Source organism: Bacillus sp. 01N42_2, assembly GCF_056399565.1.
This window is the reverse complement of sequence record NZ_JBFTRO010000005.1, coordinates 226971-283083: the sequence shown is the minus strand read 5'-3', so window position 1 is coordinate 283083 and position 56113 is coordinate 226971. Positions and strand designations below refer to the sequence as shown.

The following is a 56113-nucleotide window of genomic DNA, read 5'->3' as shown; positions in this document are numbered from 1 at the left end:
GGTTGGACACTTTTCCTCCGCTTGAGCTATTGACGTACTTCCGAACATTAGTGTTATCATAGTAATTGTTAACACTACAGCTAAAAGCTTTTTCATAGAACATCCTCCTAATCGTTTTTTACATTCTATATTTTACCAAACATCCTATTATATTGAATGGGTTTATTTCACTAAACTGGAATAGGAGTTTTGTCATGACCAAAAAATTCTCTAAATTATTAACAGTTGTTTTCGTGGTAACTTTAGTAAGTCAAATTGTATTTTATTCTCTAAATAAAGACTTTAATTTTTTCTCTTGGAACTTTATCTCAACCTTTATAGTTTACTTTCTAGCTTTATTAGTTTTATCTTTTTTTTCAATGATTTTTTATAACAAAAATAAATAACTCCCTCTCAGAGGGAGTTATTTATTTCATTTCTTTAGAGCTCAAGTTTCGCTTTGGTATCAGGCCCATAAATACCATCAGCTTTTAATCCATTCATCAATTGGAATCGCCTTACTGCCTCAGCTATCTTCGAGCCATATGCGCCGTCAATACCGAAATTCTTTGCATTCTTATCAGGGTAATAGTAGAGCGCCGCCAGCGCAGTTTGAATCTGTTTTACGGCCTCCCCCCGGGTCAACGGGCTTGTGACTTTAAAAATACCCGCTGGCAGGCGGAAGGATGATTTCTTGCCACCGGATGGTGAGCCGGCCGAATCTGTCAGCTTTATTACCTACCAACTTTAATTAGATTCGGATTCTTGATGCCGTTCAAGCTTTGCATGGTTTTCATGCTTACTCCTGTTTTCTCTACAATTACAGAAAGGACATCGCCTTTCTTGACGGTTTACGTCGCCCTGCTGGTCTTAGAATCTGTTTTTTGTGGTTTGGATGCTTTTTTACCTCCAAGGCGTTCAAGTTCTGCAGCGATGGCCGCTCATTTCATCCCAGCGCCCCTCATTTAAAATACGGTGCGGGCAGTATTTGCCATTCCAGTCCTGTTGCTTTCTGATCCTGTCAACGCCCCAGCCGCGCTCTTTGAGTAGTTGTGCCACAAACTTGATTGTCAACGCCTCTGCTGTCAGGTACCGCGCGTCACCTGACTTACTGTAGCAGATTTCTACCGCGATAGACTTACGATTCCCGATTCCGTTTGTGCCGTCGCCAGAGTGCCAAGCATTCCGGTTCAGTGGAATTCCCTAGAATCACTTCTAGGCAAAATGACAGCTCATCTATTCTGTTACCGGCCATATAACCGATTTTATTGGCGGCCGCATGCCGCATTTCCTGTATTGTGAATGATTTTCGGAGTGCCGCTGTATTTTTCATACAAAACTAAATATTCCGTTTTTCAAATACAAAAAAACAGCAGGATTAACCAGCTGCTGATCGTTATCACTTTAGCCGTTCAGTGATACGGAATTTCTGTATTTCTCTGTAATGAACAGGTTTCGGCAAAGACCGCCGCCTTAAAGGCGATGTTCACCTCCCTTGAAGTATACAGCGAATGTACTTCAAAATCGGCCCAAAAAAGCAGTTTCGTCCCCAACTCGATGAATGATGACAAAATCAATAAATAAGCAAAGTAAAAAACCCTTGCTATGCAAGGGTTTCGGCTATGATTCCGACTGGGCTCGAACCAGCGACCTCTACCCTGTCAAGGTAGCGCTCTCCCAGCTGAGCTACGGAATCATGATATGTATGTGTTGCTGGGTATGTTGTTGTCTCTCTGACATTTATAATTATATATCCTGCTTAGCCGTTCGTCAACACTTTTTTATCAAAAATAAAAAAAGGGGCGGCGCTCAATTGGCGCCGCCCTTTTCATTTATAATCTGACTTTGGCGGGAGTTATTTTTTTCAATGCCTGTTCGAAGTCGCGTTCTAAATCTTCGGCGTTTTCGACTCCGACGCTCAGGCGCAGAAGGCCGTCTGTGATGCCGCGTTTTTCCCTCTCCGCTTTCGGCATGGCGGCATGCGACATAGTTGCAGGGTATGAGAGAATGGATTCAACGGCGCCGAGGCTGACCGCAAATACCGGAAGAGATACATTTTCGACCAGCTTTTTGACGGCTTCTTTGCTTTCCAGTTCAAAGGACAGGACGGCGCCCGCTCCGCTTGCTTGCCGTTTATGGGTATCGGCTCCCGGGTGTCCGGCAAGGCCGGGATAGTAAACGTTTTTGACGGCGGGGTGCCCGTCAAAAAAGGCAGCCAGCCGTTCAGCCGTCCGGCTCGCTTTTTCCAGTCTGACCTGCAATGTTTTTAAGCCTCTCAATACGAGCCAGCAGTCCTGAACGCCGAGCACCGCTCCAAATGAGTTTTGCAGCTTATACAGCTGATTGCCGAGCTCTTCATCCTTGACGGCGGCAAGGCCTGACAGCACATCGCTGTGGCCGCTTAAAAATTTCGTCGCGCTGTGAAGCACGATATCTACGCCGAGATCAAGCGGCCGTTGCAGTGCAGGCGTCATGAAAGTGTTGTCAAGGTATGTCAGACAGCCGTGTTCTTTTGCCAGCTCGACGACGGCTTTAATGTCCGTGATGCCGAGCGTCGGGTTTGACGGTGTTTCCATATAGATGGCTTTCGTATTCGGCCGGATGGCGCGGGCAACCGCTTCTGTGTCCGTCATATCGACAAAAGTGTGTTCGATTCCGAAACGGGGCAGCACTTCTGTCACCATGCGGAATGTTCCGCCGTACACATCCTCCGTGACGAGAACATGGTCGCCTTGGGATAAGAGCAGAAACGCCGTCGAAATCGCCGCCATTCCGGAGCTGAAAGCAAAGCCTCTCGTTCCGCCTTCAAGACCTGCGATCGTTTCTTCAAGCGCTGTTCTTGTCGGTGTGCCGGAGCGGCTGTAATCATATGTCCCGAATTCTTCAAAGGAAGACTGATGAAATGTGGAAGCATGCTGAATCGGCACGCTGACGGCTCCGGTAGCTCCGTCAGTTTTAAATGGATTGTGCACGAGCTGGGTTTCCAGCGTCCAATTTTGATTACTCATATGACACGGCCCCCTCTTTTACTTGCTGTAATGCCTGCTTTACATCTCGCTTCAAATCTTCTGCATGTTCAATTCCCACTGAAAATCTGAGCAGGCGGTTGCAGACGCCGTTTGCGATACGGATATCTTCCGGAATGTCCATGTGCGTCTGTGTCGCGGGGTATGTAATAAAGCTTTCCACCCCGCCGAGACTTTCTGCGAAACAGATCGTTTTCAGCGCCTTTAAAAATGGATTGACCCATTCCTCTTTTTGCAGCCGGAAAGACAGCATTCCGCCTTTTCCGGGATATAACACGTCTGCGATTTCTTCTTCCTGTTCTAAAAATTCTGCAAGTTCACGGGCGTTTTCTTCATGACGCCGCATTCTGAGCCCGAGTGTTTTCATCCCTCTCATTAAAAGCCACGAATCAAACGGCGGGAGAACGGCTCCGATCGCATTTTGGTGATTAAACATGATGTCGCCGAGCTCTTCATCCTTTACGACAGCAAGACCGGCAAGGAGATCATTGTGCCCGCCTAAATATTTTGTGGCGCTGTGAATGACGATATCGGCTCCCAGTTCAAGCGGGCGCTGGATGACCGGGGTATAAAACGTATTATCGACAATCAAGAGCAGGCCGGCTTCTTTCGTAATCCGGGCGATTTTTTCAATGTCCGCCTCCTGCATTAACGGGTTTGTAGGCGTTTCAACAAATACCGCTTTCGTGTTTTCCGTTAATTTGGAGCGTAAACAGTCTTCATCGCTGAAATCATCGTAAATAAAGCTTAAGCCGTATTTTCTCCATTCATTTTCAAACAAACGGTATGTGCCTCCGTATAAATCGGAGGATACAATCAATTCATCCCCGCTTTTAAATAAAGCCATAATCGTTTGAATGGCTGCCATTCCGGAGCTGAAAGCAAAGCCTCTCGCACCGTTTTCCAACACGGCGATAGCGTCTTCAACGAGCTGGCGTGTCGGGTTTTTCGTGCGCACGTAATCAAAACCTGTAGATTCTCCTATTCCTCTATGCCGGTAAGCGGTGGACAGATAAATCGGCGGACTGACCGTTCCTGTTGCTTCTTCGCTTCTATTTCCAATTTGGGCTAATTTTGTTTCAACATGCTGCGTCATCAGTAAGCACCATCCTTTTCAAAAATAAAAAAGCTCCCTCTTCATAAGAAGAAGGAGCTTTTCTCTTCCTCTTATCTTCCAAGCATGTGAATCGCTTGCTGGATTTAGCACCTTGGCACTTTGCCTTCCCGCGGCAAAGCAAACCGGTTGCTGAGGTTTCAAAGGGCCAGTCCCTCCACCTCTCGTGATAAGAATATTGTTTTGTATTTTCTGATTGTTCTATATTAACGCACTATAAAATGGATTTCAACAACTTTTTAATTTTCTGAACTCTCGCAAGAAGTACATCTGAAGAAAGAAATTTCTAATAATTCATGGTACAATAGGGAAAAACCATCAAGACAAGAAGCGGCCTGGAGGAATGCGAAGTGGCACCGAAAACCGGAATCATTCATGAGAAAAAACTTTTCTCTCATGAGCTTGAAGAAGAAATGACCGTTTTGGTCTACCTGCCCAACACTTACTCCCCCCTGTATAAATATCATACGGTCATCGCCCAGGACGGCCATGATTATTTCAGATTAGGGAGAATCGGGCGGCAGGCGGAAGAGCTCATGTCAAAAGGGGAAATTGACCGCTGCATCATTATCGGCGTCCCATATAAAAATGTGCGGGAGCGAAGAAACACATACCATCCCGAAGGCTCTAAGTTCGCCTCATATAAACGGTTTATCGCAAATGAGCTCGTTCCTTTTATCGACAAAGAATACCCGACTTATCAAGTCGGATACGGCCGCACCATGATCGGGGATTCCCTCGGCGGAACCGTCTCGCTCATGACGGCGATTGACTATCCGAACATGTTTGGAAACGTCATCATGCAGTCTCCGTATGTTGACGGGCACGTGCTGGATGCCGTCCGGCAGTCGGAGGATCTCAAACAGATATCCGTTTATCATCAAATCGGAGAAAAAGAAACCGATGTCCACACGACGGACGGCCAGGTGCTTGATTTCACCGCGCCGAACGAAGAGCTCAAACAGCTGCTGGAAAGCAAACAGTCTGAATACACGTATGAAACCTTTGACGGGGATCATAAATGGACATACTGGCAGCCGCTCATCACGCCGGCGCTGAAAAAAATGCTGTAACCATTCATTAAGGAGGGAACTTTCATGAAATACGGTATTGTTTTATTTCCATCAAAAAAATTACAGGATCTCGCAAATTCGTATCGGAAACGCTATGACCCGAGCTACGCGCTCATACCGCCGCATCTGACGGTAAGAGATCCGTTTGAAGCGACAGAACAGGAAATCGAGCAGATCGTATCACAGCTGAGACAGACGGCGAAAGAGTCGCACCCGCTCGTTCTGAAGATCACAAAATACAGCTCGTTTTCTCCTGTGAATAATGTGATATATATGAAAGCGGAGCCGACGGAGGAATTAAAAACTCTGAGTGAGAAATGCTACTCAGGAGCATTGTCCGGTAAGCCGGAATACAGCTTCGTTCCGCATGTCACGGTCGGCCAGAAGCTGTCGTCAGATGAACATTCCGACGTACTCGGACAGCTGAAAATGCAGGACATTTCCCACGAAGAAGTCATCGACCGTTTTCACCTGCTCTATCAGCTGGATAACGGCTCATGGACTGTGTACGAAACATTTTTATTAGGCGGAGGAGAATAACTGTTTGGAAGCCATCGTTGCAAAAACTGAAAAACATCTGAACGACGCTTTTTTCGTCAGAAAAGAGGTCTTCGTTAAAGAGCAGCACGTTCCGGAAGAAGAGGAAATTGATCAATTCGAAGACGCGTCAGAGCATATTGTCATTTATGACGGCGGTCAGCCGGTCGGAGCCGGCAGATGGCGCTTGAAAGACGGGCGCGGAAAATTAGAGCGTATCTGCGTGATGCAAAGCCACCGCTCTCTCGGTGTCGGGGCCATCATTATGCAGGCGCTTGAAAAAGCGGCGGCCGCCCAGGGCGCCGGCAGCTTTATCTTACATGCGCAGACGCAGGCGGTTCCGTTTTATGAAAAACAAGGGTACCGCGTCACATCCGGCGAAGAATTTCTTGATGCCGGCATTCCCCACCTGGAAATGATAAAGGAACACAAACGATAAAATCAAAAGCACTCCTGCTGATATGGCAGGAGTGTTTTTTTTATGAAAATATTACTTTTTCATGAATTTTATTGAATTTTATGGAATGTTGATGTATGTTTAGTATACGAAGTATTACAATTCATACAAAAAATACAATTCACACAACGGAGGGATACACATGACAGCACCTAAAGGAAAGCATATATTCGGGACCGTTAAAGTTGGCACAAAAGGCCAGATTGTCATTCCTAAAGAAGCAAGAGATGTTTTTGATATAAATCCCGGGGACTCACTGCTTATGCTCGGGGATGACCAGCAGGGTATCGCACTTGTAAAACAAGAACTCTTTTTCGAATTTGCAAAAGATATTTTAAACGCAAAGCAAATTGACGCAGATGGCGAGGATGAGTAAATGCACGCGATTGAGCTGAAGCAATTAACGAAACATTATAAAGAAACCGCCGCCGTTGACCGTCTTGATTTTTCAGTTGAAAAAGGAGAATTTTTCGCTTTACTCGGTGAGAACGGAGCCGGAAAAACGACATTAATCAGCATGCTTTGCGGCCTCCTTTCTCCGGATGAAGGTGATGCATCAGTGCTCGGCTTCAGCATTTTGACTGATTTGGATAAAATTAAACCGAAAATGAATATATCTCCGCAGGAAACAGCCATTGCCCCTCATTTAACCGTGCGGGAAAACTTAGAGTTTATAGCTGGTGTCTACGGAATTCCAAAAAAAGAAGGAAAAAAAAGAACGGATGAGATGCTCGAATTGTTTCAATTAAAAGAGAAAGAAAGAGCAAAAACCAAAACATTATCAGGCGGAATGCAGCGCCGGCTCAGCATCGCCATGGGCATGATTACAAAGCCGGATATTTATTTCTTAGATGAGCCGACATTAGGGCTGGACGTCCGTTCACGCCGCGAGTTGTGGAAAAATCTTGAGGCATTAAAGGGAGACATGACGATTATTTTAACGACACACTATTTAGAAGAGGCCGAAGCCCTGGCAGACCGTATTTGCATTTTAGAAAATGGGACATTAAAAGCACTGGGTACGGCAGAGGCTCTGAAAAAGCAAACTCATTCAGCCACATTTGAGGATGCCTTTTTAGCGATTTGTGACGGGGAGGCGGGTCTTTATGCTTGATTTCGCCATACGCAACCGAAAAGAGATTTTTCGTGATCCCCTATCTATCATCCTTGGAATCGCACTGCCTGTTATTCTATTGTTTCTGTTTACGGCGATTGAGAAAAATGCGCCGCTTGACACCTTTAAAGTCCAGCATTTAGCACCCGGACTCATTGTTTTCGGCTTTGCTTTTCTTACGATGTTCTCTGCATTGCTGATCGCAAAAGACAAACAGACCGCCCTTCTGACCCGTTTGTTTGCTTCTCCTTTAAAAACAGCAGATTATGTTGTCGGTTATACACTGCCGATGCTGCCCTTAGCCGTTTTACAAATTGTCATTTGTTTTACCGCAGCAGCGGCTGCCGGTTTGTCAGCCGAATGGATCAATCTTCTCGCCGGTATCGCTGTACTTCTGCCGATTGCGATGATGTCCGTTTTCTTCGGTTTATGTTTAGGGGCTGTGTTTACGGACAAACAAATTTCAGGTATCGGAACGATTTATATAACACTCGTGCAATTTCTGGGCGGAGCTTGGATGGATGTCAATCTGCTCGGTGAGACGTTCAAACATATTGCTTATGCCTTGCCGTTTATCCACTCGATCGAGCTGGCTCAGGAAGTCATCTCCGGAGATTATTCTTCATTTCATCAGCATGTTTGGCCGATAGCGGGATATACCGTTTTGGCGCTTGCACTTGCTTTCCTCAGTTTTATAAAAATTAGGAAGAGATAAAAAAAGCCGGCACTCCGTAATGGGAGCGCCGGTCTTCTTTTTTACGTTTCTTTCAGAAGGCTTATCGTATGCGGCAGCAGACGATCATCCCCCGGGCTGCCGTGGCCCGGAACGACAATACTGATATCTTGATATCTTTTCATCACTTTGCGGACGGCTCGCGGCCAGTGGTCCGGGTAAAACCCAGGAGTAGGCACGATTTCCTTTGTTTCTAATGACTTGATTAAGCATCCGCCGAATAAGAGCTTATCCTCAGGCAGCCAGACGGTAATATTGTCTTCCGTATGCCCTTTTCCGGGATAAAACGTTTCAACTTTCATATCGCCAAACTGCAGCTTTGTCACGTTTTTCAAATCTCCGAGCGGGCGGTCATATCCCTGCTGCCGGGCGAAGTCGGCTGTCAGCTTCGTGCTGTGCACCTTTACGCCGTATGTATACAGGGTGTTCAGCCCGCCGATGCGATCGTGATGGGCGTGTGTCACAATGGCATCGGTCATCTTTTTACCGGGAAACTGCTGTTTTATTTTTGTCATTAATTGCTCTGTGAGACTGTCATTCCATGGCGTATCAATCAGTACGATTCCTTTGGACGTCTCAAGGAGCAATCCGTTCGCAGGGACGGGACTTCCGTCTGCCATGCCGGTGCTTGTATGCATCCAAACATGCGGCGCCAGCTGTGTGAGAGTGACATCTTTTGCTGCGGAGCCCGCTGATGCGTGCGCCGGTTTCATTCCGGCAATAAAGAGGCCGAATAAAAATAACCCCGCGATGAATAATGTAAACCTTCTCAAAAAAATCATCTCCTTCTTCATCTTTTATATATACGACTCAAAAAAACCCGGATATTTTCCGGGTTTTTCACACGTAGTGATTAATCAATCGGCCTTTTCCCATAATTTGCGGCAGACAGGAAAGAGAGCGCTTACGTTTTTCCTCATGTACGTTCTTTTCTGCGGCTGCGGTGTTTTCCTGGCGGCGCTCCACCTCTCTGTACATCCTGTCATTGGCGAGGGCGGCCGCTTTCGTAATGCCGGCGTAATCAGGCCTATAACCCGCTGTCCGGTTTGCGTATTGAGTATACTGCTGGTTTTGAATCCGTCCTGCATAAATCATATGTACCCCTCCCCTTCGCTTTTCATTTCCCTTAATCTTACTTTTTGAAACGCGGTTCTTTTGTTATGATATTCTTTGTCTATCAAATGGATGAACACCTTTTAATGGGAGGACCCCTTTTTGAAATGCGCCCGACTGAATAACCGAACGATACATTTACATACATATTCTAGAGAACATTACCAATTCCTTTTTGAAGAAGCTCAGAAAGGAAATATTTTTTGCGCACATTGTGACCAGCCCGTCTTCATGCGGCTTTCGATTTTAGAGCAGCCGGCATTTTATCACCGGCAAAAGGGAGACTTTACCGCCTGTGAAAAAGCATGCGCGGCCAAGGAGCCAAAAGCGGAGAAGGAAAAGGAAGAGTATAAGGAAGCCGGCATGTTCCGTCTGCCGAAAGGAAAAGCGATTTCAGAGAATCCGAAACCGATCGTCTCAGAATGGAAAAGCCCGAAAAAAGTGCCTGCAGCCGAGCCGTTTTCACCAATATCTGAAGCAGCTGATACATCTTTGTTTCCAGGTATCGGACTGAACCGTGAACAGATGCGGGCAGTCACAGAAACCGACGGGCCCCTGCTGGTGCTCGCCGGAGCGGGAAGCGGAAAAACGAGGGTGCTGACAGCCCGCGCCGCCCATATGATTGAACATCTCGGCATTTCACCTGAGAACATGCTGCTTGTGACCTTTACGACAAAAGCCGTCGCCGAAATGAAAGAGCGGATGGCGACTGAATACGGGCTGGCAGCCGGCAAAGTCTCCCGTCTCGTGACGGGAACATTCCACAGCTTTTTCTATAAAATACTGTATCATTTTGATTCTTCAAAATGGAACGGCAGCCAGCTTCTAAAAATGGAATGGCAGAGAGAGCAATATGTAAAAAAGGCGCTCTATGAAGAACATTTGGATGAAAAAGAGTTTCCCGTCGACCAGGCGCTTCAGCTTATCGGCTGCTGGAAAAACACGTACCTCCCCCATGAGGCAATTCCGCTTGCGGATGACTGGGAGAAAAAAGTATACAGGCTCTATGAACATTATGAACGGCAAAAACGGGAAAATCGGCAGTTTGATTTTGATGACATGGCTCAAGGCTGTTATGAGCTGTTAAAAAGCCGGCCTGATATTCTCGCACAGTATCAAAACAGATTTTCTCATATTTTGATTGATGAGTTTCAAGATATTAATCCTGTACAGTATAAAATTATGCAGCTGATCGCAAGCCCTGAGAATAACCTGTGCTGCGTGGGGGATGACGACCAATCCATTTATGCGTTCCGCGGCAGCAGCCCGTCTTTCATCCTTGATTTTCAGAAAGACTATCCGGCAGCAACAACCATTTACTTAACGGCAAATTACCGCTCGCCGCATCCGATCGTCTCAAGTGCTCATACCGTTGTAAAGAAAAATAAAAAACGGTATGAAAAAACACTTTCTGCCGTCAAAGACAGCGCTCACGATCCCGTGATGTTTTATCCTTACGATGAGGAAGAAGAAGCGACCATGATCGTTTCGGATATAAAAGAGAAAATTCAAAACGGTGCGAGCCCTGGCGATTTTGCCGTGCTCTACCGGACAAACAGCGCCGGGCGGGCCATTTATGAAAGACTGCATCAATCATCAATCCCTTACCATGCCGACAGGGGTGTGCAGACATTTTACAGCCGCAGAATCGTCCGGCAGATCCTCGCCTACCTATACGCGAGCCAGAATGAGGATGATACGGATGCAGTGAAAGATCTGCTTCCGGCCTTATTTTTAAAGCAATCCGCCCTGCAAACGCTAAAGGCGCTGTCAATCACAGAAGATTGCACGATGATTAAGGCGCTGACGAAACTGCCTGACCTGAAGCCGTTTCAAATAGGGAAAATCAAGCAGATCGTTCCGTTTTTCGCCAGCATCCGGACAATGAAGCCCGTTGAAGCCATCACCTTCGCCGAAAGCAAAATGGGCTTTTCCGAGTATTTAAAAAAACGGGGCAATGAAGGAAACAAGCTGGAAAAAGGCTCTGATGATCTCCGGGATGTCAAAGTGGCCGCCAAAAAATTTAAAACCATTCCGGATTTTCTTGCGCATGTCGATCATATGCGCGCCGCCGAGAATCTGAAAACCGATGAAAACGGCGTCGAACTGATGACCATTCACCGCTCAAAAGGTCTTGAATTCAATACGGTCTATATTTTAGGCGCGGCTGACGGCTCGATCCCCCATGACTTCGCGCTTGAGACGGCGAGACAGGGCGATCCCGCTCCGCTCGAAGAAGAAAGACGGCTTCTGTACGTCGCAATGACAAGGGCCATGCAGCATTTATATGTATCATGTCCCGCGAACAGACGGGGGAAAACAGCGCGCAGTTCAAGATTTCTCGAGCCTCTTCTTCGGACGGACAGACGGAGCGCACTCAGAATATAAAGAGCCCGGCAGATCACTGCCGGGTTCTTCTCACATAAAAAGGCCTTCAATAAGGCCGGCTGACGCCTATTTTTTGTCCATCATTTTAGAAATGGTGCCAAAATCAAGTTTCTCTTTACCGCTTGTAATTGATTGAACGATTTTGTCTTCCAATTCTTTCGGTACACGTTTGTTAGCCAGCTGGGATACCTTCTGAATGACACCTCTCACCGTGTTTTCATCTTTGAAATTTGCATTTTGCAATGATCCCGCGAGGTTCATGACATCCTTCATGCTGACGCCTGTTTTCTTCTCAATATTTTTAAAAAATTGATTATCCATGTTGTGCCTCCTTTTTGTGGAGTAATACGATATTGTATGAGCAAAGGGCGGAACATGTGCCCGTAAGACAACGGAAAATTCCGCATACCCTGTTTTCATACGCCTTCATACATCAGGCAAGCACGGGAACGATCCCGCGCTTATCCTGGGTCTAGCTAAGGTTTAGCCGAAAAAGGATGCACCGACAATGATCAAGAGGATGAACAATACGACAACAAGAACAAATGTTGAGCCGTAACCGCCTCCGACATAGCCGCCACCGTATCCGCCGCAGTAGCCGTAGCCACCTCCGAATCCGCCATATCCGAATCCCATACTTAAGCACCTCCTTTACTCTCTATACTCTATGTGATGAGACTTGTTTGGCTTGGATAAATGCATAGGGCCGATGCGGATTTCATTTCATTTTATTGAGAATGCTCATTTTTCTTCAGTTTTGCTTCGGTTTCAGCGGCAAACACATCTATCCATTCCTCGAAGCGCAAACCGGCTTCATCAAACTCTGACAGCTGCTTTTCAATAGATAAGATATGTTTGTTATGCCCCCGCTGATTTTGATTGTGTCTGCGGTATTTTCCATTGATCAACGCTTCAAATATATTCATAACATCCCCTCCTCCTATGATCTATGCGGAACAGGGGCCGGTGTTCGGCAAAAAACAAAAAAACCGGTATCCCCGGTTTTTTTAGAAAACGGCTATCTCGGTTTTTTCTTTTGGCCGCAGCCGCAGCCTTTCTTTTTAATTTTTTTTTCGTAAGGCTGATACTCAGTGGATTTGTATGGAGTGTTTTGGGAAGGTTTGCTTGATTGATTCATGTTGATCCTTCCTTTCCTTATGTCATATATACCATTTTATGCAGAAAATAATGGTAAGTTGCTGATGGAACCGCCTTATTCCTGGAGAAGACGCGAAACCGCAGCTTCAATGATCCCGGCCGCGCCGGCTATGGCTAAAAGTAAAATCAGCCATTGCGCAGCCTCGGGAATCACAATCTGCGCCGCAATTAAAAAGGCGGCGCACCATACGCCCGTACACCAGTAACAGCTGAGCAGTTCACCGATAAAAGCCCTGATGCCTTTTCCTTTTATGACAATATAGGTTTCTGTCGTGCCGTCTGGTGCGGTTTCTGTTTTTTCCTCATGAAAAAGGCTCCGGAGCGGCGCCATTATAGTGTCAAATACGAAAAGCCTGGCCAGCCGAAAAACGGCAAACGATAACAGAATAAATGAAAGCCAATTGATAACCACCTGTTCACTCCTTTTTAAAACTTGACCTCTTAATATATATGCGAAAACCCTGTTCTTCATGAATCGCACCTTGTCCGGGAAAAAAATAGGTGCAGTTTAGTTGTTTTTCTTATTCCGCTCGGCGTTTCATTTGCATTATATAAAGTATGAATGAGAAAGGAGTGAAGGTTATGTCGTTTGAAGAAAATGTTGAAACACTGCAACCACAAATATTCGAACAATTATCCAACGAATTCGAGCAGAAGATCGAAGTGATTGATTGCGAAAATGTCACAGTAGATACAACACATATAACGGCCGCTCTTTCTATACAAGCCTCAGTTACTGCGGCGATTATCCTCGCGACACAGCTCGTGATAGCAGATGAAGACACAGCCGACCAAATGGTAACCGAACTGCTGATCCTCGATGATTGCCAAATAAAAAAGAGGACCGTCATTCAAGTTCTGAACAGCCGCAATGTCAAAATCACACTGACAGCAGACGATATCATGGCCTTTGTACAAATTTTGTTTCAATTATTAAATGTACTTTTTGCTGAACTAGACATCCTTTAACTCTTTCTATTCAAATTTTTTAAAATAGAGGTGAGAACAAATGGCAGACAACGAAAAAATCAAAAAAGAACTCGAAAATCTACCAGAAGTGGACCCGCTTTTAAAAGTGCTTGTCAGCAATGTCTTCAAAAAACACGGCGTGACAAAAGATAAATTACGGGAAATACCTGACGAAGAAAAAGAAATGCTGATCGCTTTAGTCAAAGACATGCAGGCGAAATCAGAAGCTTTTCTTGAAAGCCAGAAACAGAAAAAAGAGCAGGAAAAAGCACAAGAGCAGCAGAAAACTCCGCAAACCCGCAGAGAACAATTAATCGAACAGCTCCGGCAAAGACGCCAAAATCCCGGTCAATAACTAAAAAATAGTGATTTTTATCAGGATATATGCCTGAGTCAAAGTAAGGGTCCGGCTCATTTAATAATAGTAAAAGAAAAGGAGGAATAGATATGGAAAGCAGACCATACTCTTGGGTTGCACTTGATCCTGAATGCGAACATCCGCGAGAAGAAAAAGAAGAAAAAGAAGGCAGAAGATGCAGTGTTTGCTGTAACGGAAACGGATTCGGCGAAGATAACGCCTTCCTTGACCAAGACCTGGCCCAAGCGAACATCAACAAACAAGTTTCTGAAGAAGCGATTATTATCAGAGATTCTTGCGATATTAACGTAACATCGACAGACGTTCAGGCAGTCACTTCCGTTGTAACAGCGCTTAATGCAGCAGTCGTAACGGCTACTCTCACTTCAATCGCTGACGGAGTCATCGCTGAATTGGTCGCACAAGACTTACTGCAGCTGACAGCTAACAAACAAATCAACCGCCAAAAATTACTCATCGAAAACTCCCGCGGCGTAAACGTGACAACAGTAGATGCCGATATCGCAACGCTGATCTCAACAGCGACAAATACACTGGTTGCCATCTTAGTCATCACTCTCGTCCTCTAAAAAGAAAAGCAGAGCTAAAAAACGCTCTGCTTTTTCTTATTTTCTCCGCATATGATGAATATATAGACGTTCACCCACACCAAGTGAGGCTCGCGTACATATGTTGTTAAAGACAAAAGTCAAATACCCTAAAAGAAGGAGCTGAAATCCATGAGCTGCGGAAAACACCATGGCCGAGATGAAAATTGTGTATGCGATGCAGTCGAGAAGATTTTAGCAGAACAAGAGGCTGTTGAAGAACAATGCCCGACTGGATGCTATACCAATCTGTTAAGCCCGACGGTTACCGGTAAAGATACCATCCCGTTTCTCTTGTTTGATAAAAAAGGCGGTTTGTTCTCCACATTCGGGAACGTCGGAGGATTTGCGGATGACAGCCAGTGTTTCGAGTCTATTTTCTTCCGGGCAGAAAGAGTTTGCGATTGCTGCGCGACGCTTTCAATATTGCGCCCCGTAGATGTGCACGGCGACACCCTCAGCGTCTGCCATCCTTGTGATCCGGATTTCTTCGGTTTAGAAAAAACAGATTTTTGCATTGAAGTTGATCTGAGCTGCTTCAGCGCCATTCAATGCCTTTCACCCGAACTTGTCGACCGGCCTGCGCCGCACAAAGAGAAAAAGCATCACGGATAGTCATTGATTCGCATCTTTTCTAAAGAGGAATCCCCTTCCAACTTTCTATTACAGATGCAATCATCAGCCCGCCCGGACGCCCGGGCGGCTGACTCTCCGATATCGTTTAATCCGGTGCCATTTAAAACGTGAAGTCAGGAGGGAAATTATGAGCAAGAATACAACATACTGTGTGCGTGAAGCGGTGGAAAATATTGAGGACCTGCAAAATGCGGTTGAGGAAGATTGCCCGGCCGGATGCTATTCCAACCTTTTATCGCCGGGTTTTTCATTAGGCGATACAGTGCCGTTTGTGCTTTTCACTTCTAAATCATCGCCGTTTATCGCTTTCGGAAATGTCGGCGAGCTGGATAACGGTCCGTGCTTTAATACTCTTTTTTTCAGAGTTGAAAGAGTCTGTGACGGCTGTGCCACATTAAGCCTGCTTATTGCTTTTGACGAACATAAGCACATCCTTGATTTTACAGATAAAGATTCTGTCTGTGATGTATTCCGTTTAGAAAAAACAAACTATTGCGTTGAAGTCGATCTTCACAGCTTCTGCGCCATCAATTGCCTTAGCCCGAGATTGCTGAACCGCACACATTCTTAACCGAAAAGCATAAAAATAAGCTGCCGGAGTAAAGAATTCAGGCAGCTTTTTGTATGGTTAAAAACCGAGCGGATGCAGCGAGGTGATATCGCTGATGGCAAGCTCAGCAGGCGCACCGTTGCTCGTCGTCCTCAAATAGATGGCATCATTTTTTCTGCCGACGATTACGCCTCTGTAAGTTTTCCCGTTGGCTTCTATCAAACAAAGCGCCCGGGGCATATTATGCGGCAGTTTCGTTAAGAAATCAATTTTTTCAAGAATGGACATTCTGCTCATCGGCTTTTTCACGCGCTTTGGCGGGACCCTCTCCTCCGAGGCGTCATTGTGAACCGCTTCAGGCTCTTTTTCTGCGGCGTCGGGCTCAGCAGCATCCTGCACTTGCGCCGGAATTTCTTGTGCGGCTTCCTCTGTTCGGCTGTGCTGTTCAGGTGTCTGCTTTTCTGGTTCGGCAGGCGCTGCTTCGACAGGCTGAGTCTTACTTTTTTCCTCCTGTCTTCCTTGCGCAGGCTCTTCTATAGGCAGCTGAGGTGTTTTCCTTTTGATTAATATATCCTGCATTGATGATTGCGTGTCTGAATAATCCGGCTGCACAATATACATGAGCGGTTTTTTGTCCGCGTTTCTGTTTTGTTTTGACATCTTCATCCCTCCGATTCTGTCATGTTTTATCTATATGACGGAATGATTAAAATCAGAAGAAAGAAAAAGCAATCCCTAAAAAGGGACTGCTTGTCAATTAACGTGCGGTAATATGGAAACCGGAATCAACGTGAAGATTTTCACCCGTGATGCCTCTTGACAGATCACTGAACAAGAATGCGGCCGTGTCACCCACTTCTTCAGGTGTTGTCGTGCGGCGCAGCGGCGCGCGCTCTTCGATTTCCTTCAGGATAGAATTAAAATCACTGATTCCTTTTGCAGAAAGCGTGCGGATCGGTCCTGCTGAAATGCTGTTGACGCGGATGTTTTCTTTTCCTAAGTCAGCCGCTAAATATCTGACACTTGCATCAAGAGACGCTTTTGCAACACCCATTACGTTATAGTTTGAAACGACGCGCTCGCCGCCGAGGTAAGTGAGTGTGACGATGCTGCCGCCTTCAGTCATGATCGGACGAGCCGCTTTTGCGACCGCTGTCAGAGAGTAAGAACTGATGTTATGCGCAAGCAGGAATCCCTCACGGTTCGTATTTAAATATTCACCGACAAGCTCCTCTTTGTTTGCAAATGCGATGCAGTGCGCAATGCCGTGAATCACGCCGACCTGCTCTTTAATGCTCGCAAAGCAAGTTTCGATCTCAGCGTCATTTGTCACATCACACGGAAGGATGAGAGAATCATTTCTTTCTAATGTAGCCGCAAGGTCATGAACTGATTTTTCCAATCGCTCCCCTGCGTAAGTGAAAATGAGGCGCGCTCCGGCTTCATGAAGCGAGCGGGCGATTCCCCAGGCGATACTGCGTTTATTGGCAACGCCCATCACAACGATGTTGCGGCCTTCTAGTGAGAAATTCATATGTATAAAGCCTCCTGTAATCGTCTTAAAGACATAATTTAGTACCTGATCTTAATTTTTATCATATCATAACCTTGTCCAGATTGAAAGCATGGGAAAAAGACCGCGGGGTGTTGAAGCGGTCTCTTTTTATCTCGTCTGCAGGCTGTTTCTTTTATAGGCAAAATGATTTGTCGGCCCGTGTCCAGCTCCGATGCCGAGCGTATGTTCCACGGCTTCACGCACAAAGTTGGCAGCTGTCTCAAACGCAGCTTGAATATGTTTTCCTTTTGCGGTTTCCGCCGTCAGCGCAGCCGCAAATGTACAGCCCGTTCCGTGGGTGTGTTTCGTATCAATATAGGCGTGACTGATTCCGGTAAAAGATGAACCGTCAAATAATAAATCAACGATTTTCCCCTGTTCAGGCTGGTGTCCGCCTTTTATGATGACGTTCTTTGCGCCAAGCTGACAAAGGCGTTCGGCCGCTTTTTTCCGGTCTTCAAACGTACGGATTTCCATTCCGGTCAATGCCTCAGCTTCCGGAACATTCGGCGTAATCGCATAACTGCGCGGAATTAACAGCTCTTTTAACGCGGCCTGTGCTTCCTCACGCAGCAGGGATGCGCCTCCTTTGGCAATCATGACGGGATCGGTGATGAGATGCTCCAGTCTGTACTGATCCATTTTTTGCACAATTTCCGCAATCATCTCCGCGCTCCACAGCATTCCCGTTTTTATCGCGTCAGGCCGCAGATCTTCCGCCACCGCGTCGATCTGGCTGCCAAGCGCTTCCCGGGTGAGCGGGTAGATGCCGTGAACCCCCAATGTATTCTGGGCGGTTACCGCTGTAATGGCTGACATCCCGAAGACGCCGAGCTCCTGAAAAGTTTTCAGGTCCGCCTGTATACCGGCCCCTCCTCCTGAATCTGACCCGGCAATCGTCAATGCTTTGCAAATGCTCATGCTGTTTTTCTCTCCTTTCGCATTATCCGATCCATTTATGATAAAAGGATTTCGCTCTGCTGATGTCACTTGTGCCGTGAATTAATGCTCTGCCGTCACGAAACAGAACCATCTTGAAACTGTCTGTCGTGAAAGAAATTAAATACGGATTGGCCGAAACGTCAAGCCCGGCCCGTCTGAGCTGTCCCGAAAGCCTTTGCAGATCAAACGGCTCTGAGATTCCTGTTCTGATCTGTACCGTGTTTCTCCCGCACAGAACAGCAGCTTTTGACTGATTCTCGTAAGATAAAAACGGAAAATCGTTCGTGCCGCAGCTTGGGCAATCCGCTTTCTTGAGACGGGCAACGTTTATTTCGGACCGTTCATTTTTCCACAAATCAAACGAGCGGAGAACATGCTCAACAGGTCCGCCTGTTAACAGCTTCAGCGCGTCTGCAGTCTGAAAAACAGCCGCCTGTAATACAGCCGGACTGATAATTCCCGCCGTATCACATGTCATACCGCCTAAAGGCAATGTCTCAAGCAGACAGTGAAGGCACGGCGTGACACCGGGAATGACGGTAAAGGAGAGTCCGTAGCTGCCGACACAGGCGCCGTACAGAAAAGGAATTCCTTTCTGTACAGCCGCATCGTTCACAATCAGCCTCGTTTCAAAGTTGTCAGTCGCGTCAATGATAAGAGATGCGTCACAAATCAGTCCGGGTGCGTTTTCCGCAGTGACATCCATGACAAATCCTTTCACATCTACATCGCTGTTTATGGATTTAAGCCGTTTTTCAGCTGCCGCGGCTTTCGGCATTTCCTGTCTGACATCATCTTCGGTATAAAGCTGCTGGCGCTGGAGATTACTCCACTCCACATAATCTCTGTCAGCGATCGTTACCTTCCCGACCCCTGCTCTGACAAGCATCTCTGCATTTGCCGCACCAAGCGCACCCGCGCCGATAACCACGGCATGAGACGACCGGAGCTTCTCCTGTCCGGAGGGACCGATCGGCTGATACAGCTCCTGTCTGGAATATCTGTCCGTCATACCGGAAGACCGTCCCGCGGACTGCTTGCAGTTCCGTAATCTTTCACCGGAATCCGCCCGGCTTCATAAGAAAGGCGGCCCGCTTCTACGGCAAGCTTCATCGCCCGGGCCATTTTGACCGGATCATCAGCGCCTGACACAGCGGTATTTAATAACACGCCGTCAGCTCCGAGCTCCATCGCGTAGGCGGCGTCTTTTGAAGATCCGAGACCGGCATCAACAATGACCGGCACCTTCGCCTGTTCAATGATAAAGGAAAGATTCAGCGGATTTAAAATTCCCTGACCGGAACCGATCGGTGAAGCGCCCGGCATAATAGCATGGACTCCGAGCTCCTCAAGACGCCTTGCGAGCACGACATCATCTGACGTATACGGAAGAACGATAAATCCCTCTTCAAGCAGCTGCTCTGATGCTTTCAGCGTTTCAACCGGATCAGGCAAAAGTGACCGGCTGCAACCGATGACTTCCACTTTTATCATGTCACAAAGTCCTGAAGCTTTGGCAAGCCTTGCGATTCTGACCGCCTCTTCAGCCGTTGCGGCGCCGGCTGTATTCGGCAGAAGCGTGTACTTAGACAAATCAAGCTGTTCGAGAAAGTTTGGCTGAGACTGTTCAAAGATGTTCATCCGCCTCACCGCAAAGGTTAAAATATTTGATTCCGAGACGGCCACCGCCTCTTTCTGAATCTCAAAACTCGGATATTTCCCCGTTCCTAACAGCAATCTTGACTGAAACTGTTTCCCGCCTATTGTTAACATCCTCATCCGCCTCCTACAAAATGGACAATTTCTATGACGTCGCGATCACATAAACTTGTGTTTTCATAATTCTTTTTTTCGATGATTTCTTTATTTCTTTCTACAACTACGATTCTTTGATCAAGCTGATACGATTCAAGCAAATCCTGAACCGTCCCCTCTTTTCGATTCCAATCAATTTGTTTTCCGTTCAGCTGAAGAATCATATTTGAACAGCCTCCTTGCGATCAATTCGAAACGCTTCTACCCATTCATGTTTAACCTGTCTTCCCAGGATCATATCCCGCACCATTTCAGCCGTTGCCGGAGCTAACAGGATGCCGTTTCGAAAATGGCCGGCGGCGAATATGATGCCGCTGTTATCAGGATGCCGCCCGATAAACGGCTTTCCGTCTTTTGTTCCCGGCCTGAGCCCCGCCCAAAAACGGTCTATTTTCATATGTTCGATGGCGGGAAGCATGGTTTTCGCTTTCGCAATGATAGCCTCAATCCCGCCGATGTCAGGCGTGTCGCTCCAGTCGCCCTGTTTCATCGTGGCGCCGATGACAAGCCGCCCGCTTTTTCTCGGAACGACATAACAATGATCATGGTAAAGGGTTTTGGTCAGCGGGATTTCGTCATTCCACACAGAGAGGCATTCTCCTTTCACAGGGAAAAAAGGCTGTCCCAAGCCGAGCTGGCTGAAAAACCGGCCGCTCCATACACCGCTGGCAACTGCGACTTTGTCAGCATAAACATCCCCACCGGACGTTGTGATGCAGTATTCTCCGTTCACCCGTTTTACGGAAGTGACTTGTGTATGCTCACATATGTCAGCGCCATAACGCCGCGCCCCTTTTGCATATGCTTTGCAAACATAGTAAGGTTCGACATGGACATCGTCTTTTATAAAATATGCGCCGAGAATGTCCTTTGAAGTGTAAGGCTCTTTTTCAAGAACCTCCTCCGCTGAGAGCCAAGTGACGGAAGATAAATCATCCATTTTCCGTAAACGGGTCATGTCTTCTTCTGTATACGCCAGTTTAAGCATTCCGCCGTTATGGCGCCTGATATTAATGCCGCTGGCTTCCTCAAGCTCTTGCCCCGCCGCTTCATACAGTCTTTGGCTGTGCATAGCAAAATCAAAAAACGCATCCCGGTTTTCACATTCCGCGTGAGCGCCAAGCATTCCCGCCGCAGCGCTTGTCGTTTTTCGGCCGACTTCCCCGGCTTCAAACAAGACAACGTTCTGCTGCGTCTTCGCCAGCTCATAAGAAATGGCGCATCCGATAATTCCGCCCCCGATAACCGCCGTATCATAGTGCTTCTTCATAATCAGCCTCCTTCACCGCGCGTGCATACCGTTTTGCCGCCTCCTCAGGATTTTCAGCTGAGAAAATGCCTGACATGACAGCAATTCCGTCCGGTTTCGCCTGCTTTGTGAGCTGGATCGTCTGCAGTGTCATTCCGCCGATTGCAATGACGGGGATGGAAAGCGTGCGTTTGATCTCTGAAAGCAGGCTGATGCCTCTTGCTTCAAGTCCTTGTTTACATTCCGTTTCAAACACATGGCCGAACACCACATAATCCGCATCTTCCTTTTCAGCTTGGATGGCTTCTTCCAGCGAATGAACCGAACGTCCGATATGAAGATGGGGAAATCTGCTTCGCACCTGCTTTACGGAAAAGCTGCTGGACGGGAGCTGAACACGGTGTATATTGGCAAAAAACGCGATATCCGCCCGATCATTGATGATCAATTTGTCCTTATCCGCACCGCCTCTTTTCAACAGTGACAAAAGCTGCATGATCTCTCCTGCTGTTTTATCCCGCTCACGGATATGGATAAAGCTTACTTCGCGCTGAATCGATAGAATATCCTCGGCCAGCTCGGCAACGGGTTTGCGATTATCAGTTACGGCGTGCAGCTCCAAAGGATTCCACCTCTTTTCCGCCCTTCTCGGACCAGCCTTCTTTTTGATAAGCCATTCCCCAAAATTGATATTCATAATAGCTTGAAATCACAAAATTCTCTTTCATTTTCGCGCGGATTTCCTCTGTGCTGTTTTCAGCAATCTCGTCAAAACGGCTGATCTGTTCTTCGACCTGCTGTCTGAACCAGTCTCCGCCGTATGTACCGATCCATTTTTCGTAAATCGGATGTTCCGGTTTACATTCCTTTAAGCGTTCGCCGACTTCATAATAAAGCCAATAGCAGGGCAGAAGCGCGGCTAAAATTTCTCCAAAATTCCCGCTCATCACCGATCTGTACATATGAGACGTATAAGAATAGGCTGTCGGCGCCGGCTTAAATGCCGCGCGCTCTTCTTCTGTAATCCCTAAAATCTCCGTAAATTCGCGGTGCAGCGCCATTTCCGCTTCATATGTGCCTTGAGCGTGGCCCGCCATCCTTCCCGTCGTAAACAAGTCTTCGGCATATGCGGCTGCAAACGCCTGAACTTTTGCAAAATGCGTCAAGTAGTAGGAATCTTGCAGTACATAATAACTGAAACGGTCTAACGGCAGGCTTCCGTCACCGATCCCTGTTACAAACGGATGAACAAAGCTTCCGTCCCACCATTCGGCTGCCGCCAGTCTGCATTCTTCAGAAAATGTCATAAAGTTTTCCCCCCTGATAAAATAAAAAAACCACTTTCCCGCATCGGAAAAGTGGTTTGGAATTTATCTGGATAAAAGGAACCCGAAAAATACCGCTCCACTTCCCTACGCAGGTCTGAACCTGTTCAAGTTATGAGGGTCTAAAAGTCTCACTTTTATCTCAGCCCTTATGAAGGACACCCCTAGTGGTCATACGATTGATCATTTACTTGTTATGCCTTCTATCTTATCACGAAATGCAATTTGGTCAAGCTTCAAGGATTTTTCTCAGCTCCGACACGTAGTTGCGCGAGCCCGTAACGATGAGACGGTCTCCTGTTTTCAGCCTCGTGTCCCCATGCGGAACGATGCTGTCCACACCTCTGAAAATCCGAACGAAAATCACATCGCCCATCAGCGGAAATTCGCGCAGAATAATGCCGTTATACGCCGTATTTTCCAGATTGATCTGATAAAGCGAAGACTCTTCATTCGTTAGAAGGTTCATCACGCCCGGCGCCTCAATTAATGCGCGCAAGAGCGTCTTTGTAGACAGAAGGATAGAAAAAATACTGATGCCCTCTTCCTTCAGTTTTGTTTCATGTTCAACCGAGCCGACGCTTGCGATGATGCGCTCAGTCCCTTTCTCTTTCGCCATTAAGGCGATTTCAGCGTTCACATCTTCATTTCCCGTCGCCACGACAAGAATATCCGTTTTAAAAATACCGTGCGACTCAAGCGTGCCGGGCTCGTAATCAGAAATCGTTTCAACAGAAAAAACAGATTCCGCAAGCTTTTCCCCGGCATTTTCCTGATACACATGGACGACCCGCACATCATATTCCTCATCAGGCAGCTCCAGCGTCACCGGAAGCGTCATTTGGTTGGCGCCGATAAATGTAATGCGCTTCTTTTCCTGCGGCGCACTTTGCCGCTTGAATAATTTTTTAAAGCCGACCGGTGTGATGATGCTGGCGATAACCGCAACCAAAGTCAGCGCGCCGGACATATTGGCGCTGATAATGTGAAGCCTTTCTCCGATCGTAGCCGCCGCGATAACAAGCGACAGCGTAGAAGTCAGCAAAAACCCCGAAGCAAACACGGTTCTTTTGTCATACCATTTCTTTAAATAAAACACCGGGAATATTTTGCTGATAAACAGCGCAAGCAGAAGCAGCGGAATCATCGTCAATGTTTTCGGATCTTGGAAGAGCGTCCATATGTCCAGCTTCACCCCGACCATGACGAAAAAGATCGGAATTAAAAACCCGTAGCCGAATGAATCCAGCTGCTCCACCATTTCTTTATTCGGCGACAGAAGCGATACCAAAACGCCTGCTAAAAATGCACCGAGAATATTTTCCGCCCCGAGAGATTCCGATAAAGCGACAAGCACGATAATCAGTGTAAAAATGGCTCGCGTGCCGATCTGGACGGTGCCTTTAGACATCGACTGCACAAACGAGCGGTGTTTAAAGATCCTGCCGAAGAAATACAGCACCACCCCCGCGGCAAAGAGAATCAGAAGAAGCCACATATTTCCGCTGTCTTCCCCGTAAAGAGAAGAGAAGAAAGCGAGCAGAATCATCGTAGCCAAGTCCGCAATAACGGCGACAAGCAGAATGATCTGGCCGATATTGGAATTCATGATCCGTTCTTCCTTTAAAGTCGGAACGACCACACCGAGTGATATTGTCGAAATAATAAGCGTCATTAAAAACGCGTTTTGAATAAAACCGGCTAATACAAAGGCATAGGACAGCAGCAATGATAAAATAAAGATGCCGAAAAATATGATCAATGCGGCAGAAAACGTATTGGGTGCTTCCTTGCCGTTCGGAAGGAATTGTTTTTTCTTCCCTTTCTCAAATGACGAAAAGTCAATTTCCAATCCGCTTAAAAACATTAAAAAGATAAAGCCGAGAACAGACAGCGTCTCCAGCCACGTGTCTCCCTGAACGACGAGATTCAGGCCGCTTTTTCCGATAATAAGCCCCATGATGATTTCCGCGACAACGACCGGAATGCTGAGCTTAAACCGATGTAAAAGGAGCGGCGTCAAAAAAGCGACGATCAGAACGACGACTAAAGAAGCGACTGATGTGTGTTCCATTTGTAAATACCTCCTTAAAACAAGGGTTATAAAAGCCCGCTTAAAGCGGGCAATACCTTACTTTTTTTAAAAACATAACGCATATTCTAACAAGGCTGGCGGCGAAAAAAAAGTGATAAGGCATTATTTCTTCAAATTCTTTTTTAATTTGTACCAAAACAGCGTAATTAGGTAAAGGAATTAGTCCCATAATAAATAAAAAACCGGAAAAGGGAGGCTGACAGAATGGCTTATGACATCATCAGCGATATACACGGATGTTATGACGAAATGATCGCGTTAATGCAAAAGCTCGGATATGAAGTGAAAGACGGAATGCCCGTCCATTCTGAAGACAGAACGCTAGTCTTTGCGGGAGATTTAACAGACAGAGGCCCCAAATCCGTAGATGTGATGCGTTTCGTGGCAAAAGCATATGAAAAAGGCATCGTCCGTTATGTCCCGGGAAATCATTGCAACAAACTGTATCGTTACTTAAAAGGAAACCCCGTAAAAGTGATGCACGGACTGGAAACGACGGCAGCCGAACTGAAAGAGCTGTCTTTCGCCGACAGAACGGAAGTCTCCAGACAATTTATCCGATTATATGAGTCAGCGCCGCTTTATGACATTTTACATAATGGCGATCTCGTTGTCGCCCACGCCGGCATAAAAGCTGACGATATCGGTAAATACTCGCGTAAGGTAAAAGAATTTGTGTTGTACGGCGATATCACGGGTGAAACGTATCCCGACGGCAGACCTGTCAGGAGAGACTGGGCCGCCGCCTATGAAGGGAAGGCATGGATTGTTTACGGCCATACCCCGGTAAAACGCCCCCGGATCGTCAACCGTACAATCAACATTGATACAGGATGCGTCTTCGGGAATCAGCTGACAGGCTTTCGCTTTCCGGAGCATGAAACCGTCTCTGTTGAAAGCTCAATGCCTTATGATGCTTCACGCTTTCGCGAAGATCAAGGCAGTCAGACATGAAAAAAGCCCGAAACCGGTAAACGGTTCGGGCTTTACAAATGTTCAATCAATGTTTTCATATCGTCAGGAACGGGGGCATGAAAAACGAGCGTTTCTCCTGTTATGGGGTGTACGAATGAAAGCTGCTCACTGTGAAGCGCCTGCCGTGCAATTCCCTCGTTTTTCCCGCCGTACAGCGTATCACCGACTAACGGATGGCCAAGGTAACTCATGTGCACCCGGATTTGATGGGTCCGCCCCGTCTCAAGCCGCAACTGCGCAAGCGTAAACACACGTCCGGTTTTTTCCGTTTGAAAATGCGTTACCGCTTCTTGTCCCTCCGGCGTTACCATCCGCTCAATAATGCTGCCGGGTTTTCTGCCGATTGGCGCGTCCACCGTTCCTTCTTTCTGCTGCATGACGCCGTGTACGACAGCGAGATACTGCCTGCTGACAAGCCCCTTCTTCTGCGCTGCCGACAAAAGAGAATGAGCAAGCCGATGCTTGGCGATCAGCATCGCTCCCGACGTATCCCTGTCAAGACGGGTGACGAGATGAACCGTCGACTGTACGCCGCTTTTTAAGTAATGGCTGATCACTCCGTTAGCGATGCTTTCCGACGGGTGTTCCCGTGATGGAATTGAGGAAACAAACGGCTGTTTATTGACCACCAGCACATGGTCATCTTCATAAAGAATGTCAAGCGGAACCGGCTCAGGCAAAAGCGTTTCACTCACATGCTCCTTTGGGAATTCAATCTTAAGCACATCCCCTGCCGCTAATACGGCGCGGACGGTTACATGCTCTCCATTGACAAGAAGATCTCCCCCGCCGAATTTAATGTCAGCGAGAAGCCGTTTCGAAATGCCGAGCTGTGCCGTATATTCTTTTACCGTCATGCCGGCTTCCCGGGCTGAAATATTCTTTTGGATAAAAAAGTTGTTCAATCCGTTTCCTCTTTCTATTCGCCTTTTCCGATAAAGGAATCCTGCACTCTTTTCCAAAACGGAAAAGGGCGGAATCTTGCAAATCTGACTTTTTCATTTGCCACCCGGCATAGAATAGATTTGACATCCTTATGCAGCAAGGTCAAATGATCAATCGTGACTTGGAAGTCGACGTCGTTTCTCGGTTTGATGACACAGTTATGATGATCGGGAAGCAAAAGCGGCGAACCGACAGTCCTGAACACTCTGTTGTTGATGGATGCCATTTCCGCGAGCTGAATCGCTCTGATGGAAGGATGAATGATCGCGCCGCCTAACGCTTTATTATAAGCCGTGCTTCCGGAAGGCGTTGACAGACATAAACCGTCTCCCCTGAACGTTTCAAACAGCTGGCCTTTAATTTCAACGTCAGCGACGAGACTGCCTTCAATGCTTTTGATCGTACATTCATTCAAAGCCAGATACCGTTCCTCACGCTCTTCATCATGATAAGTGACAACCACTTCAAGAAGGGGATATTCCACGGTATGATACGGCGTTTTGGCGATGGCAAGAACAAGCTTTTCTATCTCCTGCGGAACCCAATCGGCATAAAAACCCAAATGCCCCGTGTGAACTCCGACAAAAGCCGTTTTATCCAGACGGTCGCTGTATCTGTGGAATGCGTAGAGAAGCGTTCCGTCACCGCCGACGGAAATAACGATTTCCGGCTCTTTTTCATCCAAGGTCATATCAAAATCAAGTAAATACGCCTGTATTTTGCTTTTCAGTGTATCTGAAACTTCGTCTCCTTTTGAAGAAACGGCAAATTTCATGCCATTCCCCTCCTTTCTACTGGTGGCCTCCCGCTTTTTTCTTTCGTGAAAACGCGGCTTGGGCTTCCTGAATCTCTCCGCGGATTTCAGACATTTCTTCATCGAGCCGGGATGCGGCTTCCGAGGCCCGCTGCAGCCTCAGCTTTACTTTTTCGGGAATGTTCCCGCTGTATTTGTAATTCAGTGAATGCTCAATGGTGGCCCAAAAGTTCATGGCAAGCGTCCGAATCTGTATCTCCACAAGAACATGCTTTTCTCCGGACGCAGTTTGTAAAGGATATAAAACGACAAGGTGGTAAGACCGGTATCCGCTCTCTTTATGCTCTGCTATGTAATCCCGCTTGTCGACAACGGTAAAATCTTTTCTGGCAAACAGCATATTTTTGACGATCTGGATATCATCGACAAATTGGCACATAATACGCAGTCCTGCGATATCCTGCATCGTTTCAATCTGATGAAGCGGTATGCTTTTCCGTCTCGCTTTTTCAAGTATGCTTACCACCGGCTTCACGCGGCCTGTCACAAACTCAATCGGTGAGTGGTCATCTTCATACTCATAAAGGGTTCTGACGCCTTTCAGCTTCACCTTTAATTCCTCAACAGCCTGGCGGTATGGCGCTAGAAATTGCTCCCATTGTTTGTCATCCATCGTACATCCCCCAATTCCGAACCTGTTCTAAAGAAATACGCTTTTCACTTTTTCTTCCATATCTCCGTAGTTTGCATTATCTTTAATATTTTCAATAAGATAATCGAGTTCTTCATGCAGCCCTGAAAGTTCAACCGTTTTGCCGCCGGCCTCCAGCACCGCCGGTTTTCTTTTGTCAAAGGCCTCTTTCAGATCCGGCCATACATGTTCTTTTATAATGACATATTCAAAAGAGTCAGCTGTTTCAAGTATGTATACAAAAGCAAAGTGATCGGAATCAACAAGCATTTGACCTGTGGCTTTGCGTTCCGCTCCGCTTAAGTCCTCTCCGCACTTCAGGCGGAGCACGTCTTCTGTTAATGATGCATTTTGAATTTCAATTCTCTTTTGCATAATGTTCTCCTTTTTTAACAAAGTACAGCATTTATTTTATCATATCAAGGTCGATATTGATAAACGTAACCTCTAAAGAGATAATGGGAATTATACAATTTTTCGTCCTGAAAGGAAGACTGTCATGACCCAAGAAATAGAAATTGAATTCAAAAATCTGGTGACAAAATCAGAATTTCAGAAGCTGAGTGAAGCACTCGGCATGAAAGAACATGATTTTAAGCAGCAAATCAATCATTATTTCGATACAAAAGATTTTTCTCTGAAACAAAAAAAATCAGCCCTCCGCATCCGTGAAAAAAACGGCGCGTTCGTCCTGACTTTAAAAGAGCCTGCCGCGGTCGGTCTGCTGGAAACGCACCAAGAGCTTGCAAAACAGCCTGACCTTAACAGCTTCAAGATCCCCGAAGGCCCTGTAAAACGGCAGCTGGACGGTCTCGGTATCCATTCAGAAGCCATTTGTTACTTCGGAACGCTGTCGACTGAACGCGCGGAAAAAGAATCAGAAAAAGGCTTAATCATTTTAGATCACAGCCGATATTTAGAGAAAGAAGACTTTGAATTGGAATTCGAGGCTGCTGACTGGGACGAAGGAAAACGGGCGTTTGAACAATTGCTCAAGCAATTCGGCATCCCTCAGCGGGTCACTAAAAATAAAATCCAGCGTTTTTATGAACAGAAACAAAAAAAGGTGGAATGACACAGTGAATATAACGAATTGGGCGGCCCTTCTCCAGCTTCAATCAATGGCGCTGCAATCAATGTCTAATACAAGCACCGCTTCAAGCGGACAATCTGCAGAAAGCCCGCTTGCAAATTTCAGCGCGCTGCTCAGCCAATATACGGGCACAGCCGTCCGGCAGCAACCGGAAGCGGGAATTTTAAACGGGGTACGGACCGATCATACTTCATATTCACCGAGAATTCCGGTTTCAGTCAGTCCCGCGGCCGCTTCACAGACCGCTTCTTCCGGTATAAAACCTGCGCATACAGCTTCTGACATCAGCACCGGAAACTTTTCAATAGACAGCGCCATTCAAAAAGCGGCCGAAAAATACGGAGTCGACGAAAAGCTGATCCGTGCGGTTATTAAACAGGAATCAGGCTTTAATCCGAAAGCGGTCAGCGGTGCGGGGGCGATGGGACTGATGCAGCTCATGCCTTCCACGGCTGAATCACTCGGGGTGTCAAACCCGCTTGATCCCGTCCAGAACGCTGACGGCGGGACGAAATACTTAAAGCAGATGCTCACAAAATACGACGGAAATGTGTCTCTGGCGTTAGCCGCCTACAACGCAGGCCCCGGCAACGTAGATCAGTACGGAGGCATTCCGCCGTTTAAAGAAACACAGCAATATGTCAAAAACATCACCCAGCAGTATTACGCGTAAACCAGAGAGGCTTCCTTCTCTGGTTTTTTTGCGGAGTAAATCTTACACATGAATGAAGTCGATGTGATATGATATGAAATACAAGCGCCTGACAGAAAGGCACTTTGTTTGTAGAAATAAAATGTTATTGCTAAAATATACAGTAACTGAAGATAGTAAAACTGAAAGATAATTTCGCAATAGGAATTATGATTCCTATTAGCCATATAAAAGGAGTAGTCAACATGGGACAATCGTTTAACGCACCATATGAAGCGATTGGAGAGGAACTTCTATCGCAACTTGTTGATACTTTTTATGAGCGTGTCTCGTCTCATCCCTTGCTGAAGCCGATATTCCCAAGTGATTTGACTGAAACGGCCAGAAAACAAAAGCAATTTTTAACCCAGTATTTAGGCGGGCCTCCCCTCTATACTGAAGAACATGGCCATCCCATGCTCAGAGCAAGGCATCTTCCCTTTCCGATTACGGCAGAAAGGGCTGATGCGTGGCTGAGCTGTATGAGCAGAGCGATGGATCATGTCGGGCTAGAGGGCGATATTCGTGAATTTCTGTACGGGCGTCTGGAATTAACGGCCAGACATATGGTAAACCAGTCAGAAGCGGAGGATCGATCATATTGACGAATTATCAGCATGAGCAATACTTCGCCCATTGCCACGGACACCCAAAAAAACCGCTGGAAATTTACATGTTTGTCGACCCTTTATGTCCTGAATGCTGGTCGCTGGAGCCCGCCATAAAAAAATTAAAAATCCGATACGGACGTTTTTTTACGCTGCGGATCATTGTTTCCGCGAGCATCACATCACTGAATAAGCAAAAGCGTAAAAAACACCTTCTTGCCGAAGCTTGGGAAAAAATCGCGAACCGTTCCGGGATGCCGTGTGACGGAAGCCTTTGGCTTGAGCAGGATCAGCCCCTTTCATCACCTTATCTGGCGGCACTCGCTTTAAAAGCGGCCGAACTGCAGGGAAGAAAGGCCGGCATCCTGTTTCTCCGCAACATGCAGGAAAGCCTGTTTGTCTCAAAGCAGAATATTACAGATGAAGACGTTCTTTTAGAGATTGCCAAAAAGACGAAATTGGATGTCGAAGAATTTAAACGCGATCTCCATTCACAAAGCGCGGTAAAAGCGCTGCAGTGCGATATGAAAATCGCCGCGGAAATGGACGTCACCGTTAATCCGACATTGACGTTCTTTAACAGCCTGCATGATGACGAAGGGCTGAAAGTGCCCGGCAACTATTCTTATGAAGTATACGAAGACATCTTATTCGAAATGCTCGGCGATGAACCGAAGCCTTCTGAAACGCCGCCTTTGGAATGTTTCATTGAATATTTCCGATTTGTCGCATCGAAAGAAATTGCACTTGTTTATGATTTAAGCCTTGAGGAAGTTGAAAAAGAAATGAAAAAACTGGCGTTCGCCAAAAAGGTCGCCAGAGTGGATGCAAAGCACGGTCTGTTTTGGAAATCCTTAACCGGAACCAAAGAGGATGTTACCTGCTGCGATCATTAAAAAAAGCTGATTCCTTACGGAGCCGGCTTTTTTTGTGCAAATAAAGAAACCGCGCCGGGATAAGCGCGGTTTCATATGTCTTAACGACAACAAAGGGGATGGGAGAAATTTTTCACGGTCAAACAAAGGGGTAATGTTTGTTTGTGATCAATTTCACATCCTTATCATATCAAATCTTGTCGAGTTTTGACAACCCATAAGCTTAATGTTCATATTTTTGTCACAAAACATAACTGACTGCTTGTTTTCATAGAATATATCAATGTAAACAAGGAGGGACATACATGCTTCGCACCGTATTGACCATCGGAATGATTGTGTTTTTCTTCTTTTTAAATCTGCTGGCCATGATGCACATGCTGCCGATTTATATCACATCTCCCCTGCTGTTTCTGTCGATATTGTTTGCCCTGTACCGGCTGAATCACCGAAAAACGTTTAAAGGATTTTAAAAAGCCTGCGCATCTTCTGCACAGGCTTTTTCTATTATGAAGGGTTCACTTTCGAAAGGAGCTCTTCCATTTCATTCAGTTTCTCTTCAAACATTTTGCAGGCCGCCTCGATCGGTTCAGGCGATGTCATATCGACTCCCGCTTTTTTCAGTATGTCGATCGGGTATTCTGAGCTTCCCGCTTTTAAGAATTCGGTATAACGCTCAACCGCAGGCTTTCCTTCTTTTAAAATCTGGCTGCTCAGCGCTTGGGCCGCACTGTAGCCTGTCGCATATTGATACACATAATAATTGTAATAGAAATGCGGAATTCTTGACCATTCCAGGCTGATTTCTTTATCAATCACCATGTTGTCTCCGAAATACTTTTTATTGAGATCATAATAAAGCTTGCTCAGCAGTTCAGGCGTCAGCGGCTCGCCTTCTTGCGCTTTCGTATGAATCAGATGCTCAAATTCAGCGAACATCGTCTGTCTGAAGACTGTGCCTCTGAAACCTTCAAGCATGTGGTTGAGCAGGTACAGACGCTGTTTTTCATCTTTTAAGCTGTTCAGCATATATTCACCAAGCAGCGCTTCATTGGTCGTAGAAGCGACTTCAGCGACAAAAATGCTGTAGTTTCCGTACGGATACGGCTGATATTTTCTCGTATAGTAGCTGTGCACGGAATGGCCGAACTCGTGAACGAGCGTAAACAGATTGTTGACATTGTCATGCCAGTTCATCAAGATGTACGGATTCGTGCCGTATGTACCGGACGAATAAGCACCGCTGCGTTTTCCTTTGTTTTCGTATACATCGACCCAACGGTTTTCAAGTCCTTCTTTTAAAATAGACGCGTATTCCTCGCCTAACGGAGCAAGCCCTTTGAGCATATAATCTTTTGCTTCCTCATATGTGACCTTCATTCCCGAATCTTTTACAAGCGGTGTGTACAGGTCATAAATATGGACTTCATCAAGGCCGAGCACCTTTTTCCGCAAATCAATGTAACGGTGTAATAACGGAAGGTGTTTATTGATCGTTTTGATCAGGTTATCATAAACTTCTTCAGGGATGCTGTTATTGGATAAAGCCGCTTCCCGTGCTGATTTGTATTTTTTCACGCGGGCGTAGAAATTGTCTTTTTTCACAGTGCCGCTGAGTGTAGTCGCCATCGTGTTTTTATACTGTCCGTATGTTTTATATACGGCTTTAAAGGCGTTTTTACGGACTTCCCGGTCGCTGCTTTCCAGAAAATTAATAAAGTTGCCGTGTGTGATTTGAGTTTCCTTGCCGTCTTCATCTTTAATTGACGGAAACGTAATATCGGCGTTATTTAACACACTGAATGTGTTGGAAGGCGAAGACAGCGCTTCTGACGCTTCCGCAAGCAGGGCCTCTTCTCTTTCACTCAGCACGTGCGGACGCTGTTTTGTAATTTCTTCAATTGCATGGGAGTAAAGCTTCAGCTCTTCTTTTTCCAGAATAAACTGATGCAGCTTGTCCTCCTGAATCGCCAGAATTTCCGGTTCAATATAAGCAGTCGCACTGGCAGCCTGAGAATACAGACTTGCGGCTTTGTCGTTCAGCCCTTGGTAGAAAGAATTTCCCGTATCCTGGTCTGAACGCATATGCGCGTATGCATAAAGTTTCCCCAAACGGCTCGTCACTTCATCCTGTGCGGTAAGCGCCGCGTATAAATTATCGGCTGAATGAGCAAGCGTGCCCTTAAAGGAAGATAAATTCGGAATTAATTCTTTAACCGCTTGAAATTCTTTATTCCAGGCCTCATCACTAGGAAAAATATCCTCTAGTCTCCATGTATGCTCTGCCTTTACTTCACTTCTGTCAGGCAGCTGTGCTGCTTTATTTTCCTCAGTCATGGTGATCCCCCTCGTTTTCTTTACTTCAAGCCAATTGAAAAAACGATTGTTTCTCCAAAAACTTGTGTTGTGATTATCTTCCGGCTTTTCACTGCCTTTTGTCAAATCATATGCGGCATATAAGACCAAGCATACCAATAATCCAGTGAAAAAACGAAAACAAAATGCCCGTACGCCCTTCACATTCAGCCACCACCTTGACGTTAGGGTGAACGAAATCAAGCATTCTCATTCCCCAAAAAAGTGCCGATCCCGCTGACGCAGCTCTTCAGCCGTTTGAGGGCGCTTCTGTTGAGATGAGGGCATATATACTTCATTCTCAGTTTCCCTTAAAAAATCCTGCAAGCATAAGAAATCCGCATATTGTTTTACCGCCATTCCGATGAGATGTTCGTGAGAATCGTACCGCATCCGGATTTCCTGACGGCGGATGTTATGCCGTACATTTTGAATCAAGCCGGATAACCGGATCGGTGCTCCTTTTTCAAAAAGCTCCGCAAGCCGCAAGTATAAATGGCCCTGCCACACGAAAACGGGACTTGCAAACACAAATCCCGCTGAAACGGGAATAAACACTTCAGAAGGCAGAAAAGGAAATGCAACCTGGTGTCTCTCGTAAAAAAGCCGCCGGATGAGACCGGCATCCTCAGATAAAAACCGGCCGCTTTTTTTGCGGAATCCGGCTACGGCGCGTCTCCAATTGGAAAGTTTGACGCTGTGCCGCCCTTCCGGATGACAAATGTCTTTCAGGTTTGCTTTGTGAAGAGGGATCGTGGTTAAGCCGGCATAAGAATAGCCGGTGTAAAACGGGGTGATGGAATGCAGTTTGTAAAAGGAGCGGGCGTCGGGGCAGTAAAACATCAAGGATGAAAATGAATTAGCTTCAAAGAACTGCCAGTGATATGCAGAAAGCCGGAAAAAATGCGCAGCCAGCCGTTTCAGGCGTTTTGCCCCGATGATCCAGACCGGCCGGTATCCGGCGTTTTTCAGGCCTGCCGTCCGGCTCTTTAAAGAGTCTGCCGAAAGGTTCGCACATTGAAATTCAATAGCCAGCCTCTCTTTTCCGTTTTCAGCCGTCAAGTCAGGCCGCTGACCTGCGGAAGTCAGATACGGCTCCAGACTGACGGTGCACCCTTGTGCCTTAAGCCAGAGAAAAAGCTGTCTTTTTCCTTCCAGATGGTATTCGCTTTCAGGCTCGGATTCTCCCGGACACAGCCTGCTTTTTTTATGGGCGAAGTGCGGCAGTTTCTCCCGTCCAAGTTTGATATCAAGCTCACTTTTACACACGGGGCAGAACCAGCGCTTTTTTCTCAGTTCCGCCGCCTTTTCCTTTGAATAGCTTCCGGCCAGCTGAATGAGCCGGCCGTCGGCATTCACAGCACTGAACATGTTGCATCTTCTCCTTTCCTGAATCTTGTTGTATTCAGCAGAAAGAAGGCATAATCCTGTTTGCGGGTGAGCGCTGTTATGGGGTTTTCAGCCGTTTATCATGTCATTCAGAACAAAAAAAACCGATTTCTGCTGAGAGAAATCGGTTTGTTATGATGCAAAGTGTTTTTTTATCGTATATAACGCATGATCAGCGATCACCAATTTTCCGTATTCTTCAAGACGGTGAATGCTGACTGACGATTCGTGCGCGTACTCCAACAGGATGCTTAGCTGATTTTCAACCTCTTCATCAGTTTGCTCATAAAAATCTGCATATAAATAATATCGGTTTTCAAACGAATACAGGGTCGTTTTAATTCCGTTAAGATTCAATTTTGATAGCGAGATGAGATCCTCAAAATCATCGAACCGCAAAGTGAACTGAAGCTTTTGCTCCTTATCTTCCCGGCTCTCGGCCTGCTCTTCTTTCTGGAAATCATCAAGTAAAGCATCGAGATTTTCATCTGCCGGCTCTTGTTTTTTATCTTCCGGGATCGGCAGTTCGAGTTTTTGTCCGTCCTTGGAAAGCTGGGCTTTTGTTACGATTATTTCCAGTCCTTTGTCCAATGCCTGAACCTGAATCCAAAGAGGACCCTCGACAGCGAATTCCTCTTCATCATGAACTTCATCCATGACTTCCCAGAACAGTTCTTCACTGCGCTCGCGATTGTACCAGATTTCTTCTCTGTCAAAACCGCGATCTTCAATATCACCATAAGACATATAAAATTTTACAGTATGCTCGTTAATTCTTTCTATTTCCATTTTGCCAACCTTCCCTTCTTTATAAGATGTTGAAGGGACATCTAAGCTCCCGATGAATAGTACTTTACTACACTTTACCCATTCCGTCCACATCTTAACCTTATAGAAGACAGCACAAATTCTGTATATTTCTATTTTATGATAAAACAGTTATAAAAGAAATAAAAATGCATTTTCACGCCGAAAAACAGGCTTTCTCCCGGTTCCCATCATAAATGGCACACTGCTTCATATATTAGCTGTACAAGCAACCGAACTATAAGCGAGGTGTTACCATGCCGCACGATTACCTGCTGTCCCTTCTGCTCATTATCGGAATTGATCTCATTCTCGGCGGTGACAATGCCGTCGTCATCGCGATGGCCAGCCGGAATCTGGCGCATAAACAAAGACAGCAAGCGATCCTCTTCGGAACGTTTATCGCAGTCGTCTTGAGAATCGTGCTGACGAGCGCCGCGGTCTATTTATTGAATGTTCCTTTTTTACAATGCGCAGGCGGGGTGTTTTTATTGTATCTCGGCTATCAGCTTCTGATTGAGAAGAAAGATGCGCAGCATGTGAAAAGCAGTTCTTCCCTTTGGAAAGCCATCCGCACAATTGTTTTGGCTGATATCTTTATGTCTCTTGACAATGTCATCGCAGTAGCCGGCGCTTCTCACGGTGAGCTGACGCTTGTAGTGATAGGGCTTTTCATCTCGGTGCCGATTATCATTTGGGGCAGCAAGCTCGTTCATACCGCTATGGAGAAAATGCCTTTACTGATGTACGCCGGAAGCGGCCTTCTCGCATTTACCGGCGGTGAAATGATTGCCGGGGACAGCAAGCTGTCTTTCTTCATGGCGGAACACGGCACTATACAGATGATGCTGCCGATTTTGACCGTCGCTTTTGTCATCCTCGCCAGTATGATTTATCAGCAGACTGAAAAATAATAAAAAGCCCAAACCGCCGACGGTTTTGGGCTTTTTCCATGCTTATCGTAAGCTTATATCAGTTAGCCAGACGCTGTGCTTCTCTTAATTGGAAAGAACGTACTTTTCTAGGCAGGAATCGTCTGATTTCATCTTCGTTATAGCCGACTTGCAGACGTTTTTCATCAATGATGATCGGACGGCGGAGCAGTCCCGGATGCTCATTGATCAAAGTGTACAAGTCTTGAAGCGGCATTGATTCAACATTTACGTTCAGTTTCTGGAATACTTTAGAACGGGTAGAGATAATTTCATCCGTACCGTCTTCAGTCATACGCAGAATCTGCTTGATCTCATCAATTGATAACGGCTCAGAGAAAATGTTTCTTTCTTCAAACGGAATCTCGTGCTCTTCAAGCCAAGCTCTTGCTTTTCTGCATGACGTACAGCTAGGTGATGTGTATAATGTAACCATTAATCTTCACTCCTCTAATTAGTAGGATGAACATGTTTGTATTCTCAAATTGAAATGACTTTAAAAAAGGAATCTTTATAGGTATTATACTATAAAAAAGTAAGTATGAACAGTCTCCTGAGAAAAAAATGTGTCAATCCGGCAAATTTACGTTTTGCGGATTATTTCCCATTCTCAATTAGCTCAGCTGATCGAAAATGTTTTTTCGTTTGTTCTCCTCAATGACTTTGAGAACTTCATCCGTTTTTTCGTATGATTCTCCGTACCATTTTTCATCTTTATAAGTGTGAATGTTTTCATATGTCTGTTTCATCGCTTCAAACATTTCTTCTTCTGATTCCGTCTTAGGCGACCAGTACAGAATCTCCATTTTGTTCACTTCATTCGTAGCCAATGACCGGCGCCGATACCCGATTGACTGCGCATGCTTGAAATGCTCTCTTTGATAAAAACGCAAGCGCTTCTGTGTGTCCGTGTCATCCTCGTCAACAGGCTCCACTTCAAGAAGAATCGGTTTGTTTTTCTTTTTCAGCCTGCCGATCAGCTTGCTTCCGAGACCTTGTCCTCTGGATTTCTTCGACACAAACAGGTAATCAATAAAGATGAAAGAGTCAAATTCCGCATACATCAGCACGTGGTACTGTCCTTCTTCTTTATGATAAACATCGCTTCGCTCCTTTAACAGAGCTTCCATATGCGCTTTTGATTTCATTTCTTCAATCGGAAAATATTCACTCAGCTTTTCGTACCAGTTCATTCATTTGCTCCTTATGGGTTCGTTGTCTTCACACTTTTAGATATACCCCATTTCCGATTGTTTAAACAACCTTACATCTATTAAGACGTGTGACCCTTTGACATGGTTTCAATTTTTTTAAAATGGTGTGTAATCGACATTTTTTGTATAACGGTTTGCCGCATCCCATAATAAAAATTCGTCAATTCCTTCATCATGCAGCGCTTTAATCTGGTCTTCCACCTGGCTTTTCCCGTACTTTTGATAATTTCCGCTGCCAAGATAAGAAGCCGTGAAGTCCTGAAGCCACGGGCGCGACACAGGCGGGTGTTTCAGCTTAGACAGTTTGTTATTTTCCACCTTCGCGTATTCTTTGACGACATTGTAAGGCTCAAGATCCGGTTTATCAATGCCGAAATAGCTTGTCCAATGGCTCGGATAAATCATGGATGAAATGACATCGACCTGTTCTGAAATTTTGCTGAAATTCTGGCCGATCCCAGGCGCTTCCGGCAGTGTGGCAGAATAGCCGAAAATATCAACCGACACATTTGCGCCATACGGCTTGAGTTTTTTCTTCGCATATCCGACAAAATCGGTGACGGCATGAACGCGTTTTTGCACATTGCTGTCTGCTGTTTTTCCGTAATCGCCGTGTCCGTATGTCAGTTCGCCATCACGTTTTTCAAATCCTTCAGGAAAACGGACATAATCAAACTGAATTTCCTGAAAGCCCATCTTCGCAGCTTGTTTTGCAATCTTTACATTATAATCCCATACTTCTTTCATAAACGGATTGACGAACGATTCTCCGCGGCCGTTTTTCCAGACGCTTCCGTTTTTTTCTTTAAAGGACCACTCCGGCTTTTCGTTCGCGAGTTCGCTGTCTTTAAATACGACAATACGCGCGATCGGATAGATCTTTTTTTCCTCCAGCTTTTTCATCATCTTTTTTGGATCTTTGATGTACGGTTTGGCGATTTTGTCATACTCAGAATGACCGTCCGGTTTAAAGGTAAGATTTCCGTTGTCGTCTTTCACATCAATCACCATTGTGTTGAGCTTCGATTTGTCCACAAAGTCTGTCAGCTCCCCGAATTTGCTCCCTCCCGCTGAATGTCCTGTGACGTAAATGCCCCGGACCTTATCAGGACGTGTAAAATGCAGCCCTGACGGATAAGCAAACCTCTCATTTGCTTTTGGCAGCTCTTTTTCAGTCAGCGCTATTTTTACAAGCGGCTGCTCTTCTTTTACAGCCGCCTGTGCCGGATAAGCGGCTGCACTGAAAAACAGTCCCACCGCAAAGGCGCATAAAATGGTTTTCATACTGATCTCCCCCTTTTTTTCCATTATAGGAAAACGGGAGCAGGCTGAATAAACTTGGATGTGCGCGAAAAAAAAATCCTCCAAGACTAAGTCTTGAAGGATGCGGCTTTTATAGATAGGTTTTAAATTCAGCTTCTGTGCACATGACAAAATGTCCCGGTTTCACTTCGCGAAATTCCATCTTTTCTCCGTCTTGGAGCTGATGAATTGACGGATCATATTTCTTTCGCACGCGATTTCTTTCATAGTCCGGATCAGGAAGCGGGATAGCGGACAGCAATGATTTCGTGTAAGGGTGAAGCGGATTTTCGTAAAGCTCATCCGCCGGCGCAAGCTCCACCAGCTTCCCGAAATACATGACGCCGATGCGGTCGCTGATGTATTTGACCATTGATAAATCATGGGCGATAAACAGATAAGTGAGCCCTTTTTCTTGCTGCAATTCTTTCATTAAATTGACGACCTGCGCCTGAATGGAAACGTCAAGCGCCGAAATCGGTTCGTCCGCAATGATAAACTCCGGATCAACCGCCAATGCTCTGGCGATTCCGATACGCTGGCGCTGCCCGCCCGAAAATTCATGCGGATAGCGGTTGGCATGCTCTTTATTTAAACCGACCGTTTCCAGCAGTTCGTGAACCCGCTGCATCCGCTCTTTTTTCGTTTTGGCCAGGCGATGAATATCTATTCCCTCGGCAATAATGTCGGCGACTGTCATTCTCGGATTTAACGAAGCGTACGGATCCTGGAAAATCATCTGCATTTTCCGGTTAAACTCCAGCAGCTTCTTGCGGGATTTTTTCCCGTGGACATTTTCCCCGTTAAAGAGAACTTCCCCGCCGGTTGCCTCATACAGCCGGATGATACTGCGGCCCGTCGTTGATTTACCGCAGCCCGATTCTCCGACAAGGCCGAGCGTTTCGCCTTTATAAATATCAAATGATAAATCATCTACGGCTTTTACCGTTCCTTTCGGCGTAAAAAAATGCTGTTGTAAATGTTTGATTTCAAGCAGTTTCTCAGTCATTTTTTTCACCTTCCTTCATTAAAACAGGCTGCTGATACGTATTCGGCAGCTGACGGATTTTAGCCTTCACCGCTTCTGGCGGCTCGACCTTAGGCGCATCAGGATGCAGAAGCCATGATTTCACAAAATGCGTGTCGGACACTTTATACATCGGCGGTTCCTGTTCAAAGTCAATTTTCATCGCATACGAGCTGCGGAGCGCAAATGCGTCCCCTGTCGGAGGGTTTGTGAGATCAGGTGGCGTGCCCGGAATGGCCGTCAGTTTTTCCTGATCTGTGCTGTCCAGACTCGGCATTGAGGCAAGCAGCCCCCACGTATACGGATGGCGCGGATCATAAAAGATTTCATCCACCGTACCCGATTCAACCACCTGACCCGCGTACATGACGGCGACCCGATCGGCGACATTGGCGACAACGCCGAGATCGTGCGTGATGAAAATGATAGACGTATCAATTTTCTTTTGCAGATCTTTCATCAGCTCAAGGATTTGCGCCTGAATCGTCACATCAAGCGCTGTTGTCGGTTCATCGGCAATTAACAGCTTCGGATTTGCCGCGAGCGCCATCGCGATGACGACGCGCTGTCTCATACCGCCTGAAAATTCGTGCGGGAATTGGCCGATCCGTTTTTCAGGCATCGGGATTCCGACGAGATCAAGCAGCTCTATGGCGCGTTTTTTCGCCGCTTCTTTTGAGATTTTTTCATGTTTGAAAAGCACTTCCATAATTTGTTTGCCGACTTTCATCGTCGGGTTCAGAGAGGTCATCGGATCTTGGAAAATCATTCCGATGTCCTTTCCCCTGATGGCCTGCATTTCTTTTTCGGACATCGGCACGATATCGCGCCCGTCAAAAAGAATCTGTCCTCTTTTGAAATAGCCCGGAGGCATCGGAATCAGCTTCATTATCGCCTGAGATGTCACACTTTTTCCGGAACCTGACTCCCCTACGATCGCCAGCGTCTCTCCTTTATTCAAATGGAAATTCACGCCGCGGATTGCCTGTACCTCTCCGCTGTATGTTTTAAATGAAATGGCTAAGTCTTTTACTTCTAGCAAGCGTGTCACTCATATCACTCCTTATTTGCGTAACTTAGGATCCAGCGCGTCTCTTAACCCGTCGCCGACAACGTTAAAGCCGAACATTGCCAGGCAGATAAATCCGGCAGGGAAGAACAGACGCCAAGGGTAATAGGTTAATGCAGGCAATCCGTCTGAGGCCATCGTCCCCCAGCTCGCAAGCGGCGCAGGTACGCCAAGCCCCAAATAACTTAAAAACGCTTCTGTAAAAATCGCCGTCGGAACCGTGAGCGTCATCGTTACAAGTATAGATCCCATCGCATTCGGGACGATATGCTTAAACAAAAGCCGGCCGGTTTTGGCACCGAGTGTCTGTGAAGCAAGCACATACTCCTGATTCTTTAATTGCAGCACCTGTCCGCGGACGATTCTCGCCATATTGATCCAGCCCGTGATCGTCATGGCGACGATAATGGTCAGCAACCCTTTCGGCAGAACAACCATCAGCAAAATCACCATTAATAATGAAGGAACAGCCCACAGAATGTCGGCGATGCGCATCATCACTTCATCTGTGCGTCCGCCGCGGAATCCGGAAATACTGCCCCAGATTACGCCGATTAATAAATCAAGCACGGCAGCTGCGACTCCGATAAAGATCGAAATCCGCGCGCCCACCCATGTCCGGACAAATATGTCCCTTCCAAGGTCGTCGGTGCCGAACCAATGATCTTTCGACGGGGCTTTATCAGCATTTAATAGATTGGTAGTCGCATAATCATATTTTGAAAAAACAGGTGCAAAAATCGCCATAAGAATAATAAGAACGATCAGTACCAACCCGACCATCGCAAGCTTATTGCTGCGGAAGCGGAGCATGGCGTCTTTCCAGAGGGAAAGGCTTTTTTTACTTATTTTTTCGGCATCGCCGGCATTAGCTGAAGCTGGTTCAAACATATTTTTAGGAATGTTCTGCATGGTCTAGGCTCCTTTCTTTGCTTTAGAAAGCTTGATTCTCGGATCGATCAATCCGTACAGCACATCTACAATCAATACGCATAAAAGCAGGATCACGCTGAAGAACACGGTAACTCCCATAATGACCGTATAATCACGGTTTGTAATGCTGTTTACAAAATGCGCGCCTAAACCGGGGATTCCGAAAATCGATTCAATGATGAAACTTCCTGTTAAAATGGACGCCGCCATCGGCCCCATATATGTCACGACGGGCAAAAGCGCGTTTCGAAGCGCATGGCGCACGGTGACTGACGGCCGGGAAAGGCCTTTTGCTTTTGCAGTCCGTATGTAATCGCTGTTTAACACTTCAATCATGCTTGAACGGGAGAGTCTGGCGATAAATGCCATCGGCATGGAAGCGAGCGCAATGGAGGGCAGAAAGGTGTATGCCCAGGATTCCCACCCCGCGACCGGGAACAGTTCTAATTTAATGGAGAAAATATATTGCAAAATCGTCGCCAATATAAAACTCGGAACTGAGATCCCAAAGATCGTTAAAATCGCAATGGTATAATCCTGCCATTTATTATGGTACAGGGCAGCCAGCACCCCGAAAAGCACACCAAACGCTAATGCGAGGAGAATTGCTTCTGCACCGAGAGTGAATGAGACGGGGAAGCCGGAATTGATTAAATCATTAACACTTTGGCCTTTATATTTAAAAGAAGGCCCAAAGTCCCACATCGCTACAGATTTTAAGTAGCTGACATATTGAACGAAAAGAGGCTTGTCCAGACCATAGTGTTCGTTTAAATTTGCTTCAATTTCAGGCGTCAGCTTTCTTTCGCCGGAAAATGGTCCGCCCGGGGCTGCCTGCATTAAGAAGAAAGTGGCGGTGACAATCACAAACAGCGTGATGATCATGTAAATGAATCGTTTACCGATGTATTTCAGCAAGGTGAACACCTCCATATTTTTTACCATTTTAAACTTAATAAGCAAGAAAGGTATACGGGGACATCCTCCCCATATACCTTGGGTCTTTTGTTTTCAGAACCGCCTGTTATTCAAAAGAAGCGTTTCTGAAGAAAACGTCACCTGTTCCGGTCAAGATTACATTTTTGAGGTTTTTATCCTGCACCCAAGTATCTGTATAGAAGTAAACTGGCGCGACCGGCATTGCGTCCATAAAGATTTTTTCTGCTTTTTTCAGCTCTTCGATACGTTTATCCGGATCCGTTTCAAGCTGAGATTGGTTCAGCAGCTTTTTAAACTCAGGGTCTTCCCATCCTGTATCATTGTTTCCCCCATCTTTATCGCGATATGCTTCAAGGAAGTTAATTGCATCATTAAAGTCGCCTAACCAGGCCATACGCCCGACCTGATAATCTTGGCTGTGCAGCTTATCGATGTACACATTCCATTCGGAATTATCAAGCTCAGCTTTGACACCTAAGTTCTTTTTCCACATTTCCTGTACGGCCTGCGCTATTTTCGCATGCGCATCATTCGTATTGTAGGACAATTTGATTGCCGGAAGGTCAGAGACGCTCTTGATACCTAATTCTTTCAGTCCTTTATTTAAGTATTCTTTAGCTGTTTTGACGTCATTGTCTTTGAAATAGCCTTTTTTGTTATCCTCGAATCCCTTCATTGACGGCGGCACTGCAGCCATGGCCGGGATTTGTTCCCCCTGCGTCACATTTTTCACGATAGATGAGCGGTCGATCGCATAAGCAAGGGCTTTACGAATGTTAACATTGTTAAGCGGTTTCGCTTCTGTGTTGAATTTGTACCAATACACACCTGCGATCGGTTCAACATGGAGCGATCCATCCTTTTTCAAAGTCGGCAGAGATTCGGTCGGAAGCTGGCCGAGCGGCATTCCTGCCCAGTCAAGCTCACCCGCCTGGAATTTTTTCAGTTCGGTGTTGTCATTGTTAATCATCACCATGTTGATTTTCTTCAATTTCACAGCGTCTTTATCCCAATATTGATCGTTCTTTTCAAGCGTGATGGAACCGCTGTGTTTCCAGGCTGTCATTTTGAACGGGCCGTTTGACACGTAATTTTCACCTGCGTTTGTGTTCCAGTTTTTATGTTTTTCAGCAATTTTCTTGTTGATCGGCATATACGTATAGAATGAAGTTAATTGCAGGAAGTAAGGTGTCGGGTTGTTCAGTTCCACCTTTAATGTTTTGTCATTTACGGCTTTTACGCCTACGTCATCAAGCTTGCCTTTTCCTGTATTGGCGGCTTCAGCGCCTTTGATGTAGTAGAGCTGATAAGCGTATTGTGATTCGTTGTTCGGGTCAAGCACCCATTTCCATGCATATTCAAAATCCTGCGCTGTTACGGGATCGCCGTTAGACCATTTCGCACCGTCACGGATCGTAAATGTATAGGTCTTTCCGTCTTTGCTTGTTTCAATTTTAGATGCCATTCCTTCTTCAGGCTCACCTTTGGAGTTTACGCGTGTCAATCCTTCATAAATCTGGCGGATTACGCCTCCTGAAACGGAATCATTCGCTAATCCCGGATGCATTGAAAACGGCTCAGTTTTAATATTGATATTAAGTGTAGTCTGTCCTTTGGTGTCTTTTTTACCGTCGCCTGATCCGCCGCTGAATCCGCCGCACGCACTTAACACAAGCGAGAAGATAAGCATCAAACCTACAATAGACCAACGCTTTTTCATGCACTAACCCCCTAATCAAATTTTCAGCCTTTACTACTAAATACTCAGAAATATCAGACAAAATAACGTAATATTTTTCTAAACTTTAATTGTGTTCCGTCTTTTCTGATTATTTTATGTAAAGAAGCTGTAACAATAGAGTGAACAAGTTCATTATAATGAAATGAATAATTTATTGCAATACTATTTTCTCAATTTAAAATATTTAAATTTGGTCAGTTTTTCTGCCAAAAAGGTGATACACTTCTATAGTTTAAAGCATGACCTAACTAAATATTTTTATTGTAATTTCCAGTTCATATTGCTTTTTACATATAATATTCGTTATACGAAATGTTGATATCCGTTATCTTTTAGGCATTTTCAGTTCTTTTTGCGGATTTTCAGCCTTTAAGCAAATTGGAAATAAGCTTGTATTCTTCTGATGACATTTGGCTATAATTGATTTATAATAAATCAATCAAAGAACATTTTGTTGTGATTGCTATGATGAAGAGTAGTACACATATCAACCCGTTTGAAGAGAGCCTGCGGTGCTGGGAGCAGGTAACGGGCCCTGTGGAATGGACTTCTGAGCAGCTGACCGAACGTAAAGTAGGCCCAGCCGGAGCAGCCTCCGTTACCAACGTCTCGAGCGATTCCATTGTAATGGAATAATCAGGGTGGCACCACGGTTCATTCGTCCCTTTTTTCTACGGGAAGAATGGGCTTTTTTTATTATGTTTTAAGAAATGAGGTAAGAACTATGAAGAAAACGATTTTTTCAGGCATTCAGCCGAGCGGCTCCGTTACCCTCGGCAACTACATCGGCGCCATGAAACAATTTGTCGATTTGCAGCATGATTACAACGGATATTTCTGCATCGTCGATCAGCATGCAATTACGGTTCCGCAGGATCGGCTTGAGCTGCGGAAGAACATACGCAATCTGGCGGCTCTTTACCTGGCCGTCGGACTTGACCCCGAGAAAGCGACCCTCTTTATCCAGTCAGAGGTTCCCGCTCATGCCCAGGCGGGATGGATGCTCCAATGTGTCGCATATATCGGCGAGCTTGAGCGGATGACGCAATTTAAAGATAAGTCAAAAGGCAAAGAAGCCGTCGTCTCAGGGCTGTTAACATATCCGCCGCTGATGGCCGGTGATATTTTACTGTACGGCACGGATCTTGTTCCGGTCGGAGAAGACCAAAAACAGCACCTTGAACTGACCCGCAATCTGGCAGAGCGCTTCAATAAGAAATACAATGACATCTTCACGATTCCTGAGGTGAAAATCCCTGAAACGGGCGCGCGCATCATGTCACTGGCTGATCCGCTCAAAAAAATGAGCAAATCAGACCCGAACCAAAAGGCATACATCACGCTGCTTGATGAGCCGAAACAGCTCGAAAAGAAAATCAAGAGCGCCGTGACTGATTCGGAAGGCATTGTAAAGTATGATAAAGAAAATAAACCGGGTGTTTCTAACCTTTTGACGATCTATTCTATTTTAGGAAACACATCAATTGAAGAATTAGAGGCAAAATATGAAGGCAAAGGCTACGGTGAATTCAAAAGCGATTTAGCCGAAGTCGTTATCGGCGCTTTGTCACCGATCCAAGAGCGCTATCGTGAATTAATTGAAAGCGACGAGCTTGACCGCATTCTCGACGAAGGGGCAGCGCGCGCAAACAAAACCGCCGGCAAAATGGTGAAAAAAATGGAAAACGCCATGGGTCTCGGACGGAAAAGAAGATAAAGAAAAGAGGCGGGATGATCCCCGCCTCTTTTTTAGTTCACTTTTGATTCCTGTTCCATTTCCCAAAGCTTTTCGAAAAACGGCTGCCCTTTAATCAAATTTTCACAGAACGCAAGATGCTTGTCTGACCAGCCTTCGATTGTTTCATTATAAAGCATGTCCCAAATCTCTTCGAAGCTCATCCGTTTGATCTGCTCGTACATATGCGGATTCCATTCCGTGTACCAATACACTATTTCCGCGCGGTTTTTCAGCCCTTTCAGCTGGTCAAGCGCCATAAACATCAGCTGCTTGATCTGCCGTTCTTTTCTCGTCAGCCCTCTGACATGCTCCGGCGCCAATGATAAAATGTGATATTCCTTTGAAGACTCCAATTGTGCAGGCTCAAATTGAAACGATTCCGGCTCTACATCCTTTACCATTTCATAAACAAGCTGCTCCTGCCTCGGAATCAGGCGGCTCTTTCTGACCGGAATGGTATACCCGATCGTATCCACGGCAATGATGCCGATTCCGTCAGTCACGACAAAACAGTACTCAAGCTTCGTCCGTTCATGATTTTTTCGCACATATGACTTTTGATGCACTTGTTCCAGCAGCTCTTTCGGAAGCTCTGATAAGTCGTTTTCTATGTAATGAAATAATACCGACGGCACTCTGAGCAGCGGCGTCTGATCCAAAAGCTCAACCGTGTCTTCCTTCCGCCATTCGTGAAAATGGCATACATTGTAGCCATTCTCTTCCCCTTCAAACCAATTGACCCACACATCATGAAGAAATAACATATTCGACCCCTCACTTTATAAAAACTGTTGTCCACAGTATAGGCAAGGGATAGATAAATTATTCCATTTCGATATGAGATTTCCGCAATAGGGGGCTGGATTTCTGACTGCATCGCAACAAAAAAATCTCCCGTTCCGTCCGGGAGATCATTTCACATTTTTCGGATCAAGCGCGTCACGCAGACCGTCTCCGACAAAGTTGAAGCACAATACAGTAAGAAGAATCAACAAACCCGGGAATAACGGGTACCACCAAGCCTGAATCATAAGCGTAAAGTTCTGTGCATCCTGGAGCATATTGCCCCAGCTTGCGATCGGCGGCTGAATCCCGAAACCGAGATAACTCAATGTAGATTCTGCCAAAATAACCGTTCCGACCTTTAATGTGGCCGAGACAATAATCGGTCCAAGCGCATTAGGCAATATATGAGAAAAAATAATATGATGATTTTTTGTACCGATCGTCTTTGCAGCCAGTACAAATTCTCTGGAACGAAGCGATAAAAACTCCCCCCGCACAAGGCGTGCTGTTGTTGTCCAGCCTGTAAGGGAGAAAATTAAAATTAATTTATCCATTCCGGGCTGAAAAATCGTAACAAGTGTAATAAGCAAAAATATATCAGGTATGGATAATACGATATCAACAGTTCTCATGAGAACGGCATCGACAATCCCCTTAAAATAACCGGCAACGGCTCCGACAACAGTTCCGATTGTAATCGCACCGATCACAGATGCGAATCCGACAAGCAAGGAAACGCGCGCCCCGTACAGAACCCTCGTAAAGATGTCTCTTCCGAATTTATCTGTTCCCATTAGATGTTTTAAACTCGGCGGCTTCAAACGATTGATAAGAGATTGACTCTCTGGAGAGTAAGGAGCGATTACCGAAGCGAATAAAGCTGACAAAATGATGATGGTTAATATAACGGCTCCGATTACAGCAAGTTTGTTTTGAAAGAACTTTTCGAAAAAAATCTTAGTCATTGTTTCCGGTTTGGATTGAATATTTTCTTTTAATTTTATTTCACTGGGGGGTGTGCCGGTATTTGGCTGTAACATTTGACCTCTCACCTCTCTTTGTTAATATTCAATACGGGGGTCAGCCAACGCATATAAGATGTCTGCAATTAAATTCCCCACTACAACCAAAACAGCTGAAATGACCGTCATGGCCATGATAACCGGATAATCTCGTGAAAAGGCTGAATCAATAAACAATTTGCCGAGACCCGGCCAAGTAAAAATCTGTTCTACAACTACCGCTCCCCCGATAAATGACGGTATCATCAGACCAAAAATAGTGATGACAGGAAGAAGTCCGTTTCGCAAACCGTGCTTAAAAATCACTTTATTATCTCTGAATCCTTTCGCACGCGCCGTGCGTATATAATCCTGTTTTAACACATCAAGCATACTGGATCTTGTGTATCTCGTTATTCCAGCCATGTCTGCCGTTGCGAGCACAAAAGCAGGCAGAATCAAATGATGCAAACGGTCAAATATGTTAAAGTCCGCATTCAAAGTGCTTACTCCGCCAGTGGGAAACCACCCAAGATTCACAGATAAAACCATAATTAAAATCAAACCGAACCAAAAATTCGGAATGGCAAGCCCCAAGAATGAAGTAACAGTTATCCCGTAATCCAATTTTGAATAAGGACGTTTCGCTGACAAAACACCAAATGGAATAGAAATCAGAAGAGCGACAAGGGTTGAGAAAAGCATAAGCACAATCGTATTCGGTAAGCGGGATAAGATAAGTTCAGAAACAGGGGTGCCTTTCTTCACAATAGAAGTCCCGAAATCGCCTTTCAGCATATTCCCCAGCCATTTCACATATTGAACCGGTTCCGGATCGTTCAACCCGTATTTTTCAATGAATTTCGCCCTGTCCGCTTGACTGATTGTAGGGTCCATCATGAGCGACATCGGATCTCCGGGCGCTGCTTTCATGATAGCAAACGACAAAATTGTAATGCCTAAGAGAATCGGCAAGGACATTAATGTTCGCCGTAAAATATATGTAACCATGTTCTTGTCCCCTTTTTAAATAGGATAAGAGAGGAAAGGAAACTCCTTCCCTCTCAAGGGCTTCTGCTATTTTTGGTCCAGCCACCATTTTTCAATATTGTACAAGTCATTTTTAGGGTGGAATACATAGCCTTGTAAATTATTCGGCATCGCTCTGTGATAGTTGTAATAGAATAAGAAGCTGTACGGCTGATCTTCCGCAATCAATTTGTATATCTCTTCATATTTCTTTTGGTATTCTTTTCTGTCAGTAATTGACTTCGCCTCTTCAAGCAGCTTATCGACTTTCGGATTTTTGTACCAAATATTATTCAGCCCGTTTTTAGCTTGGCTTGAATGGAAGATGGAGAACTGATCCGGGAACGTAGCAAGACTCCATCCGAGAAGAAGAGCGTCATAATCCCAATTAGGGGCACTGGTCTGTTCAATTAACGCACTGAATTCAACAATCCGCGGCTTAGCCTCAATTCCTACTTCTTTTAATTGCTGCTGAACGACAACCGCTAAATCTTCACGAATTTTATTGCCTTGATTCGTTTTAATTTCAAAAGAGAATTTTTTTCCGTCTTTATCAAGGTAGCCGTCACCGTCATGGTCTTCCCATCCGGCTTCTTTTAACAGCTGCTTTGCTTTTTTCGGATTATAATCAAATGTCGGCACTTTAGACTTCGGATAATTCCATGACAGCGGACTTTCAGGAACATTTGCTACCTTACCGTCTCCATTCAGCACTTGATCCACCATTGCCTGTCTGTCAAGAGCATAAGTCAATGCCTGACGCACTTTTTTGTCCTTAAAAAGCTCTTTTTTCTCATTCCAGCCGATATAGCTGTAGTTTAAGCCAAGATCAGATTTAACCTTTACGTTTCCAAACGTTTTAACCGTATCAAAATCTGTGCCCGGCACAACGAAGAAATCAATGTCTCCCGCTTTTAACTGGGCCACGGCCGCGTTGGAATCAGGAATTGTTTTGACTGTCACTGTATCAAGATAAGGTCTGCCGCCAAAGTATTCATCATTTGCTTCCAGTTTGACATACTCACCCTTTTTCCACTCAACAAACTTAAACGGACCGGAGCCGATTGGGTTTTTACGGTTAAATTCATTCTCTCCCAGATCAGCAACCGGAACCTTACCCAATATATGTTTTGGCAAAATGCCGTAACTGTCGAGAACGACATTGTAGAAATAGGCATCTTTTTTCTTCATTTTAAACTGAATTTCATATTTTCCTTTTTTCGTTACGGATTTAAGTGACTCAAAACCTGAGCCTCGCTCACCGTTGTAATCTTTGTTAAGAGGAATACTGTAGGTGAACACTACATCGTCGGCCGTGAGCTCTTTTCCATCATGGAATTTTACGCCTTTTTTAAGTTTTACGTTGTACGTTAATCCCCCGTCAGCTTCTGTTACTTTTTCAGCCAGCGACGGCTTGACGTTCAATTTCTCATCAGTTTCTAATAATGTGCTGTAAATCATTCCTTCAATATCGGAACTTGCAACATCGGTGGAGTAAAGAGGATTAAAAAGCGTTGGTTCCCCAGTTGACCCAACAACCAAATCTCCGCCTTTTTGCGGTTTTCCGGCCGGTTTGGATTCGGTGTTTGTGGATTTTGAGCCGGAGCAGGCTGACAGGAAGATGGCGAACGCCATAAAAACACTTAGCATCATCAGTGCGGTTTTACGTAATTTCATATCAATTCCCCCTTTGTGATATATATGCAGCAAACAGGTTATGTAATCCGGCATACCCCCTCTCGATGCTTGTCATTTCAGGTGTATAAATGGCAAGCGACGTAATGGCCGGGAGCGGCTTCTTCAAATGCCGGGATTTGTTCCTTACAGATCGGTTTGGCCATCGGACACCGCGTGTGGAACACGCAGCCTTTCGGCGGGTTTGCCGGGCTCGGCAGTTCTCCTTTCAGGATGATTCGTTCCCGCTTGACGGCGTCTTTTTTTCTCGTGACTGGCACTGAAGATAACAGCGCTTGCGTATAGGGGTGAAGCGGATTGTCGTACAGCTCATGTTTATCGGTCAGCTCCATCATTTTCCCCAGATACATAACGCCGACTCTGTCACTGATATGGCGGACAACACTTAAATCATGGGATATAAACAAATAGGTCAGGTTGAATTCTTCCTGCAGTTCTTCCATCAGATTGATGACCTGAGCCTGAATGGAGACATCAAGCGCGGATACAGGTTCATCCGCAATAATCAGCTCGGGATTCAATGTTAAAGCCCGCGCAATCCCGATCCGCTGACGCTGCCCTCCGGAAAATTCATGCGGATAGCGGTTTGCAAAGCTCGGATGGAGACCGACTTTCGCCAGCAGCTCCTCTACTCTCTCGTTCCGCTCGCGAATGCTGTACATATGGTGAGTCTGGTACGGTTCTTTAATAATGGAGCGCAGTGTTTTTCTCGGATTAAGCGATGCGAAGGGGTCCTGGAAGACCATCTGGATGTTTTTGCGGACGCTTTTTCTCAGCTTTTCTTCTGATAAGCCGGAAATATCCTGACCCTTAAAAAGAATCCGGCCGTCTGTCGGTTTGTATAAACGGATCATGGTCCTTCCCGCCGTTGATTTGCCGCATCCTGATTCACCGACGATGCCGAGCGTCTCGCCGCGCTTCAGTGAAAAAGAAACACCGTCGACAGCCTTTATGTCTCCGACTTTTCTTTGAAAAAAACCGGAACGGATCGGGAAATATTTTTTTACGTCTTTCAGCTCTAATATCGTTTCTTGGCTCACAGCTGTCATTTTGATTGGGCACCCTCTTCCTCATATAAAAAACACCTTACAGAACGGCCGCTTTCATGTGTTATCAGCTCAGGCTGCCCCGTTTTGCATTTGTCCATCGCCTTTGCACACCTCGGAGCGAATCGGCAGCCTTCCGGAAGATGATCCGGTGTCGGGACACTGCCTTTGATCGCTTTTAATGTATCAATCTCTCCGTCTATCACCGGTATGGAGTTTAACAGCCCTTCCGTGTACGGATGAAGGGGGTTTAAAAATAAGTCTTCCACGCTCGCGCTCTCAACGACTTGTCCGCAGTACATCACGATCACCCTGTCGGCGGCTTCGGAAACGACGCCTAAATCGTGAGTGATCAGCAGAATGGAAGTATCGAATTTTTTGCAGAGGTCTTTCATCAGCTCCAATACTTGGGCTTGTATCGTCACATCAAGCGCTGTCGTCGGTTCATCGGCTATCAGGAGCTTCGGGTTGCAGCTGAGCGCAATGGCGATCATCACCCTCTGTCTCATCCCCCCGGAAAGGCGGTGCGGATATTCTTTCATTACTTGTTCCGCTCTTGAGAATCCGACGAGCTTGAGAAGCTCAACGGCCTTATTCGCGGCTTCTTTTTTACTCATTTTTTTATGGTATTCAAGCACTTCGGTAATTTGTTCGCCGATGGTCAGCACCGGGTTTAGAGAAGTCATAGGTTCCTGAAAGATCATAGAGACGTCATTTCCGCGGATTTTGCAATATTCGTTTTCGGTGAAGGAGGCCAGGTCCCTGCCTTCCAGCTTAATCGAGCCGTCCACAATTTTCCCGCCCGAGCCTTGAACAAGTCCCATAATAGAAAGCGAGGTGATGCTTTTGCCCGAGCCGGATTCTCCTACAAGGGCGACGGTTTCGCCCTTGTTAATGTGAAAATCCACCCCGTCGACTGCGGGAATCGGCTGTTTCTTTCTGAAAAAATAGGTCTTTAAATTATTCACTTCTAATAGTGTGCTCATGATACGCCCCTTTCTCATTCCGCTGCAGCAGAGGGAAACATACGTTTCGCTATCACAAAATATAGAATAGTCAAAAATTTTATAGTTGTATATTATTACATCATTATTACAAAAGCAAGAATTTTTTAGGATAAATGTAATATCCTTAAATAATTACCATTCTTTTAATCTTTTAAAGCGTTGCTTCCAGAAAGGTTTTTGAAGGGATGGCCAAAGCTTCTTTTACTGTTTTTTGATGATCGGTTAAATATTTTTTTACTATATTGAATCCGACGGCATAACCAAGCATTGAGGGGAAGTATCCTTTTCCGTATAAGAGCTGTGAAAACATTCTGCTGTCTCTCGTTAATCGGAGGTTCGGCTTGACTCTTTTTTCAAACAGAAAATCAAGCTGCTCAGGCGTGTAGTAGGACGTCCATTCCGCCGTAAGACTTGAGCCGAATCGCTCATATACAGCATATTCTGCCAGCCCCTCCATCATGATTGTATCAAGTAATGTCTCATCTTTTTCGTCCTTTGTCACATGTTCTAACCGGCAGACGTGATTATATTCATGTGTCATAAGGGCGGAAACAGCTGAATTGGAACTATCCGACGATAAGAAGAGAAACATTTTGTCCCGGAAAGCAAGACCGGATTTTGACCCGAATTCCAGACGGATTTTCCGGTTTCGTTCATCAACGGGCAAAACAACGATCGGCACGTCCGGCCCGTTCCACTTCTCCTTTAAATAAGCTTCCTCCTTTTGAATATGGCTGTAGCTTCCTCTTTCTTTCAGCCGTTTACTGGTCCTAACGCCGTCCTTCAGGTGGCGGAACATTCCGTGGTTTTGCAGCATCCCGAGTATCGGCTTCCACTCTTTCTTTTCGGCCCCTGAAAAAAGCGGCAAAAGGTGCGGGGCCAAATCATTCATGGATGCCGCCTTTTCCATCCATTTATATGTCTGCTTGACGCTCATACCGGTTCGCCTCCTCTTGTTGTTATCATATGCACGCACAAAAAAAACCGGCCGCCTTTTTCAGGCAGCCGGTCAAAAAACTGTATTATTGATATTTTTTAAAGATCAAAGTGGCATTATGTCCGCCGAATCCGAGCGAGTTGCTGAGAACGATGTTAACATCCTGCTCGCGCGCTTTGTCCGGTACATAATCTAAATCACACTCTTCATCAGGTGTTTCGATGTTAATCGTCGGCGGGATAACGCTGTCTTTAATCGCCATGACGGAGAAGATGGCTTCAATTCCTCCGGCAGCGCCTAACAAATGGCCCGTCATTGATTTTGTCGAGCTGATGGCAAGCTTGTACGCATGATCGCCGAAAACGGTCTTAATGGCTTTTGTCTCGTATTTGTCATTGTAGTACGTGCTTGTGCCGTGAGCGTTAATGTAATCAATTTCTTCAGGCTTGATGCCCGCATCTTTGATTGCTTCTTGCATCGCTCTCGCACCGCCTTCCCCGTCTTGGGCAGGCGCGGTAATGTGGTAAGCATCACCCGTTGAGCCGTAACCGACAATTTCTCCGTAGATTTTCGCACCGCGGGCAAGCGCGTGCTCAAGCTCTTCAAGTACGACGATCCCCGCGCCTTCTCCCATGACAAAGCCGTCACGGTTTTTATCAAACGGGCGGCTTGCCGTTTTCGGATCAGGATTTGTAGAAAGGGCTTTGTTTGCGCTGAAGCCCGCAAATGACATTCTTGTCAGCGGCGCTTCCGTTCCGCCCGTAATCATCGCATCAGCATCGCCGCGCTGAATGACTTTAAACGCGTCACCGATAGAGTTTGTTCCCGTCGCACATGCCGTCACCGTACAAGAGTTGACTCCTTTTGCTCCGAGAGCGATTGAGATTTGGCCTGTCGCCATATCCGGAATCATCATCGGAACAAAGAACGGGCTGACCCGTCTCGGCCCTTTTGTCAGGAAGATTTCGAATTGGGATTCAAGCGTTTCAAGGCCGCCGATTCCGGAACCGACCCAAACGCCGACTCTTGGCGCGATCTCTTCTGTGATGTTCAGACCGGCATCTTCAACAGCCATTTTCGCGGCTACGACAGCATATTGCGTGAAGCGGTCCATTTTTCTCGCTTCTTTTTTATCCATGTAGTTTTCAATATTGAAATCTTTCAGTTCAGCAGCTACTTTCGCCGGATACTCGTCCGATTCCACACGTGTGATCGGTCCGACTCCGGATACGCCGCTAATTGCATTTTTCCAGCTTGTTTCGGCGTCGTTGCCAAGCGGAGACAAGGCTCCAAGTCCTGTAACGACTACTCTTTTTTTACTCATTATGTGTGCACCTCACCTTTTTTCTATCGTCCCCAGCGCACCGCTATGGCGCCCCATGTCAATCCTCCGCCGAAACCGACCATGACGATGACATCGCCGTCTTTAATTTTACCTGCTTCCAGTTCCTCTACTAATGAAATCGGAATGGATGCTGCGGATGTGTTTCCATATTTATGGACTGTTTTAGACATCTTTTCAACCGGAAGCTCCAAACGTTCCCGTGCCGCTTCCATAATGCGGATGTTTGCCTGATGGGGAATCAAAAAGTCTACGTCCTCTTTGGAAAGACCGGCTTTTTCAATGACATTTACACTTGATTCACCCATTTGCCGGACGGCGAATTTGAATACTTCTCTTCCATGCATGATTGTATGCCCTTTTTCATCTAAGTACAAGTGCTGACCGCCTGTACCGTC

63 protein-coding genes, 1 tRNA gene, 1 pseudogene, 2 riboswitches and 1 other annotated feature (2 of these 68 only partly in view) are annotated in these 56113 nt (G+C 45.9%); of the genes and pseudogenes, 20 read left to right on the top strand and 45 right to left on the bottom strand.

Annotated features, from left to right (window positions below; genetic code table 11):
* The 5 genes and pseudogenes from AC1DN5_RS13735 to AC1DN5_RS13715 all read right to left on the bottom strand — a co-directional run.
* On the bottom strand, window positions 1–96 hold the start of the coding sequence (locus tag AC1DN5_RS13735; RefSeq protein WP_366969541.1) for a hypothetical protein. Its footprint begins 570 nt before the window's first position; only the first 96 of its 666 coding nucleotides appear in the window; it begins with the start codon at window positions 94–96; its stop codon lies beyond the left edge, outside the window.
* Between the two features lie 324 nt (window positions 97–420).
* Window positions 421–1283: pseudogene (locus AC1DN5_RS13730) on the bottom strand (peptidoglycan-binding protein); the annotation flags it as partial.
* Between the two features lie 319 nt (window positions 1284–1602).
* Window positions 1603–1675, bottom strand: a tRNA-Val gene (locus tag AC1DN5_RS13725).
* Window positions 1676–1811: 136 nt separating this feature from the next.
* On the bottom strand, window positions 1812–2987 hold the full coding sequence (gene metC, locus AC1DN5_RS13720) for a cystathionine beta-lyase (RefSeq protein WP_441397061.1): 1176 nt from the start codon (window positions 2985–2987) through the stop codon (window positions 1812–1814).
* Window positions 2980–4101, bottom strand: a complete 1122-nt coding sequence (locus AC1DN5_RS13715) for a methionine biosynthesis PLP-dependent protein (protein WP_047478008.1) — start codon at window positions 4099–4101, stop codon at window positions 2980–2982. Before AC1DN5_RS13715 ends, metC begins: the two co-directional genes overlap by 8 nt.
* A gap of 68 nt (window positions 4102–4169) precedes the next feature.
* A riboswitch (SAM riboswitch) is annotated at window positions 4170–4295 on the bottom strand.
* 174 nt (window positions 4296–4469) lie between these two features.
* On the opposite strand from AC1DN5_RS13715, the gene AC1DN5_RS13710 reads away from it, so the two are divergent.
* The 6 genes from AC1DN5_RS13710 to AC1DN5_RS13685 all read left to right on the top strand — a co-directional run bounded on the left by AC1DN5_RS13710 (window position 4470) and on the right by AC1DN5_RS13685 (window position 8015).
* Window positions 4470–5192 (top strand): esterase family protein, encoded by a 723-nt coding sequence (locus tag AC1DN5_RS13710; protein ID WP_016938189.1) that lies wholly within the window; start codon window positions 4470–4472, stop codon window positions 5190–5192.
* Between the two features lie 24 nt (window positions 5193–5216).
* Window positions 5217–5732 carry a YjcG family protein gene (locus tag AC1DN5_RS13705; protein WP_016938190.1) on the top strand — a complete coding sequence of 172 codons (516 nt, stop codon included), beginning with the start codon at window positions 5217–5219 and terminating at the stop codon, window positions 5730–5732.
* Window positions 5733–5736: 4 nt separating this feature from the next.
* Entirely contained in the window at window positions 5737–6168 is a 432-nt protein-coding gene (locus tag AC1DN5_RS13700; RefSeq protein WP_366969542.1) for a GNAT family N-acetyltransferase, read from the top strand.
* A gap of 160 nt (window positions 6169–6328) precedes the next feature.
* A complete protein-coding gene (locus tag AC1DN5_RS13695) occupies window positions 6329–6562 on the top strand; it encodes an AbrB/MazE/SpoVT family DNA-binding domain-containing protein (RefSeq protein WP_016938192.1) in 234 nt (77 codons plus the stop codon).
* A complete protein-coding gene (locus AC1DN5_RS13690; protein ID WP_016938193.1) occupies window positions 6563–7300 on the top strand; it encodes an ABC transporter ATP-binding protein in 738 nt (245 codons plus the stop codon).
* Window positions 7293–8015 carry an ABC transporter permease gene (locus AC1DN5_RS13685; protein WP_366969543.1) on the top strand — a complete coding sequence of 241 codons (723 nt, stop codon included), beginning with the start codon at window positions 7293–7295 and terminating at the stop codon, window positions 8013–8015. The genes AC1DN5_RS13690 and AC1DN5_RS13685 overlap by 8 nt, the downstream gene beginning before the upstream one ends.
* 41 nt (window positions 8016–8056) lie before the next feature.
* Here AC1DN5_RS13685 and bla read toward each other — a convergent pair whose 3' ends face one another.
* Together bla and AC1DN5_RS13675 are read right to left on the bottom strand one after the other, a co-directional pair.
* Window positions 8057–8815: a subclass B1 metallo-beta-lactamase gene (gene bla / locus AC1DN5_RS13680; protein ID WP_436627795.1), complete on the bottom strand. Its 759-nt coding sequence runs from the start codon at window positions 8813–8815 to the stop codon at window positions 8057–8059.
* 58 nt (window positions 8816–8873) lie between these two features.
* Window positions 8874–9128: a hypothetical protein gene (locus AC1DN5_RS13675; RefSeq protein WP_366969545.1), complete on the bottom strand. Its 255-nt coding sequence runs from the start codon at window positions 9126–9128 to the stop codon at window positions 8874–8876.
* A gap of 120 nt (window positions 9129–9248) precedes the next feature.
* On the opposite strand from AC1DN5_RS13675, the gene AC1DN5_RS13670 reads away from it, so the two are divergent.
* Window positions 9249–11534: an ATP-dependent helicase gene (locus AC1DN5_RS13670; protein WP_047478015.1), complete on the top strand. Its 2286-nt coding sequence runs from the start codon at window positions 9249–9251 to the stop codon at window positions 11532–11534.
* A 66-nt stretch (window positions 11535–11600) separates the two neighbouring features.
* On the opposite strand, the gene spoVIF is transcribed toward AC1DN5_RS13670, so the two are convergent.
* The 4 genes from spoVIF to AC1DN5_RS13650 all read right to left on the bottom strand — a co-directional run bounded on the left by spoVIF (window position 11601) and on the right by AC1DN5_RS13650 (window position 13104).
* Window positions 11601–11855: a sporulation-specific transcription regulator SpoVIF gene (gene spoVIF, locus AC1DN5_RS13665; RefSeq protein ID WP_016938198.1), complete on the bottom strand. Its 255-nt coding sequence runs from the start codon at window positions 11853–11855 to the stop codon at window positions 11601–11603.
* 162 nt (window positions 11856–12017) lie between these two features.
* A complete protein-coding gene (locus AC1DN5_RS13660; RefSeq protein ID WP_316100616.1) occupies window positions 12018–12170 on the bottom strand; it encodes a YjcZ family sporulation protein in 153 nt (50 codons plus the stop codon).
* Between the two features lie 92 nt (window positions 12171–12262).
* Window positions 12263–12460, bottom strand: a complete 198-nt coding sequence (locus AC1DN5_RS13655; protein WP_366969547.1) for a hypothetical protein — start codon at window positions 12458–12460, stop codon at window positions 12263–12265.
* Window positions 12461–12747: 287 nt separating this feature from the next.
* Window positions 12748–13104, bottom strand: a complete 357-nt coding sequence (locus AC1DN5_RS13650; RefSeq protein WP_015388440.1) for a DUF1360 domain-containing protein — start codon at window positions 13102–13104, stop codon at window positions 12748–12750.
* Window positions 13105–13274: 170 nt separating this feature from the next.
* Between AC1DN5_RS13650 and AC1DN5_RS13645 the strand changes: the two genes are divergently transcribed.
* From AC1DN5_RS13645 to cotZ, 5 genes are all read left to right on the top strand, one after another.
* A complete protein-coding gene (locus AC1DN5_RS13645; RefSeq protein ID WP_016938202.1) occupies window positions 13275–13661 on the top strand; it encodes a spore coat protein in 387 nt (128 codons plus the stop codon).
* 40 nt (window positions 13662–13701) lie between these two features.
* Complete coding sequence (locus AC1DN5_RS13640) at window positions 13702–14016, top strand: hypothetical protein (RefSeq protein ID WP_016938203.1); 315 nt, start codon at window positions 13702–13704, stop codon at window positions 14014–14016.
* A 92-nt stretch (window positions 14017–14108) separates the two neighbouring features.
* The gene (gene cotX, locus AC1DN5_RS13635; protein ID WP_016938204.1) at window positions 14109–14609 is read left to right on the top strand and encodes a spore coat protein CotX; all 501 of its coding nucleotides are present in this window, start codon (window positions 14109–14111) and stop codon (window positions 14607–14609) included.
* A gap of 150 nt (window positions 14610–14759) precedes the next feature.
* Complete coding sequence (cotY, locus tag AC1DN5_RS13630; RefSeq protein ID WP_047478023.1) at window positions 14760–15242, top strand: spore coat protein CotY; 483 nt, start codon at window positions 14760–14762, stop codon at window positions 15240–15242.
* A gap of 148 nt (window positions 15243–15390) precedes the next feature.
* Window positions 15391–15834 (top strand): spore coat protein CotZ, encoded by a 444-nt coding sequence (cotZ, locus tag AC1DN5_RS13625; protein WP_016938206.1) that lies wholly within the window; start codon window positions 15391–15393, stop codon window positions 15832–15834.
* A gap of 57 nt (window positions 15835–15891) precedes the next feature.
* On the opposite strand, the gene AC1DN5_RS13620 is transcribed toward cotZ, so the two are convergent.
* From AC1DN5_RS13620 to AC1DN5_RS13575, 10 genes are all read right to left on the bottom strand, one after another.
* Window positions 15892–16473, bottom strand: coding sequence for a CotO family spore coat protein (locus tag AC1DN5_RS13620; RefSeq protein ID WP_366969548.1), 582 nt, complete (start codon window positions 16471–16473; stop codon window positions 15892–15894).
* A 97-nt stretch (window positions 16474–16570) separates the two neighbouring features.
* A complete protein-coding gene (gene fabI, locus AC1DN5_RS13615; RefSeq protein ID WP_013351851.1) occupies window positions 16571–17347 on the bottom strand; it encodes an enoyl-ACP reductase FabI in 777 nt (258 codons plus the stop codon).
* A gap of 129 nt (window positions 17348–17476) precedes the next feature.
* The gene (thiD, locus tag AC1DN5_RS13610) at window positions 17477–18289 is read right to left on the bottom strand and encodes a bifunctional hydroxymethylpyrimidine kinase/phosphomethylpyrimidine kinase (protein WP_064777841.1); all 813 of its coding nucleotides are present in this window, start codon (window positions 18287–18289) and stop codon (window positions 17477–17479) included.
* Window positions 18290–18311: 22 nt separating this feature from the next.
* Window positions 18312–19322, bottom strand: a complete 1011-nt coding sequence (locus tag AC1DN5_RS13605) for a thiazole biosynthesis adenylyltransferase ThiF (RefSeq protein WP_327813924.1) — start codon at window positions 19320–19322, stop codon at window positions 18312–18314.
* On the bottom strand, window positions 19319–20089 hold the full coding sequence (thiG, locus tag AC1DN5_RS13600) for a thiazole synthase (RefSeq protein WP_327813922.1): 771 nt from the start codon (window positions 20087–20089) through the stop codon (window positions 19319–19321). Before thiG ends, AC1DN5_RS13605 begins: the two co-directional genes overlap by 4 nt.
* On the bottom strand, window positions 20086–20289 hold the full coding sequence (gene thiS, locus AC1DN5_RS13595; RefSeq protein ID WP_003155008.1) for a sulfur carrier protein ThiS: 204 nt from the start codon (window positions 20287–20289) through the stop codon (window positions 20086–20088). Before thiS ends, thiG begins: the two co-directional genes overlap by 4 nt.
* Window positions 20286–21395 (bottom strand): glycine oxidase ThiO, encoded by a 1110-nt coding sequence (gene thiO, locus AC1DN5_RS13590; RefSeq protein ID WP_366969549.1) that lies wholly within the window; start codon window positions 21393–21395, stop codon window positions 20286–20288. The genes thiS and thiO overlap by 4 nt, the downstream gene beginning before the upstream one ends.
* Window positions 21379–21996 (bottom strand): thiazole tautomerase TenI, encoded by a 618-nt coding sequence (tenI, locus tag AC1DN5_RS13585; protein WP_264819977.1) that lies wholly within the window; start codon window positions 21994–21996, stop codon window positions 21379–21381. The genes thiO and tenI overlap by 17 nt, the downstream gene beginning before the upstream one ends.
* The gene (tenA, locus tag AC1DN5_RS13580) at window positions 21974–22681 is read right to left on the bottom strand and encodes a thiaminase II (protein WP_099745143.1); all 708 of its coding nucleotides are present in this window, start codon (window positions 22679–22681) and stop codon (window positions 21974–21976) included. Before tenA ends, tenI begins: the two co-directional genes overlap by 23 nt.
* Window positions 22682–22766: 85 nt before the next feature.
* A riboswitch (TPP riboswitch) is annotated at window positions 22767–22875 on the bottom strand.
* A 53-nt stretch (window positions 22876–22928) separates the two neighbouring features.
* Complete coding sequence (locus AC1DN5_RS13575) at window positions 22929–24773, bottom strand: monovalent cation:proton antiporter family protein (RefSeq protein WP_016938214.1); 1845 nt, start codon at window positions 24771–24773, stop codon at window positions 22929–22931.
* A 225-nt stretch (window positions 24774–24998) separates the two neighbouring features.
* On the opposite strand from AC1DN5_RS13575, the gene prpE reads away from it, so the two are divergent.
* Window positions 24999–25748 (top strand): bis(5'-nucleosyl)-tetraphosphatase PrpE, encoded by a 750-nt coding sequence (gene prpE / locus AC1DN5_RS13570; RefSeq protein WP_366969550.1) that lies wholly within the window; start codon window positions 24999–25001, stop codon window positions 25746–25748.
* A 32-nt stretch (window positions 25749–25780) separates the two neighbouring features.
* Here prpE and AC1DN5_RS13565 read toward each other — a convergent pair whose 3' ends face one another.
* Genes AC1DN5_RS13565 through AC1DN5_RS13550 form a run of 4 tightly spaced genes read right to left on the bottom strand, consistent with a single transcriptional unit; the run spans window position 25781 to window position 28534 of the window.
* Window positions 25781–26674: an RluA family pseudouridine synthase gene (locus AC1DN5_RS13565; RefSeq protein WP_366969551.1), complete on the bottom strand. Its 894-nt coding sequence runs from the start codon at window positions 26672–26674 to the stop codon at window positions 25781–25783.
* A 14-nt stretch (window positions 26675–26688) separates the two neighbouring features.
* Window positions 26689–27489, bottom strand: a complete 801-nt coding sequence (locus AC1DN5_RS13560; RefSeq protein WP_047477853.1) for an NAD kinase — start codon at window positions 27487–27489, stop codon at window positions 26689–26691.
* A 16-nt stretch (window positions 27490–27505) separates the two neighbouring features.
* Window positions 27506–28141 carry a GTP diphosphokinase gene (gene yjbM / locus AC1DN5_RS13555; RefSeq protein WP_016938218.1) on the bottom strand — a complete coding sequence of 212 codons (636 nt, stop codon included), beginning with the start codon at window positions 28139–28141 and terminating at the stop codon, window positions 27506–27508.
* 27 nt (window positions 28142–28168) lie between these two features.
* Complete coding sequence (locus AC1DN5_RS13550) at window positions 28169–28534, bottom strand: UPF0738 family protein (protein WP_095240942.1); 366 nt, start codon at window positions 28532–28534, stop codon at window positions 28169–28171.
* 124 nt (window positions 28535–28658) lie between these two features.
* Here AC1DN5_RS13550 and AC1DN5_RS13545 point away from each other — a divergent pair, with 124 nt between their 5' ends.
* The 5 genes from AC1DN5_RS13545 to AC1DN5_RS13525 all read left to right on the top strand — a co-directional run bounded on the left by AC1DN5_RS13545 (window position 28659) and on the right by AC1DN5_RS13525 (window position 31899).
* Entirely contained in the window at window positions 28659–29234 is a 576-nt protein-coding gene (locus AC1DN5_RS13545) for a CYTH domain-containing protein (RefSeq protein ID WP_366969552.1), read from the top strand.
* A 4-nt stretch (window positions 29235–29238) separates the two neighbouring features.
* The gene (locus AC1DN5_RS13540) at window positions 29239–29925 is read left to right on the top strand and encodes a lytic transglycosylase domain-containing protein (RefSeq protein WP_045925335.1); all 687 of its coding nucleotides are present in this window, start codon (window positions 29239–29241) and stop codon (window positions 29923–29925) included.
* Window positions 29926–30149: 224 nt separating this feature from the next.
* The gene (locus AC1DN5_RS13535; protein ID WP_016938222.1) at window positions 30150–30548 is read left to right on the top strand and encodes a globin domain-containing protein; all 399 of its coding nucleotides are present in this window, start codon (window positions 30150–30152) and stop codon (window positions 30546–30548) included.
* The gene (gene spxH / locus AC1DN5_RS13530; protein WP_016938223.1) at window positions 30545–31447 is read left to right on the top strand and encodes a protease adaptor protein SpxH; all 903 of its coding nucleotides are present in this window, start codon (window positions 30545–30547) and stop codon (window positions 31445–31447) included. The genes AC1DN5_RS13535 and spxH overlap by 4 nt, the downstream gene beginning before the upstream one ends.
* Before the next feature lie 284 nt (window positions 31448–31731).
* Entirely contained in the window at window positions 31732–31899 is a 168-nt protein-coding gene (locus AC1DN5_RS13525) for a hypothetical protein (protein ID WP_016938224.1), read from the top strand.
* Window positions 31900–31933: 34 nt separating this feature from the next.
* Here the strand turns inward: AC1DN5_RS13525 and pepF are convergent, their stop codons facing one another.
* The 3 genes from pepF to mecA all read right to left on the bottom strand — a co-directional run bounded on the left by pepF (window position 31934) and on the right by mecA (window position 35959).
* Window positions 31934–33763: an oligoendopeptidase F gene (gene pepF, locus AC1DN5_RS13520; RefSeq protein ID WP_099745180.1), complete on the bottom strand. Its 1830-nt coding sequence runs from the start codon at window positions 33761–33763 to the stop codon at window positions 31934–31936.
* A gap of 228 nt (window positions 33764–33991) precedes the next feature.
* The gene (locus AC1DN5_RS13515; RefSeq protein ID WP_366969554.1) at window positions 33992–35152 is read right to left on the bottom strand and encodes a competence protein CoiA family protein; all 1161 of its coding nucleotides are present in this window, start codon (window positions 35150–35152) and stop codon (window positions 33992–33994) included.
* 150 nt (window positions 35153–35302) lie between these two features.
* Window positions 35303–35959 carry an adaptor protein MecA gene (gene mecA, locus AC1DN5_RS13510; RefSeq protein WP_045925332.1) on the bottom strand — a complete coding sequence of 219 codons (657 nt, stop codon included), beginning with the start codon at window positions 35957–35959 and terminating at the stop codon, window positions 35303–35305.
* Window positions 35960–36234: 275 nt separating this feature from the next.
* Here mecA and AC1DN5_RS13505 point away from each other — a divergent pair, with 275 nt between their 5' ends.
* Complete coding sequence (locus AC1DN5_RS13505) at window positions 36235–36891, top strand: TerC family protein (RefSeq protein WP_047477838.1); 657 nt, start codon at window positions 36235–36237, stop codon at window positions 36889–36891.
* Window positions 36892–36949: 58 nt separating this feature from the next.
* Here AC1DN5_RS13505 and spx read toward each other — a convergent pair whose 3' ends face one another.
* From spx to AC1DN5_RS13465, 8 genes are all read right to left on the bottom strand, one after another.
* Window positions 36950–37345, bottom strand: coding sequence for a transcriptional regulator Spx (gene spx / locus AC1DN5_RS13500; RefSeq protein WP_003327578.1), 396 nt, complete (start codon window positions 37343–37345; stop codon window positions 36950–36952).
* A 178-nt stretch (window positions 37346–37523) separates the two neighbouring features.
* A complete protein-coding gene (locus AC1DN5_RS13495) occupies window positions 37524–38102 on the bottom strand; it encodes a GNAT family N-acetyltransferase (RefSeq protein ID WP_045925331.1) in 579 nt (192 codons plus the stop codon).
* A 117-nt stretch (window positions 38103–38219) separates the two neighbouring features.
* Window positions 38220–39407 carry a putative glycoside hydrolase gene (locus tag AC1DN5_RS13490; RefSeq protein WP_366969555.1) on the bottom strand — a complete coding sequence of 396 codons (1188 nt, stop codon included), beginning with the start codon at window positions 39405–39407 and terminating at the stop codon, window positions 38220–38222.
* Window positions 39408–39516: 109 nt separating this feature from the next.
* Window positions 39517–40434 (bottom strand): oligopeptide ABC transporter ATP-binding protein OppF, encoded by a 918-nt coding sequence (oppF, locus tag AC1DN5_RS13485; RefSeq protein WP_016938232.1) that lies wholly within the window; start codon window positions 40432–40434, stop codon window positions 39517–39519.
* Window positions 40427–41503 carry an ABC transporter ATP-binding protein gene (locus tag AC1DN5_RS13480; RefSeq protein ID WP_366969556.1) on the bottom strand — a complete coding sequence of 359 codons (1077 nt, stop codon included), beginning with the start codon at window positions 41501–41503 and terminating at the stop codon, window positions 40427–40429. Before AC1DN5_RS13480 ends, oppF begins: the two co-directional genes overlap by 8 nt.
* Window positions 41504–41515: 12 nt before the next feature.
* Complete coding sequence (gene oppC, locus AC1DN5_RS13475) at window positions 41516–42433, bottom strand: oligopeptide ABC transporter permease OppC (RefSeq protein WP_016938234.1); 918 nt, start codon at window positions 42431–42433, stop codon at window positions 41516–41518.
* A gap of 3 nt (window positions 42434–42436) precedes the next feature.
* On the bottom strand, window positions 42437–43372 hold the full coding sequence (locus AC1DN5_RS13470) for an ABC transporter permease (protein WP_016938235.1): 936 nt from the start codon (window positions 43370–43372) through the stop codon (window positions 42437–42439).
* 106 nt (window positions 43373–43478) lie between these two features.
* Window positions 43479–45113, bottom strand: a complete 1635-nt coding sequence (locus AC1DN5_RS13465; protein ID WP_016938236.1) for a peptide ABC transporter substrate-binding protein — start codon at window positions 45111–45113, stop codon at window positions 43479–43481.
* 477 nt (window positions 45114–45590) lie between these two features.
* Window positions 45591–45803, top strand: a binding site (T-box leader).
* 55 nt (window positions 45804–45858) lie between these two features.
* Here AC1DN5_RS13465 and trpS point away from each other — a divergent pair.
* Window positions 45859–46851 (top strand): tryptophan--tRNA ligase, encoded by a 993-nt coding sequence (gene trpS / locus AC1DN5_RS13460; protein WP_016938237.1) that lies wholly within the window; start codon window positions 45859–45861, stop codon window positions 46849–46851.
* Between the two features lie 32 nt (window positions 46852–46883).
* On the opposite strand, the gene AC1DN5_RS13455 is transcribed toward trpS, so the two are convergent.
* The 9 genes from AC1DN5_RS13455 to AC1DN5_RS13415 all read right to left on the bottom strand — a co-directional run.
* The gene (locus tag AC1DN5_RS13455; protein ID WP_016938238.1) at window positions 46884–47636 is read right to left on the bottom strand and encodes a YjbA family protein; all 753 of its coding nucleotides are present in this window, start codon (window positions 47634–47636) and stop codon (window positions 46884–46886) included.
* 147 nt (window positions 47637–47783) lie between these two features.
* Entirely contained in the window at window positions 47784–48698 is a 915-nt protein-coding gene (gene opp4C / locus AC1DN5_RS13450) for an oligopeptide ABC transporter permease (protein WP_016938239.1), read from the bottom strand.
* A gap of 21 nt (window positions 48699–48719) precedes the next feature.
* Window positions 48720–49670, bottom strand: coding sequence for an ABC transporter permease (locus AC1DN5_RS13445; protein ID WP_016938240.1), 951 nt, complete (start codon window positions 49668–49670; stop codon window positions 48720–48722).
* Between the two features lie 66 nt (window positions 49671–49736).
* A complete protein-coding gene (locus tag AC1DN5_RS13440; protein WP_188153900.1) occupies window positions 49737–51365 on the bottom strand; it encodes a peptide-binding protein in 1629 nt (542 codons plus the stop codon).
* A 77-nt stretch (window positions 51366–51442) separates the two neighbouring features.
* Window positions 51443–52432: an ABC transporter ATP-binding protein gene (locus AC1DN5_RS13435; protein ID WP_188153899.1), complete on the bottom strand. Its 990-nt coding sequence runs from the start codon at window positions 52430–52432 to the stop codon at window positions 51443–51445.
* Entirely contained in the window at window positions 52429–53415 is a 987-nt protein-coding gene (locus tag AC1DN5_RS13430; protein WP_016938243.1) for an ABC transporter ATP-binding protein, read from the bottom strand. The genes AC1DN5_RS13435 and AC1DN5_RS13430 overlap by 4 nt, the downstream gene beginning before the upstream one ends.
* Window positions 53416–53587: 172 nt before the next feature.
* Complete coding sequence (locus tag AC1DN5_RS13425) at window positions 53588–54373, bottom strand: DUF2268 domain-containing putative Zn-dependent protease (RefSeq protein ID WP_016938244.1); 786 nt, start codon at window positions 54371–54373, stop codon at window positions 53588–53590.
* Window positions 54374–54458: 85 nt separating this feature from the next.
* Window positions 54459–55697, bottom strand: a complete 1239-nt coding sequence (gene fabF / locus AC1DN5_RS13420; protein WP_029575326.1) for a beta-ketoacyl-ACP synthase II — start codon at window positions 55695–55697, stop codon at window positions 54459–54461.
* A 23-nt stretch (window positions 55698–55720) separates the two neighbouring features.
* On the bottom strand, window positions 55721–56113 hold the 3' portion of the coding sequence (locus AC1DN5_RS13415; RefSeq protein ID WP_016938246.1) for a beta-ketoacyl-ACP synthase III. The gene runs 546 nt beyond the window's last position; only the last 393 of its 939 coding nucleotides appear in the window; its start codon lies off the right edge, out of view; the stop codon is at window positions 55721–55723.

Coding starts and splice junctions, on each gene's coding strand:
- metC (WP_441397061.1), bottom strand. CDS start 2,987: ATGAGTAATCAAAATTGGACGCTGGAAACCCAGCTCGTGCACAATCCA.
- AC1DN5_RS13715 (WP_047478008.1), bottom strand. CDS start 4,101: ATGACGCAGCATGTTGAAACAAAATTAGCCCAAATTGGAAATAGAAGC.
- AC1DN5_RS13705 (WP_016938190.1), top strand. CDS start 5,217: ATGAAATACGGTATTGTTTTATTTCCATCAAAAAAATTACAGGATCTC.
- AC1DN5_RS13695 (WP_016938192.1), top strand. CDS start 6,329: ATGACAGCACCTAAAGGAAAGCATATATTCGGGACCGTTAAAGTTGGC.
- AC1DN5_RS13690 (WP_016938193.1), top strand. CDS start 6,563: ATGCACGCGATTGAGCTGAAGCAATTAACGAAACATTATAAAGAAACC.
- AC1DN5_RS13685 (WP_366969543.1), top strand. CDS start 7,293: ATGCTTGATTTCGCCATACGCAACCGAAAAGAGATTTTTCGTGATCCC.
- bla (WP_436627795.1), bottom strand. CDS start 8,815: ATGATTTTTTTGAGAAGGTTTACATTATTCATCGCGGGGTTATTTTTA.
- AC1DN5_RS13675 (WP_366969545.1), bottom strand. CDS start 9,128: ATGATTTATGCAGGACGGATTCAAAACCAGCAGTATACTCAATACGCA.
- spoVIF (WP_016938198.1), bottom strand. CDS start 11,855: ATGGATAATCAATTTTTTAAAAATATTGAGAAGAAAACAGGCGTCAGC.
- AC1DN5_RS13660 (WP_316100616.1), bottom strand. CDS start 12,170: ATGGGATTCGGATATGGCGGATTCGGAGGTGGCTACGGCTACTGCGGC.
- AC1DN5_RS13655 (WP_366969547.1), bottom strand. CDS start 12,460: ATGAATATATTTGAAGCGTTGATCAATGGAAAATACCGCAGACACAAT.
- AC1DN5_RS13645 (WP_016938202.1), top strand. CDS start 13,275: ATGTCGTTTGAAGAAAATGTTGAAACACTGCAACCACAAATATTCGAA.
- AC1DN5_RS13640 (WP_016938203.1), top strand. CDS start 13,702: ATGGCAGACAACGAAAAAATCAAAAAAGAACTCGAAAATCTACCAGAA.
- cotX (WP_016938204.1), top strand. CDS start 14,109: ATGGAAAGCAGACCATACTCTTGGGTTGCACTTGATCCTGAATGCGAA.
- cotY (WP_047478023.1), top strand. CDS start 14,760: ATGAGCTGCGGAAAACACCATGGCCGAGATGAAAATTGTGTATGCGAT.
- cotZ (WP_016938206.1), top strand. CDS start 15,391: ATGAGCAAGAATACAACATACTGTGTGCGTGAAGCGGTGGAAAATATT.
- AC1DN5_RS13620 (WP_366969548.1), bottom strand. CDS start 16,473: ATGTCAAAACAAAACAGAAACGCGGACAAAAAACCGCTCATGTATATT.
- fabI (WP_013351851.1), bottom strand. CDS start 17,347: ATGAATTTCTCACTAGAAGGCCGCAACATCGTTGTGATGGGCGTTGCC.
- thiD (WP_064777841.1), bottom strand. CDS start 18,289: ATGAGCATTTGCAAAGCATTGACGATTGCCGGGTCAGATTCAGGAGGA.
- AC1DN5_RS13605 (WP_327813924.1), bottom strand. CDS start 19,322: ATGACGGACAGATATTCCAGACAGGAGCTGTATCAGCCGATCGGTCCC.
- thiG (WP_327813922.1), bottom strand. CDS start 20,089: ATGAGGATGTTAACAATAGGCGGGAAACAGTTTCAGTCAAGATTGCTG.
- thiS (WP_003155008.1), bottom strand. CDS start 20,289: ATGATTCTTCAGCTGAACGGAAAACAAATTGATTGGAATCGAAAAGAG.
- thiO (WP_366969549.1), bottom strand. CDS start 21,395: ATGAAGAAGCACTATGATACGGCGGTTATCGGGGGCGGAATTATCGGA.
- tenA (WP_099745143.1), bottom strand. CDS start 22,681: ATGACATTTTCTGAAGAATGCAGACTGGCGGCAGCCGAATGGTGGGAC.
- AC1DN5_RS13575 (WP_016938214.1), bottom strand. CDS start 24,773: ATGGAACACACATCAGTCGCTTCTTTAGTCGTCGTTCTGATCGTCGCT.
- prpE (WP_366969550.1), top strand. CDS start 24,999: ATGGCTTATGACATCATCAGCGATATACACGGATGTTATGACGAAATG.
- AC1DN5_RS13560 (WP_047477853.1), bottom strand. CDS start 27,489: ATGAAATTTGCCGTTTCTTCAAAAGGAGACGAAGTTTCAGATACACTG.
- yjbM (WP_016938218.1), bottom strand. CDS start 28,141: ATGGATGACAAACAATGGGAGCAATTTCTAGCGCCATACCGCCAGGCT.
- AC1DN5_RS13550 (WP_095240942.1), bottom strand. CDS start 28,534: ATGCAAAAGAGAATTGAAATTCAAAATGCATCATTAACAGAAGACGTG.
- AC1DN5_RS13545 (WP_366969552.1), top strand. CDS start 28,659: ATGACCCAAGAAATAGAAATTGAATTCAAAAATCTGGTGACAAAATCA.
- AC1DN5_RS13535 (WP_016938222.1), top strand. CDS start 30,150: ATGGGACAATCGTTTAACGCACCATATGAAGCGATTGGAGAGGAACTT.
- AC1DN5_RS13525 (WP_016938224.1), top strand. CDS start 31,732: ATGCTTCGCACCGTATTGACCATCGGAATGATTGTGTTTTTCTTCTTT.
- pepF (WP_099745180.1), bottom strand. CDS start 33,763: ATGACTGAGGAAAATAAAGCAGCACAGCTGCCTGACAGAAGTGAAGTA.
- AC1DN5_RS13515 (WP_366969554.1), bottom strand. CDS start 35,152: ATGTTCAGTGCTGTGAATGCCGACGGCCGGCTCATTCAGCTGGCCGGA.
- mecA (WP_045925332.1), bottom strand. CDS start 35,959: ATGGAAATAGAAAGAATTAACGAGCATACTGTAAAATTTTATATGTCT.
- AC1DN5_RS13505 (WP_047477838.1), top strand. CDS start 36,235: ATGCCGCACGATTACCTGCTGTCCCTTCTGCTCATTATCGGAATTGAT.
- spx (WP_003327578.1), bottom strand. CDS start 37,345: ATGGTTACATTATACACATCACCTAGCTGTACGTCATGCAGAAAAGCA.
- AC1DN5_RS13495 (WP_045925331.1), bottom strand. CDS start 38,102: ATGAACTGGTACGAAAAGCTGAGTGAATATTTTCCGATTGAAGAAATG.
- AC1DN5_RS13490 (WP_366969555.1), bottom strand. CDS start 39,407: ATGAAAACCATTTTATGCGCCTTTGCGGTGGGACTGTTTTTCAGTGCA.
- oppF (WP_016938232.1), bottom strand. CDS start 40,434: ATGACTGAGAAACTGCTTGAAATCAAACATTTACAACAGCATTTTTTT.
- oppC (WP_016938234.1), bottom strand. CDS start 42,433: ATGCAGAACATTCCTAAAAATATGTTTGAACCAGCTTCAGCTAATGCC.
- AC1DN5_RS13465 (WP_016938236.1), bottom strand. CDS start 45,113: ATGAAAAAGCGTTGGTCTATTGTAGGTTTGATGCTTATCTTCTCGCTT.
- trpS (WP_016938237.1), top strand. CDS start 45,859: ATGAAGAAAACGATTTTTTCAGGCATTCAGCCGAGCGGCTCCGTTACC.
- AC1DN5_RS13455 (WP_016938238.1), bottom strand. CDS start 47,636: ATGTTATTTCTTCATGATGTGTGGGTCAATTGGTTTGAAGGGGAAGAG.
- opp4C (WP_016938239.1), bottom strand. CDS start 48,698: ATGTTACAGCCAAATACCGGCACACCCCCCAGTGAAATAAAATTAAAA.
- AC1DN5_RS13445 (WP_016938240.1), bottom strand. CDS start 49,670: ATGGTTACATATATTTTACGGCGAACATTAATGTCCTTGCCGATTCTC.
- AC1DN5_RS13440 (WP_188153900.1), bottom strand. CDS start 51,365: ATGAAATTACGTAAAACCGCACTGATGATGCTAAGTGTTTTTATGGCG.
- AC1DN5_RS13435 (WP_188153899.1), bottom strand. CDS start 52,432: ATGACAGCTGTGAGCCAAGAAACGATATTAGAGCTGAAAGACGTAAAA.
- AC1DN5_RS13430 (WP_016938243.1), bottom strand. CDS start 53,415: ATGAGCACACTATTAGAAGTGAATAATTTAAAGACCTATTTTTTCAGA.
- AC1DN5_RS13425 (WP_016938244.1), bottom strand. CDS start 54,373: ATGAGCGTCAAGCAGACATATAAATGGATGGAAAAGGCGGCATCCATG.
- fabF (WP_029575326.1), bottom strand. CDS start 55,697: ATGAGTAAAAAAAGAGTAGTCGTTACAGGACTTGGAGCCTTGTCTCCG.